Raw genomic sequence first — 40,475 nt, 5'->3', positions numbered from 1 at the left:
GGGACGAGAGCGGCGACCCTGAAGGTCCGTGAAGGCCTCCTTCACTACCCTCAGGGTAGGCAAGGAGGCCTTCACGGACACATGATCAGCCCCAGTCAGATCCAGTAGGCACCCAAGACGCTCTCGGCCCTGACCCGAATCGCCATTCACGACCAGCTGTACCGATGCTGAGTCGCTGGTCGACTACGCTTTGATACTTTCGACTTTGACCATTTTCGCGGTGCGGGGTTAGTGTTCGGCGATGGAAGACGTGGACGCGGCCGGACTGGACTTCTGGTCGTTCGTGGCGCTGGCGAACCGGCGGCTCGCGCACGAGTACGGCTTCCGGCACCAGCTGGCGACCGAGGTCCTGCTGACCCTCAATCGTGCCTCCGACCTGGTGACTTACGATCTCGAAGCCGCGGTGCACCGGCCGCGCGGCCGGTCGTGGTCGGCGTTCCGGCTGCTGTTCGTGGTCTGGCTCGCCGGTCCGCTCGAACCGACCAGTGCCGCCCGGCTGACCGGGATGAGCCGGGCGGCGGTGTCGAATCTGGTCAAGACGCTGGTCGCGGAGGGGATGCTCCACCGCGTCCCGGACGAACGGGACGGCCGTTCGGTGCAGTTGTCGCTGACCGAGGCGGGGCACGAGGAGATGGTCTCGGTGTTCCGCGAGCACAACGAGCGCGAATTCGGCTGGACGAACGCGCTGACCGAGACCGAACAGCGCATCCTCGTCATGCTGCTGGGCAAGCTGATCACGAGCCGCGCCGAGTTCGGCACCCGGAGCCGCAAGTAGGCCTTTCCGTCGCGAGGAAGACCGGACTACGCTGCTCGATGGATAGTAAAAGCGTGAACTAAATCGGCGAGGAGGAGACCATGGTGGACGGCGGACGGATTCCCGCGCTCTTCGCCGGGCTGTGCGACGACGCCGCGGTGTTCCCGCCAGGGCTGGCCCCGCTGCCGGACGCCGTCACGGCGCACGACGAGCACGTCTCCGCCTGGTACGCCGACCTCGTCGGGCCGCTGGTGGTCGCCGCCACCGCGCTCGGCGACCTCGCCGAAGTGCTGGGCGACCGGGCGACTCCGCTGCCGGTCTCGGTGACCCTGCCCGGCGGGCCCGCGCAGCTCGACGGCGTGCTCGAAGCCGTCGCGTCACTGCCGGTGAAACTCGACGCGCTGGAGATCGCCGTCCCGGAAGGGATGGGCCCGGACGAGGTGCTCGCCGCGATTTCCCGTGCCACCGCACCGGTTTTCGTCGAAATCCCGCGCGACGACCGACGTGTCCCGCTGCTGACCGCTCTTTCCGGGACCGGTCGCCGCGCGAAGTTCCGCACCGGTGGCGTCCGAGCCGATCTGTACCCCGGCGAAGCGGAACTCGCCGCCGCGGTGCGGGCGGCCGTCGGGGCGGGCGTTCCGTTCAAGGCCACCGCCGGGCTGCACCATGCCCTCCGCAACACCGATCCGGAAACCGGCTTCGAACAGCACGGCTTCCTCAACCTGATGCTCGCCACCGACGCCGTCCACACCGATGGCGACCCAGAAGCCGTTCTCGCCGAACGGGACGGCGCCGTCATCGCCGAGCAGCTCCGGGAACTGGACGCGGATCGCGTCGCCGCCCTCCGCGCGGGCTTCACGTCGTTCGGCACCTGCAGCATCACCGACCCCCTGACCGAACTGGCCGGGCTCGGCCTGCTCGAGGCGCCCCGAGGAGAGGCATGACCACGATCGACATCCCCGCAGGCTCGCTGTTCGGGATCGACAACCTGCCGTACGGCGTGTTCTCCGTCGACGGCGATTCCCCGCGCGTCGGCGTGCGCGTCGGCGACTCCGTTCTCGACCTGGCCGCGGCGCTCGGCGACGACGTCTTCGCCGCGCCGACGCTGAACCCGTTCATGGCGCAGGGATACGACCGCTGGGTGGCGGTCCGCGAACGGATCCGCGACCTGGTCGCCGGCGAGGTCCCCGATGGCGCGGTCCACGCGATCGAACGGGTGACCCTGCACCTGCCGATCGAGGTCGCGGACTACGTCGACTTCTACGCCTCCGAGCACCACGCCTCGAACGTCGGCAGGCTGTTCCGCCCCGACGCGGAACCGTTGCTGCCCAACTGGAAGCACCTCCCGGTCGGCTACCACGGGCGGTCCGGCACGGTCCTGGTCTCCGGTACGGACATCGTGCGCCCGAGCGGTCAGCGCAAGGCCCCGGCCGAAGCGGCGCCGGTGTTCGGGCCGAGCACGCGGCTGGACATCGAGGCCGAGATGGGCTTCATCGTCGGCACCGGAACCCCGCTGAACAACCCGATCAACCCGGATTCCTTCCCCCGCCACGTTTTCGGCGCGGTCCTGCTCAACGACTGGTCGGCCCGCGACATCCAGGCGTGGGAATACGTCCCGCTGGGCCCGCACCTCGGCAAGAGCTTCGCGACGTCGATCTCTCCTTGGGTCGTGCCGATCCTGGCGCTGGAGACCGCGCGGATCCCCCTGCCCGGCCAGACGGACCCGGAGCCGCTGCCGTACCTGCGGGAAAGCGACCCGTGGGGGCTCGACATCGACCTCGTCATCGCATGGAACGGCGAGGAGGTCAGCCGCCCGCCGTTCCGCGAGATGTACTGGTCGCCCGCCCAGATGCTCGCGCACCTGACGGTCAACGGCGCTTCCTCGCGCACGGGCGACCTGTACGGTTCCGGCACGATCTCCGGGCCGGAGAAGCACCAGCGCGGCGCGTTCCTCGAATTGTCCTGGGGCGGTAAGGAACCGCTCACGGTCAAGGGGGAGGAGCGCACCTTCCTGCTGGACGGCGACGAGGTCGTGATCACCGGGACCGCGCCCGGGGCGAACGGCTCGCGGATCGGGTTCGGCGAGGTGCGGGGACGCGTGCTGCCCGCAGGGTGACTCAGCTACCGGGGATCCCGTTGGGCGGCGGCCCGTCGTTAGCGGCGGAGTCGTCCGCCTTGATGGGGGCCTCGCCGAGGTCGGTCACCAGTACCGGCGTCAGTTCCTTGCCGACGCCTCCCCTGAGCTCGACCACCGACATTCCGGAGATGCCGAGGTGGCTGTCGCCGGAGTAGCGGAACGGCGCCAGACCCGGTCCCTCGAACGTCTTCCCGGACTGCTGGATCACCTCGACGAGGCGCTCGCGCGTCAGGTCCTTTCCAGCCGCCTGCAACGCCTGGACGAACGTGTACGCCTGCGCCATCCCGTAGATGCGGTAGTTCGTCAGGTCGCCGCCCTTGCCGTGCGCCTTCCAGACGTTCTGCCACAGCTTTGTCCACGCGTTGTCCGGCGCGTCGACGCCCGGCAGGTACTCGGTCGTGACCACGCCGTCGATGAGCGACGCGCCGTTGGTGACCTTGCCTTCGGAGAACCGCGCGAGCAGTGAACCGACGAGCGCTGGATCGGAGCCGACGTTGCTGTAGACCCACTTCGGCTTGAAACCGATCTTCAGCGACGCCAGCTGGGAGAGCGCGGTGTACGACGGAACGGTGAAGCCCAGCACCAGATCCACGCCCGCGGCCTTGAGTTTGGCGATCTGCGGCGCGATGTCGGTGTTGCCGGGTGAGTACTTCGCGACCTCCACGATCTGCTGGCCGAGGTACCGCCGGGCGCCCTTCTCGCCGTCGCGGCCGAAGTCGTCGTCCTGGAGGAACAGGCCGACCTTGGCGTCCGGCAGGTTCTTCCGCACCCAGTCGCCGATGATCTTGCCTTCGATCTCGTAGTCAGGCTGCCAGCCGAAGGTGAACGGCGCCTTCTTCGGATCGTCGCCCCAGCGCAGCGAACCCGACGACACGAACAGGTCCGGCACCTTGGAGTTGTTCAGGAAATCGACGACGGCGCTGTGCGTCGGCGTGCCGAGGCCGCCGACCATCGCGAAGATCTCCTCCTTGAGCACCAGTTCGTCGGTGACCGCGCTCGTGGTGGTCGGGTTGTAGCCGTCGTCCTTCACCACGAACTCGATCTTGCGGCCGTTGACGCCGCCGTTCGCGTTCACGTAGTCGTAGTAGGCCTGATGACCGCTCGGGATCTCGCTGTAGCCCGGCGCGGCGACGCCGGTCAGCGGGAAATGCGCGCCGATCTTGATGGTCGTGTCGGTGACGCCGACCGTCGAGCCCTTCTGCTCGCCCTCGGGTCTGCCGCCCGCGCCGCAGGCGGCGGTGACCGTGACGGCCAGGAAGACGGTCACGGCCTTGGTCCAGCGTTTCATGAAGTTCTCCTCCGATGGATGAGTTTCCGCAGCCCGCCGGCGAGACCGGCGGGTGCGAGCAGCACGATCAGGACGGTGACCAGGCCGTAGATCAACGGCGCCAGATGCGCGGCCTGCACGTCGGAGAGGCCAAGATCCGTTCCCGCGCCGGTCACCAGAGGCGGCAGGAAGGTCAGCAGCGCGGCGCCGGCGAGCGCTCCGGTCAGGCTCCCGAGACCGCCGAGCACCACCGCGGACACCAGCAGCAGCGACAACGTCAGCGCGAACCCGCTCGGCGCCGCCAGCCGCGCCGACAACGCCATCAGCGCTCCGGCCAGCCCCGCGCATCCCGAGCTGACGACGAACGCCCGCACCCGCGTGCGGCCGAGGTCGATCCCGGCCAGTTCGGCGGCCACGTCCTCGTCACGTACCGCTCGCCAGTCGCGTCCGACCCGGCCGCGGGACAGGTTCGCCAGCAGCACGAACACGATGATCACCGCGAGCCACGAAAGGTAGGCGAGATAACGGATCGAGGTGAGTTCGTGGCCGGTGACGAAGTACGCGGCGTCCGCCAGCCGGCCGGGGATTTCTGGCATGCGCACGGGCAAGCCCTGCTCACCGCCGAGCACTTCACCGAAGAACAACGGGATCCCGGGAACGGCGACGGCGAGCGCGAGTGTCGCGCCGGCGAGATACGGCCCGTGCAGCCTGGCCGCGGCGACGCCGACGAGGGCTCCGACGGCCAGCGTGATCACCATCGCCAGCACCAGGATCACCGGCAGCGGAAGGAATTCCGACTTCAACAGGAGCGCTGTCGAGTAGGCGCCGACGGCCATCAAGGCGCCGTGCCCGAGCGACAGCTGCCCGTTGAGTCCGGTCAGGACGGTCAGGCCGCCCGCCGCGATCGCGAAATACGCCATCGTGGTGAGCTGCGAGGTGAAGAACGGCCCGGAGTTCTCCAGTACCAGTACGACGACGAGCAGCGCGGCGAGCGCGCCCAGCAGAGAGCGGCGTGGCACGTCAGACCCTCCGTTCACGGACGCTCGCGAACAGGCCACCGGGCTTCAGGAGCAGCACCACCATGAGTAGCGCCAGCGCGGCGAGCGGGACGAGTTCCGAGCCGACGTAGCCGCTCACCAAACTCAACGACAGGCCGAGGACGACGCCGCCGACGACCGCGCCGACCGGGCTGTCCAGCCCGCCGAGGACCGCGGCGACGAAACCGTACACCACCACACCGTCCATATAGGACGGATGGACGAGACCGCCGCCGGCGATCAGCAGACCGGACAGCGAACCGGCGAGCGCGGCCAGCGCCCAGCCCAGGGTGAGCATCCGCCCGACCCGCACGCCGAGCAGGCGGGCCACCTCCCGGTCGAAGGCCGCGGCCCGCATCCGCAGGCCCAGATCGGTACCGCGGAACAGCAGCACGAGCCCGATCAGCACCACGCCGACGGCGGCGATGGTGAACACGCCGAATCCGGTCAGCGCGATCGTCGTGTCGCCGACCTGGAACCCGGTGAGCCCGAACGGCGCCGGGAACGACCGGTACCGCGAGCCGAACACCAGCGCCGCCAGCGCGTGCAACACGATGAACAGCCCGAGGGTGAGGATGACGGCGTTGATCTCGGCCTTGCCGTCGACGAACCGGACGACGAACCGTTCCACCAGCGCGCCGAGCACGAGTCCCGAGGCGAGGGCCACGGCGAAACCGGCCCAGTACGACCAGCCCGCGTCGATCAGGACCAGTGCCAGGTAGGTGGTGATCATCGCCATCGGCGCCTGCGCGAAGTTCACGATCCGCGTCGCCCGCCAGATGAGCACGAGCGCCAGCGCGAACGCGGCGTAGACCACGCCCAGCGTCAGGCCGGTGAGCGCGGTGGTCAGCAGTTGCTGCACAGGGCTCCCTTTCAGAATCCGAGGTAGGCGTGCCGGAGGTCGTCGTCCGCGACGAGCGCGGCCGCGTCCCGCCGGACGACCACCTGCCCGAGGTTGAGCACGACGCCGTGGTCGGCGATGGACAGCGCGCTGCGCGCGTTCTGCTCGACCAGCACGACGGCCAGTCCTTCGTCGTGCACGAGACCGCGCAGCAGGCCGAAGATCCGCGCCACGATCCGGGGCGCGAGCCCCAAGGACGGTTCGTCCAGCAGCAGCACCTTCGGCCGGGAGAGCAGCGCGCGGCCGATGACCAGCATCTGCCGTTCCCCGCCGGAAAGGACGTGCGCGAGTCCGTTCTTGCGGTCGGCCAGCGCCGGAAAGAGGTCGTAGATCCGGCGGAGGTCGGCCGCCGTCGCGCGCCCGCGTGCCCCGAGCGCGCCGAGCCGCAGGTTCTCCTCGACGGTCAGTTCGGCCAGCACGCCGCGGCCTTCGGGGACGTGCGCGAGCCCGAGCGCCGGAAGGTCCTCTGTGGACACTCTGCTCAAATTCCGGCCCGCGAGCGAGATACCGCCGCCAGACGGCGGCACGAGCCCGGAAATGGTGCGCAGCAAGGTCGTCTTGCCCGCGCCGTTCGCGCCGAGCACCGCGGTGATCTCGCCTTCCGCGGCCGAAAGGCTCACGGAATCGAGCGCGCGCACCGGGCCGTAGCTCGCCGAGAGGTTCTCAACGGTCAGCACCGGCCACCTCCTCGCCGAGGTAGGCGGCTTGGACCGCCGGATCGGCGCGGATCTCGTCCGGGGTGCCGCGGGCGATGACCCTGCCGAAGTCCAGCACCACGATCTCGTCGCAGACGCCCATCACCAGATCCATATGGTGCTCGACGAGCATCACCGACATGCGTTCGGTCAGCCCGCGGACCAATTCGCCGACCTCGGCGATCTCCGCCGACGACAGGCCGCCCGCCGGTTCGTCGAGCAGCAGGAGGTCGGGTTCGCTCACCAGCGCTCGCGCCAGCGCGACGCGCTTCCGTACCGGGTAAGGAAGGCTCGCGGGATAGCGATGGGCGACGTCGGCGATGTCGAAGGCATCCAGTTGAATCATCGCGCGCTCGGCCAGCGCCTTCTCGTCCTTCGCCCACCCCAGCAACGAGGACAAGAAGCCGGATTTCGCGTGCCTGCCCGCCCCCGCGAGGACGTTCTCCAGCACGGTCATCCGGTCGAACAGGCCGAGTTCCTGCAGGCTGCGGGCGATGCCGAGGCCGGCGAGATGATGCGGGCGCAGCCGCCGTAGTTCCGTGCCGCGCCAGGTCAGCGTGCCGGTATCCGGGCGGACGAAACCGCACGCGACGTTGAAGAGGGTGGTCTTGCCCGCCCCGTTCGGGCCGATCACCCCGAGCACCCGGCCCGGCGCGACGGTCAGGGAGACGTCCGACAGGGCGACGAGACCACCGAAGGTCACCGACACGCCGGACATCTCGAAGGTCGACAGGGTCACGCAAGAACTCCCAACGGAGAGAGGAGGTCCCGGCGCGGGCGCGCCGGGACCGATGACACTCAGGCGTGCGGACACGTGTCCCGGTAGTCGCTGATCGTGCGGTCGTCCGGGGCGGGGCAGAGGAACTGCTCGTAGCGGGTGTCGTTGTCCACGAACCGCTTCAGCCACGAGAGCGTGTACTTGGCCATGGTCGTGTTCGCCGTGTTCGGGAAGAAGTGGCTCGCGTTGTCCAGCTCCATGTACGCCTTCTCCGCCGAAGCGGGAATGCTGGTGTAGAACGGGATCGAGTGCGACGCCACCGGCGCGACGGAGTCGGACTCGCCGCCGATGATGAACGTCGGCACCCTCAGCGAGGACCAGGATTTCTGCGTGTTCCACGGCGCGAGCGGCACCGCGGCCTGCAGCGACGGCCGGTCCTGCGCGGCTTCGAGCGAACCGCCGCCGCCCATCGAGTGGCCCGCCACCGCGAGCCGCGTGGTGTCGATGCGGGACCGGACCGTGCTGCGCTGGGTCAGGTAGTCGAGCGCGGCCAGCAGCTGGTCACCGCGGCTGTCGGGCTGGTCGTAGATCGTATTGGTGTCGATCGTGAACACCACGAAGCCCTGCGACGCCAGCCGCGGGCCCATCCACGCGATACTCGACTGGGTCGCGGTGAACCCCGGCGAGATGGCGACCGCGCCGAACGTGCCCTGCGCGGTGCTGGTGGGGTAGTAGATGGTTCCGCCGCCGAAGCCGGTGACGGCCAGTCTCGACACGGAAGTCTGGGATACCGCGAACGAGCCGCGGGAGGCTTCGATGCTGCTTTCCGTCGGGTCGGGTCCTCGTTCGTAGGGGTTCTCGGCGGCGTAGGCCGCGGGGGCGACAGTGAGTGCCGCGACAGTGGCCAGTCCACAAAGGATCCGGGTCGTACTACGCATGGTGCCGTCTCCGTTCGCCGTTGAACACGGTCCGTGGTGATGGACTGTGGCAAACGGCCGGAGTGGGCTGCATCGGTGAAATCGCCAGTCTTGATCCGCGAGGAGTTCCCGCCGGGCCGGTCGCCCGTACGATCGGCGATCGTGAACCCCTCAGCCGAGGACATAGTCCGCACCGCGGCGCGGTGGATCGATCGCGGCGTCCGCGTCGACACCTCCGCCTTCGCCCAGGATCTGGGCATCTCGCGCAGCACCCTGTTCCGCCGCGTCGGAAACCGGGAAGACCTGCTCGGTGATGCCCTCTACTACCTGTCCGAGCGCACCCTGACGGCCGCCGCGCGCACCTGGGAGCGCGAAGAGGGCGACGTGGTGCGCAACGCGGCCGGTGAACTGCGCTGTCTTTCGATCATGCGCGAGTACCGGTCCGTGCTGGCGGCGAGTGCCGGGTTCCGGCGCTTCCTCGACGACGAGCCGGTGCTGGCGATCCGGCTGCTGACCGACCCGGACGGCCGCGTCCAGCCGCGAGTGATCGCGGCACACGTCGAGCTCCTTCGCCGCGACGTCGAGGACGGCGGCTTCGTGCCCGCGGTCAGCCTGGACAGCCTGTGTTACGCGATCGTGCGGCTGGGGGAGGCGTTCCTGTACTCGGACGTCCTCGCCTCCCGGACCCCCGATCTCGAAGCGGCGTCGACGCTGCTCGGAGCGCTCGTGGAAGGACGGGTGCCGAGCAGGACCTTGTGAAACACTTGCGCCTGGTGTTTCATCGAGAGGGATCTCGAGGAGGCGCCGATGCCTGTGTACCCGCTGCGGGGGAGGGACGACCTCTTCGGCGGGCTGAGGTCGGTCGCCGGGCGTGCCGTGCTGGTCCGCGGTGCGGAAGGCCTGGGCAAATCGGCCCTGCTCACCGAGCTGCGCGCCACCCTCGGCGTTCGCCTCGTCGGTGTGCGGGGCCTGCGAGCGGAAAGCGAGCTGCCCTACGGCGCCCTGCAGCGGATGTTCGGTGCGCCGGTCTCCAGCGGCGCGGAGACACGAGACCGGCTCGGCGCTGTTTCGGCGCCGACGATCTGCTGGGTCGACGACGCGCACTGGGTCGATCCGGAGTCCTTGGCGGCGCTGGGGTTCGCCGCCAGGCGACTGGCGGGAGCGCCGGTCGGGATGGTGCTCGCCTCGCGATCCGGATCCGACGAATTCGACTCCGTCGAGCTGCCGCCGTTGCCCGTTTCCGCCGCCGATCAGGTGCTGCGTGACCGCGGCGTGCCCGCCGGGGTGCGCCCGCAGCTGGTCGAACTGGGTGACGGGAACCCGGCCGATCTCGTAGCGCTGGCGGCTTCGCTGACACCCGCTCAGGCGGCCGGGCGGGAACCGGTTTCGCCGATCCTGCCGGAGCGCCTGCCTCGTTACGCGGCCGAGCTCGACGCGATGCGGCTCGACGAACGGCTCCGTTTTCTCGCCACCTGTATGGACTTCTCCGCGAGGAAGGCGACCTGGTACGCGGCGGCGTCCCCGGCCGACCGCAGGGCGGCGCACGCGCGGCTGGCCTCCGCCGAGGAGGGGCCCGACGCGCTCTGGCATCGCGCGATGGCGACGGCCACGCCGTCCGAGCCACTCGCGGACGCGCTCGCCGCGGCACCGGCGGTGGATCACGCGGCCGCGGCCCGGCAGCTCGAACGCGCCGCCGCCCTGACCGCCGATCCGGCCACACGGGCGACCCGGCTGCTGGCCGCGGCGGACGCGGCCTGGCAGGCGGGCAGACCTGGGTGGGCACGGCTGCTGCTGTCCAGAGTGGACGCTGAACCGGGCGCGGTGGCGTTGCTGCACGGGGAGATCGAGCTGCGTGACGGCGATCCCGCCGTCGCCACCCACGAACTGGGCGCGGCGGCGGAACTGCTGCCCGATCCGGCGGGCGCGCTCCTGCTGGCGGGTGAGGCGCGCAGGCTCGGTGGTGACCTGAGCGGCTACCGGGCCCTCGCCAGGACGGTCCCGGCGGGCGACGGGCTGGTCTCCGCGCATTTCCACGGTCTGACCTCGGTTTACGCCGGACGTCACGAGGACGCCGTCACTCCGCTGAAGGACGCTGTCACCAAGGGGATGGCCGGCTCGGACGTCGCCGGGGCCGTCTGGGCCGCCGAAGCGGCCTTCGCCCGTGGGCATGCCGAACAGGCGCACGAATACGCGGCCGCGGCCGTGAGCCGCGCGCGGCTCGGCAAACGCCACGCGGAACTGCCGTGGGCGCTGATCTACCTGTCGCTTTCGGCCATCGCGCTCGACCGCATCCCCTGTGCGCGGGCGGCGTCCCGCGACGGCCTGCGGGCACCGCACAACCTGCGGATGGAGCATCTGACGCTGCTGGGGCTGGCCGCCGCACTGCTCGGCGACCGCGTACCGGAGCTGGACGAAGCGGCCGAAGGCATCGCCGAACGCGGTCTCGGCAGGCCCGCCGCGGTCGCCGCGTGGGCGAACGCCTGTCTGGACCTGGCCGAAGACCGGCCCGACGACGCGTTGAGCAGGCTCGAAGACCTCGCTTCCGGTGTCTCCGGCGACCAGCCGGTGATCCGGGTGCTGGCCACCCCGCAACTCGTCGAGGCGGCCGTCTGTGCCGGGCGACCCGAACGCGCACTGGCCGCGCTGGAGGTGTTCGACCGCTGGACCCTCGCGGGCGCGGAACCCTGCTGGCTCGCGCTGAGCCACCGCTGTCACGCGCTGACCGCGTCGGATCCCGGTGTGGCGGAACAGCGTTTCGTCCTGGCCATCGAGGCGCACCGGCGGGCGGGCGGCGCGATGGAACTCGCCAGGACCCGGCTCGCCTACGCCACCCTATTGCGACGGCATCGACGGACCCGGGACGCCCGCGACCAGTTCCGCGATGCCTTGCGGGGCTTCGAAAACGTCGGCGCGACCCGGTTCGCCGAACGGGCAAGGGCCGGGCTGCGAGCGACCGGCGAGACCGTCGACTCGCCGCACCGATCGCTCGCCGGCCTCACACCGCAGCAGGACGCCATCACCCGCCTGGTGGCGGCGGGGGAGACGAACAAGGAGATCGCGCGGCGGCTGGTGATCAGCCATCGCACGGTGGATCACCACTTGCGGAACATCTTCACGGCATTGGGTGTGCGGTCCCGGGTGGAACTCGCGCGCCGCGTCGCCGCCGGCGAGTGACGCTGCTCGTGACTCGCGTGCCTGGAGGCGGAACTCGCGTGCTCAGAGGCGGAACTCGCGTGCCTGGAGGCGTAATATGCCGCGTGGAGGTCCGCGCGGCGAGTTCCGTCTCTGAGCACGCGAGTTCGGCGTTCAAGCACGCGTGTTCCGTCTCTGAGCACGCGAGTTACGGGCCAGTCTCACGTCACGGGCAGGCGAGGACCGGGGCCTGCGGACGCCCGCCGCCGTGCAGGTCGCTCAGCGGAACCCTGGCCAGGCCGAGGATCGCCTGCGCGGTCGCGCGCGGGGCGGTCGACGGGTTCAGGCCCGTGGCGTCGTAGGCGATCGCGCCGCGGTCCGCCTCGGCGCCGGCGCAGCCGGTCTGCAGTGACCGCAGGAATTCCCGCGCCTTGACGGCGGCGGCGGGGCGGTGCCCGGCCAGCGCCTGCGCGGCGAGACCGGTGCTGTTCGCGTTCGGCGCGTTGGTGGAGAAACCGAAGCCGCCGTTCGGGTGCTGCTTGGTGACCAGCCAGGAGGTGCCCTCCCCGGCGTTCACCGGGTCACCGGTGGCGCGCAAGGCCTGCACGACCGTCGCGGTCGCGTCGACGTCGCTCGTGCACGTCGCTTCGCCGAAGTTCAGCGGGAAACCGCCGTCGGGGCACTGGGTGCCCGCGAGGAACGTCACGGCCTGCGCCGGGACGTCGCCGGTGCGGTCCAGCGCCAGCAAGGCGAGTGACTGCGAGAGGGCGTTGGAGTAGTCGCCGTATTCGGAGCGGTCGGAGAACCGGCCGGACGGCGTGAGCAGCGAGAGCAGGCCCGCCTTCAGGTCGACGCCGCCGAACGACGCCGGGTTCTTGCCGCGAACCTGCGCGGCGAGCAGCAGTTTGGCGTGCGCGCCCGCGTACGCCTCGGTGCCGCCGCCGACGTAGCCCGTGGTGATCTCCGGTTTCGCCAGCCAGGTGATCGCCTTGCCCGCGTTCGTGTCCGACACCCCGGCCGCGGCGAACGCGAAGATCGCGTCGATCGTCAAACCCTGGTCGGGGAACTTCTGGCCGCCGAAGTCGGCCTCGAACCTTTCCCCGTCGGCCATCTGCCTCGCGAGCCAGCCCGCGGCGGCGTCCGCCTTGTTGTGGGTGGCCGCGGCCGCCGCCGGAGCGGCGGCCAGCCCGAGGCCGCACAGCAGGGCGACAGCGAAAACCAAACGTCTCATGAGAACCCTTTCCCGCATTTCCACGACAGGAGTCGGTGACACCGCGCGACGTGGGTGACCGGGCTCGCCTGGAGGGCACACCGTTGCGGGACAGCGCCGGACTCTCACCGGACTTCCCCCACGACCGCGCTGAATCGGATGAACCGAAGAGTACCGCCAGAGCGCGAGTTTCGATGTGATCCTGGCAACCGACCTGGTCAGCGGTGCCTGCCGGAGGTGATCGAGTGTTAACCTCGATCGGCTCGACAACTGCACACCGCCGCCCGTGACGGGGAAGCCGGTCGAAATCCGGCGCTGTCGCGCAACCGTGGGCCCTTCACCAGGGCGAGCCGGGATACCGAACGGGCGGATGAACGAACCACTGTCGCGATAAACAGGGGTGACCGCGGCGTCCGCGCCTGTCCTCCGTCATGCCGCTAGGAGGAGTCATGCGCCGCCGGTCCCTCGCCGCAGTGGCGTTCGTCGTCAGCGTCGGCGTGGTCGCCGCACTGCTCACCGGGACGGCCACGGCCGCGAACGATCCCGGCGCCGCGAAGGCGAATTCCCGCTGGCTCGCGACCAAGCTGAAGCCGGACGGCACGCTCGAGAACCCCAACGGGGGCGCACTGCCCGACCACGGCCTGATGCTCGACGTGCTTTTCGCACTGTACGCGTCGGGCGACGGCGCCAAGGCCGAGCCGATCATGAAGTTCCTCGACGACGAAGGCCACGCCACCGACTACTTCACCTGGGACGGACTGGTTCCCGGTGCCGGATACGACAAGGTCATCGTCGGGGGCTCGCTCGCCAAGACGCTGCTGGCCGCCCAGATTTCCGGCCGGGACCCGCGAAACGTCGACGGGTACGACCTGGTCGCCGAGACCCATGCCGCGATCATGCGCAACGGCCCCGACAAGGGCCGGATCAGCGACTACTCCAAAGATCCGGAGCGCACCGGCTCGGTGAACAACGACGCGAACTCGTTCGGGCAGGCGCTCGGCGTCATCGGGCTCGCCGTGGCGGGCGAGAACGACCGGATCGCCATCGACAGGTTGCTGACCCAGCAATGTTCCGAGGGCTACTTCCGCCTCTTCTTCCCCTACATCCCGACGAAGGAGACCGGCGACCACGTCACCCCGGGCGGCAGCAAGGTTTCGACCTGCGACGAAGGCAAGCGGCTCGACCTTTCCCCGGCCGACGGCGACGCCACCGGCCTCGCGCTCTCGGCGCTGCTGGCCGCGAAGAAGGCGGGCGCGACCGGACTCGACGCCTCGATCGCCAAGACCGTCTCGTGGCTCAAAGCGAACCAGACTTCCGGTGGCGGTTGGGGTGGTGGCGTCGGCACCGAGGCGCCGAACACCAACAGCACCGGCATGATCGTCCAGGCGCTCGCCGACGCGGGTGGCGCGGACGCGGCGGTGGACAAGGGCGTGCGGTACCTCAAATCCGCGCAGGCGAACGCTGCCGCCGACGCCGGCACCAAGCTCGCGGGCGAACTCGGCGCGATCGCCTACAACCCGGCTTCCTACGAGGCCGCGCGCACCTCGGGTATCAGCGGGGTCGACACCTGGATCCGTGCGGGTGCCCAGGCCTCGCTCGGGTTGTCGCAGGTCGGGTTCTACTCGCTCGCGAGGGGCACCGCTCAACCGCCGACCAGCGGCGCCCCGGCTCCTACGACGACCACCATCACGACGTCGGTGACGCCGCCGCCCAAACCCAAGAAGGCCGGCACGCCCAGGGCGTCCACCGTCGTCCAGCCACCGGCCGCGATCGCCACCCCGGACACGGCGACACCGGCCGCCCGCCTCGGCGCCTACCTGGCGAACCGGCTCGTCGGCGGTGACCACGTCGAGGTGACCGAGGACGGCAAGACCTACGTCGACTACGACGCCACCGCCGACGTGGTGCTGGCCCTGCGAGCGCTGGACCAGCAGCCGGACTCCGTCGCCCGCGCGTCGCAGTTCCTGGTGAAGCCGGAAGCCGTACGGGCCTATGCCCACGGCGCGCCCTACGAGCAAGGTGAGGCGTCGTATGCCGAACCGCTCGCGAAACTCGTGCTCGTCGCCGAGTTCGCGAAGGCCGACGTCGCCGGGCAACTGCGCTCCGATCTGGTGAAGCTGCGCGGCACCGACGGCAAGTTCACCGACACCGGATCGTTCGCCGACGCCGACGAGACGGTGGAGCGGCACGCTTGGGCGGTGCTCGCCACCGTGGCCGATCCCGGTCCTGCGGTCGAACTGCTCCTTTCGCGCCAGTGCGCCGACGGAACCTTCCCGAAGCATCTCGACACCGTGGAGTGCGGCTCCGGCGACCTCGCCGCGACCGCCGCCGCGGTCACCGCGCTCGCCGCCCGTCCGCACACCGACGCCGCGCCCCCGTCCAGGCGCCCGGACGGCTGGAGCGAGCGGCGCGTGTCGGCGTTCGTCTCCGCGGTGGGCGCGCTCGGCGTCCGGCCGACCGGCGAGGGCATGGTCACTGGAGAGGGCGGAGAGCCGGACGTCGCGCTCAGCGCCGCCGTCGCCGCCGCGCGGCAGACCGCCGGCCTCGACGCGAGCGGAACGGCGCGGTCACTGGGCGAACAGGTCCAAGCCGATGGCGGTCTAGCCAAGGGATCCGCCGGGGCGACCGATTTCCCGACCAGTCTGGCCGCGGCGCAAGGAGTCGCGGGCCGATCGTGGCTGACCGCACCTGATTCGCCGCTCTCGCCCGCGATCCGGCTGCCGCTGACCGAGGCGAATCCGTCCGGCGCACCGGTACTGGCCGCGGAGCAGTCCGGCTCCCCGCCGTCATGGCTGATCTGGGGACTCGCCGGGCTGGCCGTCCTGCTGCTGCTCACCGTGATCGCACTGGTTTTCGTACTTCGCCGTTTCACCAAGAAAAAGGGGGCAACACCATGAAGAGAATGCTGGCCGTGACGTCCGTCCTCATCGGACTGATCGGGCTTTCCGCCGCACCCGCGAACGCGGTCGACACGACCAAGGGCTACGCCGGGATCTGCACCGGCGCCGACGCGCTCACCGGGGTCACCGTCGTGGTCGACTTCCAGGAGCTGGACGGCAACGGCGGGACCGCCGCGCCGACGATCACCCGCTGCTCGCCCAACGCCTCGCCGGGTACCGCCCGCACGGGCATCAAGGCCTTGCAGGACGCGGGGATCGCGGTCGCCGGCACCGCACGCTGGGGGCTCGCTTTCGTCTGCCGCGTGGAAGGCCGCCCGTCCGCGACGGAGACCCTCCCGCTGTCGACCAACCCGAACTACAAGGAGGCGTGCGTCACCACTCCGCCCACCGGCGCGTACTGGGGTTACTGGCACGCGGACGGTTCCGGCTCGACCTGGACCTACAGCACCTCCGGCGCCGTCAACCGGAACGTGACCCCCGGCGGCTTCGAGGGCTGGTCGTTCTCGCTGAACAAGTCGGCGTCGACCAACCCGCCGCCCGGTGTCACGCCGAGGAACCCGGCCATCCCGTGAGGAGGGTTCTTCCCGCGGTGGCGGCGGTCTTCCTGATCGCCGCCACGGCACCCTCCGCGCACGCCGTCGACCAGAGCAAGGGGTATCCCGGGTTCTGCAAGGACGCCACCGGGGTCACCGTGGTGGTGGACTTCCAGCAACTCGGCGGCACGGCCATCGTCCGCTGCAATCCCCAGACCACGCGCGGCACCGGACTGGACGCGCTCAAGGGCGCCGGTTTCCAGATCGCCGGGGTGCAGCGCTGGGGCGAGTCGTTCGTCTGCCGGGTCGAGAATCGTCCTTCCGCGGCCGAGGACATCCCGGTCAGCGGCCGCGAGACGTACCGGGAGCAGTGTGTCGACACGCCTCCCGCGCAGGCCTACTGGTCCTACTGGCACGCCTCGAACAACTGCGCGTGGGACTACAGCCAGTGGGGGCTCAAGAACCGGGACTTCACCCCGGGAGGGTTCGAGGGTTGGTCGTTCTCCCTGAACGCCAGCGCCCAGAACAACCCGGTCCCGCGGGTCTCCGCCGTGCGGCCGGGGACCGAGGGGCAGCCGTGCGTGCCGCGCGAGGAGGCCAAGCCGGTCACCGGCGATCCCGGCGAGCAACAGCGGCCGCGGCCGGGGAGCGGTCAGGCCGACGGCCCGCAGCCGACGGCCGGTGCGGAACCGGGCGCGGGGGAAGCCCCCGCCGCGGAGCCGAGTTCCGGCGCGCTGCCGTCGCCCAAACCGCGGCCGAGCGCCTCGGCGCGGCCGAAGGCGCAGGACCCGTCGTCGAACGTCGCGTTCACCGGTGGGGAGAACGCCGAGGACGTCAACGCGGTGATCGAACGCGAGTCCGGAGCCAGCGGCTGGGCGCCGTGGGCGGCGGGCGCCGCGATACTGGCGCTGTGCGTGGCGGGATTCCTGGCGGCACGCAGACGCAAACGCGCACAAGGAGTTCGGTGACGTCCTACTTCCTGCCGCGTGACCTGCATCCGGCCGCGTGGTGGGTGTGGGCGCTGGGACTCGCCGTCGCCGCGACCCGCACGACGAACCCCTGGCTGCTGCTGACCATCGTGGCGGTCGCGGGATACGTCGTCGTGGCCCGGCGCGGTGAGGCGCCGTGGGCGCTGGCGTTCCGGCTCTACCTGTACCTTGGCGCGTTCATCGTCGCGATCCGCGTGTTCTTCCGCGTCGTGTTCGGCGGCGCCGAGGGATCCACGATCATCCTGCGGCTGCCCGAGATCCCGCTGCCGGAATGGGCGGCGGGTATCCGGCTCTTCGGCGACGTGTCCGCGGAATCGTTGCTCGGCGGGCTCTACGACGGGATGCGGCTGGCGGCGATGGTGATCTGCCTCGGCGCGGCCAACGCGCTCGCGAACCCGAAACGCCTGCTCAAGGCGATGCCGCCGGCGTTGTACGAGGTGGGCACGGCGGTGATCGTCGCGCTGTCGGTGTTCCCGCAGCTGGCCGAAAGCGTGCTGCGGGTCCGGCGGGCCCGCAAACTGCGCGGCGGTTCGGGCAAGAAGAAGATGAAGGCCCTGCACACCGTCCTCATCCCGGTGCTGGAGGACGCGCTTTCGCGGTCATTGCAGCTGGCCGCGTCGATGGACTCGCGCGGTTACGGCCGTGCGGGACTGGTCGAGGCGCGGACCAGGCTGATCACGGGAACGCTGATGATCGTCGGCCTGCTCGGCGTTTGCGTCGGCGTTTACGCCACTTTGGACGGTTCGACGCCCCGATACCTCGCCGCGCCGGTACTTTCCGCGGGAGTCGTGGTCGGGCTGATCGGCTTCTGGTCGGCGGGAAAGCGGGTCCGGCGCACGCGTTACCGGCCCGATCGCTGGCACCTGCCGGAGATCGTCGTCGCCGTCAGCGGGATCGGGGTCGCGGTGACCCTGTTCGTGACCTCCAGCGTGAACCCGATGAACATGAACCCGTCCCTGATCGACCTGTCCTGGCCGGCGCTGTCCTGGGGGCCGTTGCTCGGGGTGCTGCTCGGCGTGGTGCCCGCGTTCCTGACCCCGGCCCCCGAACCCCCGTACGCCGCACTCGAAGAAGAAGCGCACACATGATCGAACTCGACCACGTTTCCTTCATCTATCACGGCCGCACCGAACCGGTGCTGTCCGACGTGACGCTGTACATCGGCGAGGGCGAGCTCGTGCTGTTCGCGGGCCAGACGGGGGCGGGCAAGTCGACCCTGCTCGGCACGATCAACGGTCTCGTCCCGCATTTCACCGGCGGGCATCTCGATGGCACGGTGTCCGTCGACGGCGTGACGACGCGTTCCCGGCCGCCTCGTGAGTTCGCGCATCTGGTCGGCGTCGTCGGGCAGGACCCGCTCGCGGGCTTCGTCACCGATACGGTCGAGGACGAACTCGCGTACGGCATGGAGCAGCTCGGCCTGAGCCCGCAGGTGATGCGACGCCGGGTGGAAGAGACGCTCGACCTCCTCGGCATCGCGGAACTGCGCAGGCGCGCGCTGCGGACGCTGTCGGGCGGGCAGCAGCAGCGGGTGGCCATCGGTTCGGTGCTGACGACGCATCCCAAGGTGCTGGTGCTGGACGAGCCGACGTCCGCGCTGGACCCGACCGCGGCCGAGGAAGTGCTCGCGACGCTGGCCAGGCTGGTGGAGGACCTCGGCACGACGGTGCTGATGGCCGAGCACCGGATGGAACGCGTGATCCCGTTCGCGGACCGGATGATCCACGTCCCGGGCAGCGGCGGAGTGGTCGACGGGACACCGCCGGAAGTGTTGAAGGACATGCCGATCGCGCCGCCGATCGTCCACTTGGGACGGTTGGCGGGTTGGGATCCGCTGCCGATGTCGGTGCGTGACGCCCGGCGGCGCGCTTCGTCACTGACACTCGGGGCTCCCACCGTGCGGAGCACCGCCGTCGGCGAGGAGCTGCTGACCGCGTCCGGTGTGGTCGTGCGGTACGGGCCGAAGGTCGCGGTGCGGGAGGTCGATCTGACCCTGCGTGCCGGCGAGGTGCTGGCGATGATGGGGCGCAACGGCTCCGGCAAGTCGTCGCTGCTGTGGGCGGTGCAGGGCTCCGGGCCCCGGCAGGGCGGCAAGGTCACCGTCGAGGGCGAGGACCCGAAGACGCTGAGCAGTGCCGAGGCCCGCGCGTTGGTCGGCATGGTGCCGCAGACCGCGAGCGACCTGCTGTACCTGCAGACGGTCGCCGCCGAATGCGAAGCCGCCGACGCGGAATCGGGTGCGGAGCCGGGGCATTGCCGGAACCTGCTCGAAAGGCTCGCTCCGGGCATCGATCCCGCGTCCCATCCGCGTGACCTGTCGGAGGGCCAGCGTCTCGCGCTGGTGCTCGCCGTGCAGCTGTCGGCCGCCCCGCGGATCATGCTGCTGGACGAACCGACCCGCGGCCTCGACTACACCGCGAAGGCGGCGCTGGCGCGGATGATCGCTTCGCTGGCGGCCGAGGGCAAGGCGATCGTGGTGGCCACCCACGACGTCGAGTTCGTCGCGACGATCGCGCACCGGGTGATCGTGATGGCGGAGGGAGAGGTCGTCTCGGACGGCCTGACGCGCGAGGTGCTCGGCGGTTCCCCGGCGTTCGCCACGCAGATCGCGAAGATCCTCGGCGAGCCTTGGCTCACCGTCGAAGAGGTCCGGTCGGCGCTTCCGCAGGAGGTCCCGTGACCACGACGGCCCCCGCGGTCCGGCTCGGCCCGCGCTCGGCGACGGTGCTCGGCCTCGCGTCGCTCGCGGGGCTGATGATGTTCGTCTGGCCGCTGCTGGTCCGTGTCGAGCCGCAGTCGATGCAGCACGGCCCGGACGCGCCGTTCGTGTTCATCGGGATCCTGCCGATCCTGATCGTCATCGTGCTGGCCGAAATATCCGAAGGGGGCATGGATTCCAAGGCCCTCGCGATGCTCGGCGTCCTTTCCGCGGTGAACGCCGCCCTGCGGCCCCTCGGCGCGGGGACCGCGGGCATCGAAGCCGTGTTCTTCCTGCTGGTGCTGGCCGGGCGAGTGCTCGGTCCCGGTTTCGGTTTCGTGCTGGGCTGCACGTCGATGTTCGCTTCGGCGTTGCTGACCGCCGGGGTGGGACCGTGGCTGCCGTTCCAGATGATGTGCTCGGCGTGGATCGGGATGGGCGCGGGACTGCTGCCGCGCCGCGTCACCGGCAAAGCCGAGATCGCGATGCTGGTGGGGTACGGGATCCTCGTCGCATACGTCTTCGGACTCCTGATGAACCTGTGGTTCTGGCCGTTCATCACCGACGTCGAAGTGCCGTACCACGACGGGCACATCTCCTACGTGCCCGGCGCCCCGCTGCTGGAGAACCTGCACCGGTTCGCCGTGTTCACCCTGCTGACCTCGACGGCGGGCTGGGACACGGGTCGCGCGATCACCAACGCGGTGGCGATCCTGGTGCTGGGCCCCGCCGTGCTCGCGACGTTGCGCCGGGCTTCGCGGAAGGCTTCCTTCGGGGTGATTCCTTCCTTTACCGAGCCTGCTTCCGGCGCAGGACGTGGCACGCCACGGCGAACGCCACCCCCGCGGCCACGATGATCGCGGCGAAGACGGGATGCATGTCCTTGGACAGGCTCTGCGCGCGTTCGGGGCCGATCGCCCAGAGCGCCAAGGGCGTGGCGTAGGCCGCGGTGAGGGCGATCGCGCCCCAGCGGAGCGCCTTGAGCCGGGTGCCGCGCAGAGTGCCGATCAGGACGAGGGCGACCGGGACGACGGCGAGCATCGCGAACTGGCCGACGATCATGACCGGCACGGCCCAGGCCGAGACGAGGACGGAACGCGGCGCGTGGCGGACGGTGGTTTCGCGGTCGAGCGTGTGGGTGGACATCGGTTCCTCCGGGTCGCGAAATGCGGTCAGCAGTGGGATTCGGCGGTGGCTTTGAGGTCCTTCAGCCAGGCTTCGAGGCCCCAGCCGAGGTATTGGGTCGCGGTGGGTACGTCGGCCTCCACCTGGGCCCCTGCCCAGTTCTCCTCGGTGCGGACCAGCACGCCGCCCTTGACCTCGGTGAAGGTCCAGACGTGGACGCCGTTGTCGATGCTGAGGCCCTCGCCGACCGCGGGCCCGCTCCAGCGGAGGCAGTTGCCGCGCTGGATCTGGTGGACGGTCGAGGTGATCGACAGCGTGGTGGCGGGGGTCGTGGCCGTCGGCGGCGCCGGCGTGGTCCAGCGGAACCGCGAGTTCTCGCGGAGCGGGCCCAGGTCCAGGCGTTCGTTGCTCAGCACCGGCTCCTGCCAGGACGGCCAGCGTTCGACGTCGGTCTGAAGCCGCCAGATCTTGCTCAGCGGCGCCTTGATCAGGGTCTCGGTCCGATAGTGGATCGGAGCCTTCGTGTCGATGGTCTTGCCTTGACACGACAGTGGGACGGGAGAGGCGGCGGCGGCCTGCGCGGGCGTCACGGTGCCGCCCAGCAGGCCGTACACCAAAGGAAGAGCGAGTGCGACGGTGCGGCGGAGAGTCATGTGAACTCCTTGTTATCGGTGATCGCGATAGTTAGAAGCTATAACCAAAGTCGGTGAGTGTCAATAGGGAAAGTGATAGCCTCTAACTGAACGAGCCTGGAAGGAGTCGCCGTGAAGACCTCGCGTGAGCGGTACCGGGCCCAGGTGCGCGACGAGATCAAGCGGTACGCGTGGGAGCAGCTGGGTACGACCGGCGTCTCCGCGCTGTCCCTCAATGGGATCGCCAAACACGTGGGCATGAGCGGACCCGCGCTGTACCGGTACTTCCCCAATCGCGACGACCTGATCACGGACCTCGTCCGTGACGCCTATCGAAGCCTCGCCGACGTCGTCCGGGCGGCGGCTGAAGCCGGTGGCGTGGCCGAAGTCGCCTACGCGATCAGGGAATGGGCGCTGGCGGATCCGCAGCGATACCTGTTCGTCTACGGAACGCCGATCCCCGGTTATCGCGCGCCCGGCGACACCGCGGAGATCTCGAACGAGATCATGGCCGTGCTGCTCAGGGTGCACGCGACGGCTCCGGATGACGGGCGGCCGACGGCGTTCGACGGCCATCTCGACGAGCATCGCGAGTGGGCGGGCGGGCTGCCGGTGTCCGCAGCGGTACTTCGTCGTGCCGTGACGTTCTGGACCCGGATCCACGGCGTCCTGTCCCTGGAGCTGGCCGGGCATTTGGCCGGTATGGGGTTCGACCCCGGCAGGCTGTTCGCCGCCGAACTCGAGCAATTGTCCACAAAGGACAATTTCCGCTGAGCGGGGCATCGCCGCCCGCTGTGCTAACTTCCGGGGATGCGCAAAGGATCCAGGGTTCCTTTCGGTCGTACGCTCGCCGTGATCGCGTCGGTGCTTCTGTCCTCGCTGATCGGCCCGGGGGCCGTCGCGAACGCCTCCGGCGGGCACGGCTGTGAATGCGCCACTCCGTCGATCGACCGGTTGCAGCACTGGCTCGCCTCCGGTGAGGGCGCCACGGTGCCGCCGACCGGCAGCCTGCTCGTCCGCGAACGCGGCGGTTACGCGGCCAAAGTGGCTTTCCTCAACGCGGAATGGCACGTGGTCGTCGTCTGGCTGGGGAATCGGTTCGAAGCGCAAGCCGATCTCTCGGAATCCGCCGGTTTCTGGATGACCTACAGCGCGACCGATGACCTCTACGTCCAGTTGCGTCCAGCCTCGCAGTGGAGCGGCGGGAACAAGTGGCTCACGAAGGTGCCGTCGACCGGCGGGAAGAGGGTGAAGAAGTTCTTCAGCTTCAAGCCCGAGGCTTGGACGACGCTGCCCGAGCTGGGGACGCCCGGCCACTCCTTCGCCTCGGCGCTGACCGAGGCGCGAGGCCTGGTCTTCGTCGGCAAAACCCCGAACGAACTCGATTTCCGCGGCCTCTCGATCGATCGCTACCGGCCGCCCTGTCTCTGACCACTCCTCGGTATTCACCTGTCCGGAGCCGGCGATGTCGCGCACCGTGCCCGTTTTGTCCTGTACGGTGAACATTCAGCCGCCTGCGCACGACCGATCCGAGGAGTACCCCTGATGAGCCTGTTCGACTCGCTGAAGGAAAAGGCCGCCGAGCTTCTCGGTGGCGCGGGCGACAAGGTCAGCGAACTGACCGGCGTCGACCTTTCCGGTGCCGCCGACCAGGTCACCCAGTCGGCCGGCGGACTGGCCGAGACCGGCCAGGGGCTCGCCGAGAGCGCCACCACCGCGGGCCAGGACGCCGTCGACTCGGCCACCGCGGCCGGTCAGGGCGTCGTCGACTCCACCGGTGCCCTCGGCGACGCCGCCACCGGGCTGGCAGGCGACGTGATCGACCCGAACGCCCGGGGCTGACCGCCCCCGGTCTCCCCGGTATCCCGTGGATACCGGGGAGATCGTCATGTCGTGGTACCCCGTTCCGGCGTTCGGGTGCCGGGAAAAATGAGGCCCGCCCGACCGTCGTTCGCCGCTAGTCTTGGCGGAACTGACTGATCTGCGGGGGAGCGGACCATGGTCGGAATCTGGATAGCCCTCGGAATGCTCACCTTGGTGATCGGCGTCGCCGTCGTCACCGATCTGCGCGATCGAGGTCGGGGCGGGACGCGCAAGATCATGTTGCCGGGCTGGGCCTCGCGGCGTGCCGACTACACGGAGAACGACCTCGTCCACTGGCGCTGGACGGAAAAGCCGCCGCGTGAGCAGGACGTGAAGTTCCAGCGCAAGTACCGGGCGGGCGACGAATAGGGAGTCATGCCGGCCTTGTGCCGCGCACTCTCCGCGCTGCGGATTCCCGCGCCGGATTCGATTCTTTTCGTGAATTCCGTGGAAGGGGATGGCGTCACACCAAAGGTGGTGACCCCGATCACAGGTGCCTCTCTCATTGTGAGAACATGAGGGTCGAGGTCGCCGGATCCCGGAGGGTGAATGCTCCGCAGAATGCGTCGCTGGCTCGAATTGCTCAGTCTCGGCGGGTTGGCGGTGGTCGGCTTCGCGGTCGGGATCTCCGAACAGCTCGGCCTGCTGGACAAAGTGGCGCCGAAAGGCATCTCCACGCTGACGCTGATCATGGTCAGCGGTGTGGTCGTGGTGCTGCTCGTCGAGCTGACCCCGTTGCGCGCGCTGGAAGACATCCGCGATCGTCTCGCCGGCCTCGACATCGACACCATCGCCGCGAGCCGGCGCCGTTCGCACTACGGCGGCGTGGTCGAAGTGCACAAACGCTTTCCGGACGACGAGTTCGCGGCGCATATCGCGAAGGCCAAGCAGGTGACGATCCTGAACACCTGGATCCCCAACCTGCAACGTCTGGAAAAGGAACTGGAAGCCGCGATCGTCGACCGGCGCGCCCAAGTGCGCATCATGCTGCTGCACCCGAACTCGATGCTGGTGGGGCTAAGGGAAGCGGCGCTGCACCGGAGCGACGGCGCGGGCAAGACCTTCGTGAGCACGGGGATCGTGGAGTGCCTGGATACCCTCGCCCGCCTGCACCGGCGGCTGGCGAAGCGTCAGGCCAACCTGAAGGTGCGACTGTTCAACTCGCAGGCCTCGGTTTCGGTGTACCGGGCGGACGGGCGCTACCTGGTCAGCATGTTCCTGCACGGCCAGCTGGCGATCGATTCACCGCAGTTCGAGATCGAGGGCACGCACGACACCGTGCTCGGCGAACAGATCCAGCGCGAGCTCGACACGTTGTGGGACATCGGCCGCGACGTGGACCTCGGCGACTGGAACCGAAGCATCGACATGATCCGTTTCTGAGCAAGAGGTGTAGTGATGCGCGAACTTGACGAGTTCGAAGACGGTTTGATCGAGCGGTTCCGGAATCACCCGGCGCTGCGTGGCGTCACCGAGCTCTCACCGGAGGACCTGCAGACCGTCCTGCTGCAGCGGCGTTTCCTGTCGCTGGCCTTCACCATGGCCTACGACCTGGCGATCGACCTGTTCACCGACGAGCAGTCCAAGCGGATCGCCCGCGTCATCATCCGTGAGGAGTACCCGGACAACGCGTCGCCCGGCAGCACTCCTTCACACCGCGAGGACATGATGGCGGACATCCTCGCGCTGGGCGTCCCGCGGGAAGCGCTGGTGCGGTCGCGGAGGACCTTGGCCACGACGGCCTGCGTCGACACCACGATGGAGCTGATCGCCTCGGCGGGCGACTCGAAGCACTCCGACGTCGAACTGCTGACCATCCTGCGCTTCTGGGGCGAGGTGCTGGTCTCCGTCGAATACGGCGAACTGTGGCGCCGCATCGGTCCGGTGCTCGGCGACAAGTCCGTCTTCTATTACCCGCACCATGTGCACGACGCGAAGTCCCGCCCACTCGCCGCCGCGTCGCCGCTTTCGCTCACCCATTCCGATCAGCTCGGGCTGCGGCTCGTGCAGCTGATCGATTCGAGCGAGGCACGGGAGCGGTTCCGGGAGACGGAGCAGGCGGTCGTCGCGGTCAAGACGGCGTTCTACGATCAGTTCCTGCCCGCCTCGTGAGTGGTAAGGACGGTTAGAACCGTCCTTACCACTCACGAGTCACTCGCCAACGAGACCGGAGAACCGGCCCAGCGTCTCCTCGCGCCCCAGCGCCTGGGTGATCGCGTGCAGGTCCGGGCTCCGGGTCGAGCCCGTGATCGCGATCCGGATGATCTGCGAGGCCTCGCGAATGGAGCCCGGGAAGCCTTCGGGGTTCTTCTTGAACTCCTTGGCGTTCTTCGCGAAACCGTGCTTCGCCGCGACCTCGCGGATCTGCTGGAACCATTCCTGACCATCGTCGAGCTGCTGGTAGTTCTCGACGAAGTCCCGTGCCACGGCCCGGACGACCTCGGAGTCGACGCAGAGGGCGGCGATCCGCTCGTCGTCAGCGCTCGCGACGGCGGCATGCAGCTGCGGGAAGAAGAAGCCGTAGACGGCGCGGAACTCGCTCCACTTCTTCAGGTCCTTGCGCGGGTTCTCGGCGCCGTCACGCTCGACGGCGAGCGCGCGGAGCGCGAGGTCCGGCTCGGCGTCGAGGACGGCCCGTAGCTCGGGGTCGAACCGCTCCGCCCAGCCGCGGACCTCTTCGAGGATCTCGGCGCCGGTCAGCGTGGCGATGTGGTCGGCCGAGATGTCGTCGAGTTTGACCAGGTCGACGAGCGGGCCGGCGACACCGCATTCGTCGAGGTTGATCGGCTCGGCCAGTGCCTGGTCGAGCGGCATCTCGGCGAGACGGCCGTTGGCGAGGCCACGCAGGTAGTAGAGGACGGCCTTGGTGGGGTAGCCGGACTCGATGTAGAAGTCGACGCTCGCTTCCGGGTCCTTGCGCTTCGACAGCTTGCGCTTGCTGCCGCCCTCCTGCTTCATCAGCGGCGCGATGTGCGCGTACGTGATCGGCTCGAAGCCGAGCGCGTCGAACAACTGCTGGTGCACCGGCACCGACGAGATCCACTCGTCGCCGCGGATGACCAGGTTGACGCGCATGAGGTGGTCGTCGACGGCGTGCGCGAAGTGGTAGGTCGGCAGCCGGGGGCTCTGGTCGGAGCTCTTGAGGATGACGACGTCGTTGCGGTTGGCCTCGGCCTCCAGCGGGCCGCGGATGGCGTCGGTGAAGCGGGCGCGGGCGCCGGTGTCGTCGGGCGCGCGGAAGCGCACGACGTACGGGTCTCCGGCGTCGAGCTTGGCCTGGACGTCGGCGGGGTCGGCGTCGCGCCAGATGGCCCACGAGCCGTAGTAGCCGGTCGGCAGCTTCGTCGCCTGCTGCCGGGCGGTGATCGCCGCCAGTTCGTCCTTGGTGGCGAAGTCGAGGTACGCGCGGCCGGCGCGGAGCAGGTGTCGGACGTAGGTCAGGTAGATCTGCTCGCGCTCGGACTGCTGGTACGGACCGTAGTCGCCGCCGCGGTGGATGTCCTCGTCGGCGACGAGGTCGAAGTAGGCGAACCCGCGCTCGAACTGGTCGATGGCGCCTTCGACCTCGCGGGACCGGTCGGTGTCCTCGACCCGGACGAGGTAGCGGCCGCCGCTGCGGCGGGCGACGTCCTGGTCGATGGTGGCGACGTAGACGCCGCCGATGTGGACGAAGCCGGTCGGCGAGGGGCCGAAACGGGTGACCAGGGCACCCTCGGGGAGCGCGCGGGCGGGATAACGCTGTTCCCAGTGCTCGGGCTCGGGCAGGTCGGCGGGGAAGAGGGCGTCGATGACTGCTCGGTCCAGCATGGCGGTTCAGATCTCCCGGCGTCGTGGTGCATGGCGGTTTTCGCCACCGAAGAGCCTAACCGCCCGGCCTTCCGGCCTGGTGAGGGTGGTCCCGAAGCCGGATCGAGACGTGCTTTTTCGTCGGTGCACCCCGGTAAAATAGGCCTTGCCGGACATTCGGGGAGGAAATCGGTGACCACCGATAGCTCGCTTCGTGAAGAACCCCAGCTCACCATCCGACCAAAGCCCTCGGCGTTCTTTCTGCGCCGTCGTTTTCTCCGCACTTTCGGGCCCGCGCTGGTACTGGCCGTCAGCGGCCTGATCGTCCTGCTCGTGAGCGGCACCGTCGTGGTGCCGTTCCAGCAGACGCTGGTCCTGCGCGGCAAGATGGGCTCCAAATCGGATCTCTTCGAGGACGCGAACGTCCAGGAAATCCTGATGCGTCACCACATCCGGGTCCACGTGACCAGGACGGGATCGCGGGACATCGCCACGCACGACCTCAGCCAGTACGACTTCGTGTTCCTGTCGGGCGAGCCCGCCGCGAGCCTCGTCCGGCGGTCCAGGGCCAACGAGTGGACGGGCAGCGCACGGCAGCCGTTCACCAGCCCGATCGTCCTCGCAACGTACCGTCGTTACGCGGAAACGCTGCTGGGCAAAGGGATCGCGGCGAAGCCGCCAGGTCAGGACCTCTATTACACGCTGGACACCGACAAGTTCATCCAGGTGATGAAGCGGGGTGAGACCTGGGATTCGCTGGGCGTCCGGGACCACGGCGCCGCGAACGGCAACCGGGTGCTGGCGCAGACCTCGAACATCTGTGACTCGAATTCGGGCGCGACGTACCTGATCTTGCTGGCGTTCCTGGAGAACGGCCGTCAGGTCCCGGTCGTCGACCCGCGGCCGGCCGGGCCGCCGAACCTTTCGAACGCGAAGGAGCTGGCCGCCCGGGTCAAACCCCTCGTGGCGGCGCAAGGCTTCCCGTCGGCGGATCTGTCGGAGTCCTACGCGAACCTGGCCGAGGGCGACAAGCCGATCGTCGTCATCTACGAGCACCAGTACCTCGCCATGCAGCTGCGGGCCAAGGCGCAGAGCGGGCAGCCGGACCACGACCGGGTGCTGCTGTACCCGAAGGACAACATCCTGACGAAACCGCAGTTCCTCGCCCTGAAGCCGGAAGCGGAGCGGCTGGGCGAACTGATCACCTTCGATCCCGATCTGCAGCGCCGCGCGATGGAGCTCGGCTTCGGCGTCGCGACCCCCGTGGGCAGCACGAAGAGCGCGCGGCTGTACGACTTCCTGCGCGGACAGGGGCTGCCGACCGCGGAGATCGCGGACAACGACAGCACCACGCCGCTGCCGGACAACCTGGTGCTGGAAGAGATGATCAAGACGGTCGGGGACTGCCCGTGAAGCGGCTGCTCGCGGTCCTGTGCTGCCTGCTCCTGGTGGTCGCCGCCTGTACGAGCGGCGGCCAGAAGGTGAAACTGCGCGTGCTGGCCAGTTCCGAACTGGCCGACCTCGGCCCGATTCTCGACGACCTTCGCGGGGAAACGGGAATCGAACTGGAAATGGATTTCCGGGGAACCGTCGACGCGAGCACTTCCCTCACACCGGGGAAGGCGACGCACGATCTCGCCTGGCTTTCCACCGACCGGTATTTCCAGCTCAAGTACCGGCAATCGGGCGACAAGGGGGAACGGCCGCTCGCGACCAAGACCATGGTGTCGCCGGTCATCGTCGGGATCACCCCGGCGAAGGCGGCGGAACTGCGCCGCGGCAAACCGGACGGCAAGCTCTCGTGGGCGGATCTGGCGGACGCGGCCGCGGGCGGCGGCTTCCGGTTCGCGATGGCGGATCCGGCCAAGTCGACCAGCGGGCTCACCTCGCTCGTCGGGGTGGCGACGGCCGCCGCGGGCACCGGTGCCGCGCTGCGCCTCCAGGACGTCGAATGCGACAAGCTCCAGGGCTTCCGCACCGGGCACACGCTCACGGCGGACACGTCGGCCGCGGTGGCCGAGCGGTTCGCCGAGCGCCAAGACGTGGACGCGATCATCGGGTACGAGTCCACGCTGCTCTCGCTCAACGCGAGCGGCAGGCTCAAGACGCCGCTGGAGCTGGTGTACCCGCGTGACGGCATCGTCCAGTCCGACTACCCGGTCCTGCTGCTCGACCCGGCCAAGCGGGAGGTGTACGACAAGGTCGTCTCCTGGCTCAGGAGCCCGGCGACGCAGAAGAAACTGATGGAAAGGACCCTCCGGCGGCCGATCACCGGCGACGTGGGGCTGGATCCGAGGCTGCCGGCCTCGATCGGGAACTCGCTGTACTTCCCCGACGAACAGGCCGTCGTGGACAAACTCCTCGCCGATTACGTGGCCACCGCCGGCCGCGCTCCCGGGCGGGTGATCTTCGTGCTGGACTTCTCCGGTTCGATGAAGGGACCGAGGATCGCCGCGCTCCGGGCGACCTTCGCCGGGCTGAGCGGCGGACCGGACGGCGGGTTCGACCGCTTCTACCGCGGCGAGCGGCTCACGGTCCTGCGTTTCGGCGGGAAGATACTGGGGGACAGGGAGTTCACCGTCGGCGGACCCCAGGATCTCGACGCGCTGCGGGCCTTCATCGCCGCCGACGAATTCGACGGCAGCACCGCGGTCTGGTCGGCGCTCGGAGAGGCTTACGCGAAGGCTGGCGCCCATCGCCGTGCCGAACCGGACCGGAGCGTCTCGATCGTGCTGATGACCGACGGCGAGAGCAACACCGGGCCGGGCATCGAAGAATTCCTGCGCGCGCCGAGGGATCCGGGCGTGCACACATACACCATCCGGTACGGCGAGGCCGATCCCGCCGAACTGGAGCGCGCGGCCGTGGCCACCGGTGGCCGGATGGTCGACGCGAACGCGACATCCCTGCTCAAGGCCTTCAAGGAGATCCGTGGCTGCCGATAATCTGTGGTGGGACGTCTGGGGACTGTGGCTCGCGGTCTGGGTGCTGACCGCGGTCGCCTTCCTCGTCGCGGTCGTCGTTTTCGTGCGGCACTGGCGCCGTGCGCGTTCCGACGGCGATCAGGGCATGATCCGGGGCATCGGCTTCTACCTGCACACGAAATCCGTGATGGGCCTGTATCAGTTGCATCGCTACAACGAGGCGCTGGAACAGGAGGTGGAGAAGCGGAAGAGCCGCGGCTGGCGGTTCTGGGGCTCGACCGGATTCGGCCCGCTCAAAGGGGAATCGGAGCGCACCGACACCGACGAGGAGTTCCGGCGGTACATCCGCAAGGCCGAGCCGATCACCGTGATCGGCATCGTGATGAAGGTGCTGGAGAAGCACCACGACATCATCTACGTGGATCTGGCGAAGCAGGAACTGGTCCACAATCGGGCGCTGGTGAAGGAACTCGGCTGGGCCGACGGCCCCGAGAGCACCCGGCAGCTCAAGACCCGGCTGAGGGGTGTCGAGGCGTTCGTCTCCGTGAAGGGCCTGTTCCGTAAACGCTCCCAGACCGACACCGAGACGGTTTTCGTCGCGCCGTACGGCAATCCGGACGATCCGGAGCGCAGCAGGCGGATCCGCTTCACCTGCGTCACCAGCGACCTGCGGGACACCGCGCCCGCCGGTGCGTTCCGGGCGCGGTGTCTCGGCAAGGTCGAGGACTGGGACCCCGAAACCGGTGAGCTCGTCGTTCACCCCATCGCGATCTTCAAATGATCTTCCCCGGCGTCGGCGCAGAAGCACCCGACGCCCTTCGCTATCCAGTCCCGGCCTTCCCACTCCGGGTGGCGTTCGATCATCAGCGCTTCGATCTCCGCGGCGATGGTCTCTTCGGGGAGGGACGAGTCGCGCCGCGTCCAGGTCTCGTCGCGCAGGAGTTCGAGGTACTCGCGGACGTCGGTGAGGATCCGGCGTCCGGACACTTCGCCGTGGCCGGGGACGACGGTGTCCGGCCCTGCGGCGGTCAGCCGTCGCAAGACCTCGATCCAGCGCGGTCCCGAGACGTCGGTGTCGTACGCCGGGAACCACGGGAAGATCGAGAACTGGCCCGCCTCGACCAGGTCCCCGGTGAACAGCACGCCCGCGTCGGGCACGGTCACCACCTGGTCGCCCTTGCTGTGGGCGCGTCCGGTGGCCTCCAGTCGCACCACCCGTCCGCCGAGGTCGAGTTCGTACGCGTCGTCGTAGACCACGTCCGGGGTGACCAGGGTGACGCCGTCCAGCGCCCGTGCGACCGGGGCGCCGAGCGCGCCCCTCGGGCACGCACTGCCCGACGGGCTCACCTGGGTGCCGCTGGCCGACATGCCCCCGAGCCTGCTGGTCGTGGCCTGGGTGACCGCGCAGGAGAACCCGCTGATCCGCTCGTTCGCGCGGATCGCCGTGGAAAACCACCGCTAGCCCGCACTTGCAAGTGCGTACTTCCCTCCGGAGAGCGGCTCCCCGAAAGTGAGTACAGCTTCGCTCACCATCCACAAGGGAGACCACTTCATGTCGAGACCCGCTGCCAGGTCCCGGATCCAGGTCGGCCGGACCACGGTCACCTACCTGCCTGACGGTCACGCCTGGCTCAACCCCGCCGTTTTCCTGCCGTCGAGTGTCCCGTCCGGCTGGGCGGCCCACGACGCGTTCCTCGACGAACGCGGCTGGTTCCCGGTCAGCATCGGCTCCTTCCTGATCAGCGTCGGAGACCGGGCCATCCTGGTGGACCTGGGGCTCGGCGCGGCCGAGTTCACCCTGCCCGGTGCCGCCGAGTTCCACGGCGGCGGCCTGCTCGACGCCCTGGCCGCGGAGGGCCTGGCACCCGAAGACGTCGACACCGTGATCTACACGCATCTGCACCACGACCACGTCGGCTGGACGACGAACGTTCCGCCCACACCGGACGGCGCGGGCGGGCCGGTGACCGGGCTGACCTTTCCGGCGGCGCGGCATCTCGTCAGCGAGCGCGAATGGGCGCACTGGTCCGGCACGAACGACCCGGTCGGTCCGGATCCGCTCGCGGTGCAGCGGCCGCTGGCCGAGGTGATCGGTTTCTTCGGCGACGGCGACATCATCGCGCCAGGGGTGCGGATACTCGCCACGCCGGGACACACGCCCGGCCACAGCAGCCTCGTGATCACCGATCCGGCCGAGGAGGATCCCCGCCGCGTCGTCGTGCTCGGCGACGTCATGCACTGCCAGGTGCAGATCACCGAAAGCCACTGGACGTTCGCGTTCGACGTCGATCCAGTGGAGGGCGTCGCCACCCGCGAGCACCTGCTGAAGGAGATCGAGGACGACCGGACGATCCTCGCCGGCGGGCATTTCGCCGGACAGGTGTTCGGCCGGGTCCTGCCGCCCGCGATGCGCCGGATCTGGGCCGCCGGCCCGGCCACCGGATAACGTCGCGGCATGCCGGAACCACCACGCCGCCGTCCCCGTCCAGGCACCCCAGGCCAGGTTCTGGCCTGGTTGCCGGACGGGCGGCCCGCCGACGTGTACAGCGCGCCGTGCCCCTCCCGACAGGTGCTGGACCGCATCGCGGACAAATGGACCGTGCTCATCGTCGGCTGCCTCTCCATGGGGACCAAGCGCTACAGCGAACTGCGCGCCGCGATCGACGGGGTCAGCGAGAAGATGCTCACGCAGACCCTGCGCGGCCTCGAACGCGACGGGTTGGTCACGCGCACCGTGCATCCGACGGTGCCGCCCAAGGTCGAGTACACGTTGACCGAGCTCGGCCGCACTCTCACCGCGCCGTTGGCGGTGATCCGGGACTGGGCCGAATCCCATATCAACGAGATCAACGACGCCAGGACGCGGTACGACGCCGAGGTGTAGAAACACCGGCTCCGGGGCATTCATCGGGCATGCCGGACTCATCCTCGGAACCCGACGACGCGACCGTCGACGCCGTCGGAAAGCTGGTCTTCGCCCTCGAAACGGTCGAGCAGGCGCGAGGTCACCTGTACGCCTTCCATCACCTCACGGGGACAGCCGACTTCGCGCTCGGCGAGGCCGTCGAGGGCCTCCGCAAGGCCGGGCACGCCGAGTGGGCGGAGCGGATCGAGACCGAGTTGATCGGGCTCAACGTCCTGCCGGAGCGGTGGACCTTTCAGCTGATCGAGGAGTACGACGACGGTTACTACGCGGCTTTTCGGGGGATGACGCGCGACGTCGCCGACGACCTGACCGGCGGACGGCGGCACCTGCACGAAGAACGCATCAAGCGGCGACGGCGCACCGAGGGACGGCCGGGCCACGAGATGGGGCGGCCGAGCGGCTGAGCTACTTGCAGGGGTCGTGCCCCCAATTCATCAGCGAATACCGCCAGGTCGTGTTCTCGACGTCGCCGGACGGTCGCTGCGCGAGGTGCCGGTGCACGTAGCCGACCACCTTGCGCATGTGCTGTTCGTCCTTTTCGGAGAGTTCCGCCTTCTTGGTGCGCAGGATCGTGACGATCCGGCGGCCTGACTCGTGGCCGACCGACTCGCCTCCGTCCTTGTGCTGCCCCGCTCGGCGGGACTCGTCGGTCGTCAGCCACTTCTCGAGTTCCGCCGCGGTCATGTTGACCGCTTCGCCGAACTCGGTCCGGATGTCCTTGTCTTCGCTCACAGTTTCTCCAGTGCCTCGGGCTTGTGCACCGCTTCGCCGCCGCTCTTGTCACTGCGCACCAGGTATTGCGGCTCCTCCTTGGACGCGCGCACGGTGCGGCCGCCCGCCTCTGTGTCGGAGGTGATCTCCTTCAGGACTTCACCTTCGGCGTGCCCGCCGTGACTGTTCCAGCGGACCTTGTCGCCTTTGCGGAATCGCTCGGTCATCGCACTCCTTCTCGTCGTGGACGGTCCGACGCGGGCCAGACGTAGGGCAGGTCGTCGGGGACGTCCGGGAAACTCGCGCGGTAGTGCTCGGGTTGTTTGCGGACGAGCGCGGACTGGTGGCTGCGGTGGAAGTCCGTGTCGCCGAGCCAGGGTGGAAGCTCTTTCGCCTCCGCGAGCCGGTCCTGGGCGCGGATCCGGTCCAGTCCGGTGGTGCGGAGCAGATCCAGCCGCAGTGTTTCGCGGCAGGTGTCCTGGTGGCCGGTCTCGCACCAGACCTCGCAGATGTCCAAGCCGTACCGGACGAGCGCTTCCTCGTAGCCCGCCCACATCGCCGCGGCCGGATGGTGCCGCCAGCCGTACCCCGGCACCGTCAGCGCGCGCAGCACCTGGATCGTCTCGACCCGCTGCTTTCCGAGCCTCCGCTGGTCGAGGACGGAAGCGGAGGCCCGGAAGTCGGCGAACGGGAGAAAGGTCTGCACACTGGCGGCTTCCCGCGTCGTCGCGGGTTCAAACCGATCAGAAGATCGACCAGCCGGTCAGGGTGGTGAACCGGTCCAGCGCCGCGACACCCGCCACGGAGTTGCCGCGCGGGTCCAGTCCCGGGCTCCACACGCAGATCGCGCACCGGCCGGGGACGATCGCGACGATGCCGCCGCCGACCCCGCTTTTGCCGGGAAGCCCGACACGATAGGCGAATTCGCCCGCGGCGTCGTAGGTGCCGCAAGTCAGCATCACCGCGTTGACCCGCTTGGCCGCGCTCCGCTCGAGCAGCCTGGAACCGTCGTTGCGCACGCCGTGTCGGGCGAGGAATACCGCAGCGCGCGCGACGTCGCCGCAGTTCATCGCGATCGAGCACTGGCGCACGTACTGATCGAGGACGGCGGGCACCGGATGACGCATGTTCCGGTACGACGCCATGAAATACGCGAGCGCGCGGTTGCGGTCGGCGTGGGCGGCCTCCGACGCGGCCACCTCGGCGTCGATCCCGATGTCGGCGCGGCCGCTTTCCTCGCGGAGGAACCGAAGCAGTGTCTCCGCCGCGTCGCCGTGGTGCGCCAGTTCGTCGGTCACCACGAGCGCGCCGGCGTTGATGAAGGGATTGCGGGGGATCCCGTCCTCGTTCTCCAGCTGGACCAGCGAGTTGAACGGGTTGCCGGACGGCTCGCGGCCCACCCGTTCCCACACCCCGTCGCCGTGGGAGAGCGCGAGCGCCAGGGTGAAGACCTTCGACATGCTCTGGATGGAGAACGGCGTCTCCCAGTCGCCGACGCCGTGCACCCCACCGTCCACTTCGGCCACCGCCATGCCGAACCGTCCGGGTTCGACCCTGGCCAGGGCGGGGATGTAGTCCGCGACGAAGCCGCGGCCGATCTCCGGCGCGACGTCGTCGGCGATCCGGTCCAGCAGCGCTGCGAGGTCCACGGCTGTAGCGTAGAAGCGCTCCTTCGCGCGCGAAGATCGGGGTTCGCCGGCGAACTTGTCAAATCGAAAAGGGAAATTCCGGTAAAACCACCAGAGTGACGGTCCGCACACCTTAAGTCTTCCTTAGCACCGTTGGTGACCTGCCGCACACGCTCTAGCGTCTGGCAACCATGGATTCCTCGCTGCTCACCGAAAAAGGTGAAAGCTACTCAAAAGCACTGGGCAACCGCCAAGTGCAGATGATCGCCATCGGCGGCGCGATCGGCGTCGGGCTGTTCCTCGGTGCCGGTGGCAAGCTCCACCAGGTCGGGCCGTCTCTGGTCCTGTCGTACGCGCTCTGCGGTATCGCCGCGTACTTCGTGATGCGCGCTCTCGGTGAGCTCGTGCTGCACGAGCCGACTTCCGGCAGTTTCGTCACCTACGCCCGCAAGTTCATCGGGCCGTGGGCGGGTTTCGCCTCCGGCTGGATGTACTGGGTGAACTGGGCGATGACGGGTATCGCGGAGATCACCGCGGTGGCCATCTACGTGCACAAGTGGCTGCCCGACGTGCCGCAGTGGATCACCGCCCTGGTCGCGCTCGGTGTGCTGATCCTGGTGAACCTGCTTTCGGTGAAACTGTTCGGCGAGCTGGAATTCTGGTTCTCGGTGGTCAAGGTGCTGGCCATCGTGGTCTTCCTGGTCACCGCGGCCGGCCTGGTGCTCACCAGCGCCGACATCGGCGGCACCACGGCGGGCGTGCACAACCTGACCGCCCACAATGGATTCTTCCCGGCCGGCATCGGCATCGCGCTGATGACCCTGCAGGCGGTCATCTTCGCGTACTCGGCGATCGAGGTCGTCGGTATCGCCGCCGGCGAGACCAAGGATGCCCGCAAGGTGCTGCCGAAGGCCATCAACGGGGTCGTCTGGCGGATCGGCGTGTTCTACGTGGGATCCGTGCTGCTGCTGGCGATGCTCCTGCCGTGGCCCTTCTACAACGGCGGCGAGAGCCCGTTCGTCACCGTGTTCAGCAGGCTCGGGATCCCGGGCATCGGCGACGTGATGAACGCGGTCGTGCTCACCGCCGCGCTGTCCAGCTGCAACTCCGGGCTCTACTCGACCGGCCGCATCCTGCGCGCACTCGCGGACAAGGGTGAGGCGCCGAAGTTCGTCGGCCGGATGAGTGGCCGCCACGTGCCGTACGGCGGCATCCTGTTCACCTCGGGCGCGTACGTGCTGGGCGTGGTGCTCAACTACCTGGTGCCGAAGGACGCCTTCGACATCGCCATCGCGATCGCCTCGCTCGGCGTGATCACCACCTGGGCGACCCTGATCTTCTGCCAGATGCGGCTGCGTCAGGCGGCGCTGCGCGGCGAGCTGGAAAGGCCGTCCTACCGGATGCCTTGGGCGCCCTACAGCGGCTGGGCGACGCTGGGCTTCCTCGCGCTGGTGGTCGTCCTGATGGGCTTCTCCGACGGTGCCGAGAAGATCGCCTTCTACTCGATCCCGGTCCTGGTCGTGGTGCTGGCGGTCGGCTGGCGGATCGTCGGGAAACGGCAACGGCAAGAGATGCGCTGACTGATGACCCGCATTTCGTCCTCTGAATGCGTTGCCGCATTCAGAGGACGAAATGCGGTGATCAGCTGGAGGTCGGGAAGTGGAAACCGGCGGCGGAGTGCGGCCACCGCGTCGTGACGACCTTCGCCCGCGTGTAGAACCGGACGCCCGCCGGGCCGTGGATCGGGCTGTCCCCGATGAGGGAGTCCTTCCAGCCGCCGAAGGAGTAGTACGACATCGGCACCGGGATGGGCACGTTCACCCCGATCATCCCGACCTTCACCTCCCGCTGGAACCGCCGCGCCGCCTCGCCACTGCCGGTGAACACCGCGGTCCCGTTGCCGTACGGGTTCGCGTTGATCAGCGCGATCGCTTCGTCCAGCGTGGACACCCGCACGATCCCGAGCACCGGGCCGAAGATCTCGTCGCGGTAGGCGGCCATCTCGGTGGTCACATGGTCCAAAAGGGACGGTCCGACGAAGAACCCGTCCTCGTGCCCGGCGACCCGCAGCTCCCGCCCGTCGACGACCACGGTCGCGCCCTGTTCCGCGCCGAGGGTGACGGAGTCGATCACCCGTCGTCGCGCGGCCTCCGTGACCACCGGACCCATGTCGTTGCCCGCCTCGTGGCCGGGGCCGACCTTGATCTCGGCGGCCTTGCGCTCGAGGATCTCGATCAGCCCGTCACCGGCCGACCCCACGGCGACACCGATGGAGATCGCCATGCAGCGCTGCCCGGCCGAACCGAACGCGGCCGCCGTGAGATGGTTCGCGGCGTATTCCAGGTCGGCGTCGGGCAGGACGACGGCGTGGTTCTTGGCCCCGCCCAGCGCCTGCACGCGTTTGCCGGACGCCGTCGCGCGTTCGTGGACGTACTTGGCGATCGGGGTGGACCCGACGAACGACACGGCGGCGATATCGGGATGCTCCAGGATCGCGTCGACCGCGACCTTGTCCCCGTTGACCACGTTGAACACGCCGTTCGGAAGCCCCGCCTCGGCGTACAGCTCGGCGACCAGCCGGGACGCGGACGGGACCCGCTCGCTGGGCTTGAGGACGAACGTGTTGCCCGCCGCGATGGCGATCGGGTGCATCCACAGCGGCACCATGATCGGGAAGTTGAACGGCGTGATCCCGGCGACCACCCCGAGCGGCTGCCGGAAGTCGTGCACGTCCACGTCCCGCGAGACCTGGTCGGAGAATCCGCCCTTCAGCGCGTCGGCGATCCCGCAGGCGTACTCGACGATCTCGCGCCCGCGGACGATCTCGCCGCGCGCGTCGTCGATCACCTTGCCGTGCTCGGCGGAGATGATCCGGGCGAGTTCGTCCTCGTGCTTCACCAGCAGCTCGCGGAAGGCGAACATCACCTTCGTCCGCTGTGACAACGACGAATCACCCCACGACTCGAACGCCTTCCCCGCGGCGGCCACCGCGGTGTCCACATCGGACGGTTCCGCGAGAAGCACCTCCGCCCGTGCGCGTCCCGCTGCCGGGTCGTACACCGGGGAGGTCCGGGTGGAGCCCGCCGTGGTCGCGGCGCCGTTGATCCAGTGGTCGATGGTCTTCACGCGTTGTCCTCCACAGGTGTTCACAGCAGTCCGACGGCCGTGTCGACGGCCTTGGCGACGTCGCCGTCGTGCGGGTAGAGCAGGGACCGGCCGACCACGAGGCCTTGCACGGTCGGCAGCGCGAGCGCGCGTTGCCAGGCGGCGAACGCGGCGTCGGGATCCTTGACCTCGCCGCCCAGCAGGACGGCGGGCAACGTCGAGGCGGCCAGCACGCGCTCCATGTCCTTCACCACCGGGAGTTTCAGCCACGTATAGGCCGACGAGCGGCCGAGTGCGGAGGCGATCGTGATCGAGCGGATCACGGAGTCGGGGGAGAGGTCGGTGCGGAGCCGTCCGTCGACCCAGTCCGCGAGGAACGGCTCGACCATCGCGATCAGTTTCCGGTCGGCCAGGTCGTTGACCGCCTTCGCGGTGTTCTCGAGGACGCTCGGCGTCGCCGGGTCGGTCAGGCAGATCCTGGTGAGCGTCTTGCCGCCGTCGAACCGCATCCGCTCGATCGTTTCGGCGTCGTAGCAGGCGAACCGGTCGTCGATCTCGAAACTCGATCCCGCGAGTCCGGTGCGGTTCATCGAGCCGATGACGGTCTTGCCGTCGAGGGCGCCGAGGAGCAGCAGGTCGTCGAGGATGTCCGGCGTCGCCAGCACGCCGGTGACCCCGGGACGTTCCAGCGCCAGGCCGAGGCGGTCGAGCAGTTCGCCGCGGTCGGCCATCGCGAGCGGGTCGGAGCCGACTCCGTTCGCGCCGCGAGCCGGATGGTCCGCGGCGATGATCATCGTGCGGCCCTTGTCGTTGAAGGGCGACTTCGCCCGGACGCGGGTCGCGGCGGCCACCGCGACGGCCCCCGGATCGCGCACCCGCGCGGTGACGATCCGGCGCACTGTGTCCGACAACTTCGTACCTCCCGGCTCGCGTGGTCCTGCGACCATCGCAAGCGGCGTGAGACTTTGTCAAGACATATGGACATAAGGTCATAGTGGCCGGTCGCGGTAGGCTCCGCGCATGAAACCCTGGGCGCCCGGCGAGATCGTGGTGGATCCGAACGGTCCGGAGCCGCTGTATTCGCAGGTCGCCCGGCAGATCGGCGCCGCCATCGAAGACGGCAGGCTGCCGAACGGCGCCAGGCTCGACAACGAGCTCGATCTGGCCGCGCGTCTGCACCTGTCGCGGCCGACCATCCGCCAGGCGATCCAGTCACTGGTCAACCAGGGGTTGCTCGTCCGCAAACGCGGTGTCGGCACGCAGGTCGTGCGCACCAAGGTCGCGCGGCCGCTCCGGCTGAGCAGCCTCTTCGACGACCTCAGCGAACTCGGCGACAAGCCGGAGTCCGTCGTCCTCGTCAACCGGATCGAACCCGCGGGCGACGACGCGATCGAGCATCTCGAGACACCGGGCCTGACCCACGTCCGGCGGCTGAAGCGGGTGCGTTCGACGGGCGGCGAGCCGCTGGCGATCATGAACAACTACCTGCCCGACGGCCTGATCGCCCCGGCCGACGACGAACTGCGGGACAAGGGCCTTTACCAGCTACTGCGCTCGGCCGGTGTCCGTCTGCACGCCGCCCAGCAGAACGTGGGGGCCCGGCAGGCGACCGAGGAGGACGCCGAACTGCTGGACGAGGAGCCGGGCGCGGCCCTGCTCACCATGCGCCGCACCACTTACGACGACTCGGGCAAGGTCGTGGAGTACGGATGGCACGTCTACCGCGCGTCGCGCTACTCGTTCAACCTCTCACTGACCAACAACGTCTGACGGTTCGCGTTCCAGGTCGGTCTCCAAGGCCGCGTACACCGAAGGACGGAACCGCCGCAGCCAGCCGGCGAGCGCGAGCCCGGCCAGCGCGACCACCAGGAGCAGCCACGGCAGGTG

42 protein-coding genes, 1 pseudogene and 2 riboswitches (1 of these 45 only partly in view) are annotated in these 40,475 nt (G+C 69.2%); of the genes and pseudogenes, 25 read left to right on the top strand and 18 right to left on the bottom strand.

What is annotated here, in order from left to right; translation table 11 throughout:
• Positions 1-241: 241 nt before the first annotated feature.
• The 3 genes from AC0685_RS36400 (at position 242) to fahA (ending at position 2,870) form a co-directional block, all read left to right on the top strand.
• On the top strand, positions 242-775 hold the full coding sequence (locus AC0685_RS36400; protein ID WP_340688211.1) for a MarR family winged helix-turn-helix transcriptional regulator: 534 nt from the start codon (positions 242-244) through the stop codon (positions 773-775).
• An 80-nt stretch (positions 776-855) separates the two neighbouring features.
• The gene (locus AC0685_RS36395; RefSeq protein ID WP_478229623.1) at positions 856-1,698 is read left to right on the top strand and encodes a hypothetical protein; all 843 of its coding nucleotides are present in this window, start codon (positions 856-858) and stop codon (positions 1,696-1,698) included.
• Positions 1,695-2,870, top strand: a complete 1,176-nt coding sequence (gene fahA / locus AC0685_RS36390) for a fumarylacetoacetase (protein ID WP_478229622.1) — start codon at positions 1,695-1,697, stop codon at positions 2,868-2,870. Before AC0685_RS36395 ends, fahA begins: the two co-directional genes overlap by 4 nt.
• 1 nt (position 2,871) lies before the next feature.
• Here fahA and AC0685_RS36385 read toward each other — a convergent pair whose 3' ends face one another.
• From AC0685_RS36385 to bdeA, 6 genes are read right to left on the bottom strand one after another with little or no spacing between them, the layout of a single operon-like run.
• A complete protein-coding gene (locus AC0685_RS36385) occupies positions 2,872-4,179 on the bottom strand; it encodes an ABC transporter substrate-binding protein (RefSeq protein ID WP_478229621.1) in 1,308 nt (435 codons plus the stop codon).
• Positions 4,176-5,177 carry a branched-chain amino acid ABC transporter permease gene (locus AC0685_RS36380; RefSeq protein WP_478229620.1) on the bottom strand — a complete coding sequence of 334 codons (1,002 nt, stop codon included), beginning with the start codon at positions 5,175-5,177 and terminating at the stop codon, positions 4,176-4,178. The genes AC0685_RS36385 and AC0685_RS36380 overlap by 4 nt, the downstream gene beginning before the upstream one ends.
• Before the next feature lies 1 nt (position 5,178).
• Entirely contained in the window at positions 5,179-6,057 is an 879-nt protein-coding gene (locus AC0685_RS36375; RefSeq protein ID WP_125682124.1) for a branched-chain amino acid ABC transporter permease, read from the bottom strand.
• Between the two features lie 11 nt (positions 6,058-6,068).
• Positions 6,069-6,773, bottom strand: coding sequence for an ABC transporter ATP-binding protein (locus tag AC0685_RS36370; protein ID WP_478229619.1), 705 nt, complete (start codon positions 6,771-6,773; stop codon positions 6,069-6,071).
• Positions 6,760-7,530 carry an ABC transporter ATP-binding protein gene (locus AC0685_RS36365; protein ID WP_478229618.1) on the bottom strand — a complete coding sequence of 257 codons (771 nt, stop codon included), beginning with the start codon at positions 7,528-7,530 and terminating at the stop codon, positions 6,760-6,762. Before AC0685_RS36365 ends, AC0685_RS36370 begins: the two co-directional genes overlap by 14 nt.
• A 59-nt stretch (positions 7,531-7,589) precedes the next feature.
• The gene (gene bdeA, locus AC0685_RS36360) at positions 7,590-8,447 is read right to left on the bottom strand and encodes a bis(hydroxyethyl) terephthalate hydrolase (RefSeq protein WP_478229617.1); all 858 of its coding nucleotides are present in this window, start codon (positions 8,445-8,447) and stop codon (positions 7,590-7,592) included.
• A gap of 141 nt (positions 8,448-8,588) precedes the next feature.
• On the opposite strand from bdeA, the gene AC0685_RS36355 reads away from it, so the two are divergent.
• Together AC0685_RS36355 and AC0685_RS36350 are read left to right on the top strand one after the other, a co-directional pair.
• Positions 8,589-9,185 (top strand): QsdR family transcriptional regulator, encoded by a 597-nt coding sequence (locus AC0685_RS36355; protein WP_125682130.1) that lies wholly within the window; start codon positions 8,589-8,591, stop codon positions 9,183-9,185.
• A 48-nt stretch (positions 9,186-9,233) separates the two neighbouring features.
• Positions 9,234-11,600, top strand: a complete 2,367-nt coding sequence (locus tag AC0685_RS36350) for a helix-turn-helix transcriptional regulator (protein WP_478229616.1) — start codon at positions 9,234-9,236, stop codon at positions 11,598-11,600.
• Positions 11,601-11,784: 184 nt separating this feature from the next.
• Here AC0685_RS36350 and AC0685_RS36345 read toward each other — a convergent pair whose 3' ends face one another.
• Positions 11,785-12,789, bottom strand: coding sequence for a peptidase (locus tag AC0685_RS36345; protein ID WP_478229615.1), 1,005 nt, complete (start codon positions 12,787-12,789; stop codon positions 11,785-11,787).
• A gap of 30 nt (positions 12,790-12,819) precedes the next feature.
• Positions 12,820-12,933, bottom strand: a riboswitch (cobalamin riboswitch).
• Positions 12,934-13,060: 127 nt separating this feature from the next.
• Positions 13,061-13,128, top strand: a riboswitch (cobalamin riboswitch).
• 89 nt (positions 13,129-13,217) lie between these two features.
• Here AC0685_RS36345 and AC0685_RS36340 point away from each other — a divergent pair.
• The 6 genes from AC0685_RS36340 to AC0685_RS36315 are packed head-to-tail and all read left to right on the top strand — an operon-like array spanning position 13,218 to position 20,745.
• The gene (locus AC0685_RS36340; RefSeq protein WP_478229614.1) at positions 13,218-15,665 is read left to right on the top strand and encodes a hypothetical protein; all 2,448 of its coding nucleotides are present in this window, start codon (positions 13,218-13,220) and stop codon (positions 15,663-15,665) included.
• Complete coding sequence (locus tag AC0685_RS36335) at positions 15,662-16,240, top strand: flagellar hook-length control protein FliK (protein ID WP_478229613.1); 579 nt, start codon at positions 15,662-15,664, stop codon at positions 16,238-16,240. The genes AC0685_RS36340 and AC0685_RS36335 overlap by 4 nt, the downstream gene beginning before the upstream one ends.
• Complete coding sequence (locus AC0685_RS36330) at positions 16,237-17,169, top strand: ABC transporter substrate-binding protein (protein WP_478229612.1); 933 nt, start codon at positions 16,237-16,239, stop codon at positions 17,167-17,169. Before AC0685_RS36335 ends, AC0685_RS36330 begins: the two co-directional genes overlap by 4 nt.
• Positions 17,166-18,278, top strand: a complete 1,113-nt coding sequence (locus AC0685_RS36325; protein ID WP_478229611.1) for an energy-coupling factor transporter transmembrane component T — start codon at positions 17,166-17,168, stop codon at positions 18,276-18,278. The genes AC0685_RS36330 and AC0685_RS36325 overlap by 4 nt, the downstream gene beginning before the upstream one ends.
• Positions 18,275-19,870 (top strand): ABC transporter ATP-binding protein, encoded by a 1,596-nt coding sequence (locus AC0685_RS36320; RefSeq protein ID WP_478229610.1) that lies wholly within the window; start codon positions 18,275-18,277, stop codon positions 19,868-19,870. Before AC0685_RS36325 ends, AC0685_RS36320 begins: the two co-directional genes overlap by 4 nt.
• Positions 19,867-20,745, top strand: coding sequence for an ECF transporter S component family protein (locus AC0685_RS36315; RefSeq protein WP_478229609.1), 879 nt, complete (start codon positions 19,867-19,869; stop codon positions 20,743-20,745). Before AC0685_RS36320 ends, AC0685_RS36315 begins: the two co-directional genes overlap by 4 nt.
• Here AC0685_RS36315 and AC0685_RS36310 read toward each other — a convergent pair.
• Together AC0685_RS36310 and AC0685_RS36305 are read right to left on the bottom strand one after the other, a co-directional pair.
• Positions 20,678-21,034: a hypothetical protein gene (locus tag AC0685_RS36310; protein WP_478229608.1), complete on the bottom strand. Its 357-nt coding sequence runs from the start codon at positions 21,032-21,034 to the stop codon at positions 20,678-20,680. The genes AC0685_RS36315 and AC0685_RS36310 overlap by 68 nt on opposite strands.
• Before the next feature lie 26 nt (positions 21,035-21,060).
• Entirely contained in the window at positions 21,061-21,666 is a 606-nt protein-coding gene (locus tag AC0685_RS36305) for an SRPBCC family protein (RefSeq protein WP_478229607.1), read from the bottom strand.
• 111 nt (positions 21,667-21,777) lie between these two features.
• On the opposite strand from AC0685_RS36305, the gene AC0685_RS36300 reads away from it, so the two are divergent.
• The 6 genes from AC0685_RS36300 (at position 21,778) to AC0685_RS36275 (ending at position 25,620) form a co-directional block, all read left to right on the top strand.
• A complete protein-coding gene (locus AC0685_RS36300; RefSeq protein ID WP_478229606.1) occupies positions 21,778-22,419 on the top strand; it encodes a TetR/AcrR family transcriptional regulator in 642 nt (213 codons plus the stop codon).
• A gap of 78 nt (positions 22,420-22,497) precedes the next feature.
• Complete coding sequence (locus tag AC0685_RS36295) at positions 22,498-23,076, top strand: hypothetical protein (RefSeq protein WP_478229624.1); 579 nt, start codon at positions 22,498-22,500, stop codon at positions 23,074-23,076.
• 114 nt (positions 23,077-23,190) lie between these two features.
• Positions 23,191-23,487 carry a hypothetical protein gene (locus AC0685_RS36290; RefSeq protein ID WP_257485745.1) on the top strand — a complete coding sequence of 99 codons (297 nt, stop codon included), beginning with the start codon at positions 23,191-23,193 and terminating at the stop codon, positions 23,485-23,487.
• 156 nt (positions 23,488-23,643) lie between these two features.
• Complete coding sequence (locus AC0685_RS36285) at positions 23,644-23,877, top strand: hypothetical protein (RefSeq protein WP_478229605.1); 234 nt, start codon at positions 23,644-23,646, stop codon at positions 23,875-23,877.
• 192 nt (positions 23,878-24,069) lie between these two features.
• The gene (locus AC0685_RS36280; RefSeq protein ID WP_478229604.1) at positions 24,070-24,891 is read left to right on the top strand and encodes a hypothetical protein; all 822 of its coding nucleotides are present in this window, start codon (positions 24,070-24,072) and stop codon (positions 24,889-24,891) included.
• A gap of 15 nt (positions 24,892-24,906) precedes the next feature.
• The gene (locus tag AC0685_RS36275; RefSeq protein ID WP_478229603.1) at positions 24,907-25,620 is read left to right on the top strand and encodes a hypothetical protein; all 714 of its coding nucleotides are present in this window, start codon (positions 24,907-24,909) and stop codon (positions 25,618-25,620) included.
• A 39-nt stretch (positions 25,621-25,659) separates the two neighbouring features.
• Here AC0685_RS36275 and AC0685_RS36270 read toward each other — a convergent pair whose 3' ends face one another.
• Positions 25,660-27,315 carry a glutamate--tRNA ligase gene (locus AC0685_RS36270; protein WP_478229602.1) on the bottom strand — a complete coding sequence of 552 codons (1,656 nt, stop codon included), beginning with the start codon at positions 27,313-27,315 and terminating at the stop codon, positions 25,660-25,662.
• A gap of 171 nt (positions 27,316-27,486) precedes the next feature.
• Between AC0685_RS36270 and AC0685_RS36265 the strand changes: the two genes are divergently transcribed.
• Genes AC0685_RS36265 through AC0685_RS36255 form a run of 3 tightly spaced genes read left to right on the top strand, consistent with a single transcriptional unit; the run spans position 27,487 to position 30,999 of the window.
• Complete coding sequence (locus AC0685_RS36265) at positions 27,487-28,707, top strand: hypothetical protein (protein ID WP_478229601.1); 1,221 nt, start codon at positions 27,487-27,489, stop codon at positions 28,705-28,707.
• Positions 28,704-30,239: a vWA domain-containing protein gene (locus AC0685_RS36260; RefSeq protein ID WP_478229600.1), complete on the top strand. Its 1,536-nt coding sequence runs from the start codon at positions 28,704-28,706 to the stop codon at positions 30,237-30,239. Before AC0685_RS36265 ends, AC0685_RS36260 begins: the two co-directional genes overlap by 4 nt.
• Positions 30,226-30,999, top strand: a complete 774-nt coding sequence (locus tag AC0685_RS36255; protein ID WP_478229599.1) for a hypothetical protein — start codon at positions 30,226-30,228, stop codon at positions 30,997-30,999. The genes AC0685_RS36260 and AC0685_RS36255 overlap by 14 nt, the downstream gene beginning before the upstream one ends.
• Here AC0685_RS36255 and AC0685_RS36250 read toward each other — a convergent pair.
• Positions 30,975-31,529: pseudogene (locus tag AC0685_RS36250) on the bottom strand (MBL fold metallo-hydrolase); the annotation flags it as partial. The gene AC0685_RS36255 and the pseudogene AC0685_RS36250 overlap by 25 nt on opposite strands.
• 241 nt (positions 31,530-31,770) lie before the next feature.
• Between AC0685_RS36250 and AC0685_RS36245 the strand changes: the two are divergent.
• From AC0685_RS36245 to AC0685_RS36235, 3 genes are read left to right on the top strand one after another with little or no spacing between them, the layout of a single operon-like run.
• Positions 31,771-32,664 carry an MBL fold metallo-hydrolase gene (locus tag AC0685_RS36245; RefSeq protein ID WP_478229598.1) on the top strand — a complete coding sequence of 298 codons (894 nt, stop codon included), beginning with the start codon at positions 31,771-31,773 and terminating at the stop codon, positions 32,662-32,664.
• A 9-nt stretch (positions 32,665-32,673) separates the two neighbouring features.
• Positions 32,674-33,102 carry a winged helix-turn-helix transcriptional regulator gene (locus AC0685_RS36240; protein ID WP_478229597.1) on the top strand — a complete coding sequence of 143 codons (429 nt, stop codon included), beginning with the start codon at positions 32,674-32,676 and terminating at the stop codon, positions 33,100-33,102.
• 29 nt (positions 33,103-33,131) lie between these two features.
• Positions 33,132-33,548: a hypothetical protein gene (locus tag AC0685_RS36235; protein WP_478229596.1), complete on the top strand. Its 417-nt coding sequence runs from the start codon at positions 33,132-33,134 to the stop codon at positions 33,546-33,548.
• Between the two features lies 1 nt (position 33,549).
• Here the strand turns inward: AC0685_RS36235 and AC0685_RS36230 are convergent, their stop codons facing one another.
• From AC0685_RS36230 to AC0685_RS36215, 4 genes are read right to left on the bottom strand one after another with little or no spacing between them, the layout of a single operon-like run.
• Positions 33,550-33,876: a DUF3140 domain-containing protein gene (locus tag AC0685_RS36230; protein WP_478229595.1), complete on the bottom strand. Its 327-nt coding sequence runs from the start codon at positions 33,874-33,876 to the stop codon at positions 33,550-33,552.
• Positions 33,873-34,082 carry a hypervirulence associated TUDOR domain-containing protein gene (locus AC0685_RS36225; RefSeq protein WP_340688244.1) on the bottom strand — a complete coding sequence of 70 codons (210 nt, stop codon included), beginning with the start codon at positions 34,080-34,082 and terminating at the stop codon, positions 33,873-33,875. Before AC0685_RS36225 ends, AC0685_RS36230 begins: the two co-directional genes overlap by 4 nt.
• On the bottom strand, positions 34,079-34,561 hold the full coding sequence (locus AC0685_RS36220; protein ID WP_478229594.1) for an MSMEG_6728 family protein: 483 nt from the start codon (positions 34,559-34,561) through the stop codon (positions 34,079-34,081). The genes AC0685_RS36225 and AC0685_RS36220 overlap by 4 nt, the downstream gene beginning before the upstream one ends.
• Positions 34,562-34,598: 37 nt before the next feature.
• Positions 34,599-35,504 (bottom strand): glutaminase, encoded by a 906-nt coding sequence (locus tag AC0685_RS36215; RefSeq protein ID WP_478229593.1) that lies wholly within the window; start codon positions 35,502-35,504, stop codon positions 34,599-34,601.
• A gap of 170 nt (positions 35,505-35,674) precedes the next feature.
• Between AC0685_RS36215 and AC0685_RS36210 the strand changes: the two genes are divergently transcribed.
• Positions 35,675-37,063 (top strand): amino acid permease, encoded by a 1,389-nt coding sequence (locus tag AC0685_RS36210; protein ID WP_478229592.1) that lies wholly within the window; start codon positions 35,675-35,677, stop codon positions 37,061-37,063.
• Positions 37,064-37,124: 61 nt separating this feature from the next.
• On the opposite strand, the gene AC0685_RS36205 is transcribed toward AC0685_RS36210, so the two are convergent.
• Positions 37,125-38,609, bottom strand: coding sequence for a CoA-acylating methylmalonate-semialdehyde dehydrogenase (locus tag AC0685_RS36205; RefSeq protein WP_478229591.1), 1,485 nt, complete (start codon positions 38,607-38,609; stop codon positions 37,125-37,127).
• 20 nt (positions 38,610-38,629) lie between these two features.
• On the bottom strand, positions 38,630-39,499 hold the full coding sequence (locus tag AC0685_RS36200) for a Cgl0159 family (beta/alpha)8-fold protein (protein WP_478229590.1): 870 nt from the start codon (positions 39,497-39,499) through the stop codon (positions 38,630-38,632).
• Between the two features lie 109 nt (positions 39,500-39,608).
• On the opposite strand from AC0685_RS36200, the gene AC0685_RS36195 reads away from it, so the two are divergent.
• Positions 39,609-40,358: a GntR family transcriptional regulator gene (locus AC0685_RS36195; protein ID WP_478229589.1), complete on the top strand. Its 750-nt coding sequence runs from the start codon at positions 39,609-39,611 to the stop codon at positions 40,356-40,358.
• Here the strand turns inward: AC0685_RS36195 and AC0685_RS36190 are convergent.
• Positions 40,338-40,475, bottom strand: partial view of an APC family permease gene (locus AC0685_RS36190; protein WP_478229588.1) — the end only. Its footprint extends 1,308 nt past the window's final position; the window shows 138 of its 1,446 coding nt (coding positions 1,309-1,446); its start codon lies off the right edge, out of view; its stop codon occupies positions 40,338-40,340. The genes AC0685_RS36195 and AC0685_RS36190 overlap by 21 nt on opposite strands.

It is taken from the genome of Amycolatopsis sp. NPDC043889 (assembly GCF_056435645.1).
Note: the sequence above shows the minus strand (reverse complement) of the source record. Positions and strands in the feature narration are given on the sequence as shown.

Coding starts and splice junctions, on each gene's coding strand:
- AC0685_RS36400 (WP_340688211.1), top strand. CDS start 242: ATGGAAGACGTGGACGCGGCCGGACTGGACTTCTGGTCGTTCGTGGCG.
- AC0685_RS36395 (WP_478229623.1), top strand. CDS start 856: ATGGTGGACGGCGGACGGATTCCCGCGCTCTTCGCCGGGCTGTGCGAC.
- fahA (WP_478229622.1), top strand. CDS start 1,695: ATGACCACGATCGACATCCCCGCAGGCTCGCTGTTCGGGATCGACAAC.
- AC0685_RS36385 (WP_478229621.1), bottom strand. CDS start 4,179: ATGAAACGCTGGACCAAGGCCGTGACCGTCTTCCTGGCCGTCACGGTC.
- bdeA (WP_478229617.1), bottom strand. CDS start 8,447: ATGCGTAGTACGACCCGGATCCTTTGTGGACTGGCCACTGTCGCGGCA.
- AC0685_RS36350 (WP_478229616.1), top strand. CDS start 9,234: ATGCCTGTGTACCCGCTGCGGGGGAGGGACGACCTCTTCGGCGGGCTG.
- AC0685_RS36345 (WP_478229615.1), bottom strand. CDS start 12,789: ATGAGACGTTTGGTTTTCGCTGTCGCCCTGCTGTGCGGCCTCGGGCTG.
- AC0685_RS36340 (WP_478229614.1), top strand. CDS start 13,218: ATGCGCCGCCGGTCCCTCGCCGCAGTGGCGTTCGTCGTCAGCGTCGGC.
- AC0685_RS36335 (WP_478229613.1), top strand. CDS start 15,662: ATGAAGAGAATGCTGGCCGTGACGTCCGTCCTCATCGGACTGATCGGG.
- AC0685_RS36320 (WP_478229610.1), top strand. CDS start 18,275: ATGATCGAACTCGACCACGTTTCCTTCATCTATCACGGCCGCACCGAA.
- AC0685_RS36310 (WP_478229608.1), bottom strand. CDS start 21,034: ATGTCCACCCACACGCTCGACCGCGAAACCACCGTCCGCCACGCGCCG.
- AC0685_RS36305 (WP_478229607.1), bottom strand. CDS start 21,666: ATGACTCTCCGCCGCACCGTCGCACTCGCTCTTCCTTTGGTGTACGGC.
- AC0685_RS36290 (WP_257485745.1), top strand. CDS start 23,191: ATGAGCCTGTTCGACTCGCTGAAGGAAAAGGCCGCCGAGCTTCTCGGT.
- AC0685_RS36285 (WP_478229605.1), top strand. CDS start 23,644: ATGGTCGGAATCTGGATAGCCCTCGGAATGCTCACCTTGGTGATCGGC.
- AC0685_RS36280 (WP_478229604.1), top strand. CDS start 24,070: ATGCGTCGCTGGCTCGAATTGCTCAGTCTCGGCGGGTTGGCGGTGGTC.
- AC0685_RS36275 (WP_478229603.1), top strand. CDS start 24,907: ATGCGCGAACTTGACGAGTTCGAAGACGGTTTGATCGAGCGGTTCCGG.
- AC0685_RS36270 (WP_478229602.1), bottom strand. CDS start 27,315: ATGCTGGACCGAGCAGTCATCGACGCCCTCTTCCCCGCCGACCTGCCC.
- AC0685_RS36245 (WP_478229598.1), top strand. CDS start 31,771: ATGTCGAGACCCGCTGCCAGGTCCCGGATCCAGGTCGGCCGGACCACG.
- AC0685_RS36240 (WP_478229597.1), top strand. CDS start 32,674: ATGCCGGAACCACCACGCCGCCGTCCCCGTCCAGGCACCCCAGGCCAG.
- AC0685_RS36235 (WP_478229596.1), top strand. CDS start 33,132: ATGCCGGACTCATCCTCGGAACCCGACGACGCGACCGTCGACGCCGTC.
- AC0685_RS36225 (WP_340688244.1), bottom strand. CDS start 34,082: ATGACCGAGCGATTCCGCAAAGGCGACAAGGTCCGCTGGAACAGTCAC.
- AC0685_RS36210 (WP_478229592.1), top strand. CDS start 35,675: ATGGATTCCTCGCTGCTCACCGAAAAAGGTGAAAGCTACTCAAAAGCA.
- AC0685_RS36195 (WP_478229589.1), top strand. CDS start 39,609: ATGAAACCCTGGGCGCCCGGCGAGATCGTGGTGGATCCGAACGGTCCG.